General features: G+C 67.6%; 42 protein-coding genes (1 of these 42 only partly in view). 17 read left to right on the top strand and 25 right to left on the bottom strand.

Annotated features, from left to right (window positions below):
• Positions 1-1,184, bottom strand: a 1,184-nt coding sequence (locus tag ACFQ4E_RS10385; RefSeq protein WP_386803248.1) for a DEAD/DEAH box helicase, incomplete at its 3' end; no start/stop codon positions are given.
• A gap of 359 nt (positions 1,185-1,543) precedes the next feature.
• On the opposite strand from ACFQ4E_RS10385, the gene murJ reads away from it, so the two are divergent.
• A complete protein-coding gene (gene murJ, locus ACFQ4E_RS10380) occupies positions 1,544-3,091 on the top strand; it encodes a murein biosynthesis integral membrane protein MurJ (RefSeq protein WP_386803246.1) in 1,548 nt (515 codons plus the stop codon).
• Between the two features lie 3 nt (positions 3,092-3,094).
• Positions 3,095-4,582, top strand: a complete 1,488-nt coding sequence (locus ACFQ4E_RS10375; protein ID WP_386803245.1) for a phospholipase D family protein — start codon at positions 3,095-3,097, stop codon at positions 4,580-4,582.
• Between the two features lie 16 nt (positions 4,583-4,598).
• Here ACFQ4E_RS10375 and ACFQ4E_RS10370 read toward each other — a convergent pair whose 3' ends face one another.
• Positions 4,599-5,288 carry a rhomboid family intramembrane serine protease gene (locus ACFQ4E_RS10370; RefSeq protein WP_386803242.1) on the bottom strand — a complete coding sequence of 230 codons (690 nt, stop codon included), beginning with the start codon at positions 5,286-5,288 and terminating at the stop codon, positions 4,599-4,601.
• 72 nt (positions 5,289-5,360) lie between these two features.
• Here ACFQ4E_RS10370 and trpS point away from each other — a divergent pair, with 72 nt between their 5' ends.
• From trpS to ACFQ4E_RS10325, 9 genes are all read left to right on the top strand, one after another.
• Complete coding sequence (gene trpS, locus ACFQ4E_RS10365; protein WP_386803240.1) at positions 5,361-6,392, top strand: tryptophan--tRNA ligase; 1,032 nt, start codon at positions 5,361-5,363, stop codon at positions 6,390-6,392.
• 343 nt (positions 6,393-6,735) lie between these two features.
• Positions 6,736-7,692, top strand: coding sequence for a hypothetical protein (locus ACFQ4E_RS10360; protein WP_386803238.1), 957 nt, complete (start codon positions 6,736-6,738; stop codon positions 7,690-7,692).
• A gap of 147 nt (positions 7,693-7,839) precedes the next feature.
• Complete coding sequence (locus ACFQ4E_RS10355; protein WP_386803236.1) at positions 7,840-8,853, top strand: hypothetical protein; 1,014 nt, start codon at positions 7,840-7,842, stop codon at positions 8,851-8,853.
• Between the two features lie 30 nt (positions 8,854-8,883).
• Positions 8,884-10,080 (top strand): GNAT family N-acetyltransferase, encoded by a 1,197-nt coding sequence (locus ACFQ4E_RS10350; protein WP_386803234.1) that lies wholly within the window; start codon positions 8,884-8,886, stop codon positions 10,078-10,080.
• 98 nt (positions 10,081-10,178) lie between these two features.
• Positions 10,179-10,664 carry a VOC family protein gene (locus tag ACFQ4E_RS10345; RefSeq protein ID WP_386803232.1) on the top strand — a complete coding sequence of 162 codons (486 nt, stop codon included), beginning with the start codon at positions 10,179-10,181 and terminating at the stop codon, positions 10,662-10,664.
• A 58-nt stretch (positions 10,665-10,722) separates the two neighbouring features.
• Entirely contained in the window at positions 10,723-11,583 is an 861-nt protein-coding gene (locus ACFQ4E_RS10340; protein ID WP_386803230.1) for a branched-chain amino acid aminotransferase, read from the top strand.
• The gene (locus tag ACFQ4E_RS10335; protein ID WP_386803228.1) at positions 11,583-12,242 is read left to right on the top strand and encodes a hypothetical protein; all 660 of its coding nucleotides are present in this window, start codon (positions 11,583-11,585) and stop codon (positions 12,240-12,242) included. Before ACFQ4E_RS10340 ends, ACFQ4E_RS10335 begins: the two co-directional genes overlap by 1 nt.
• A gap of 64 nt (positions 12,243-12,306) precedes the next feature.
• Positions 12,307-12,762 (top strand): universal stress protein, encoded by a 456-nt coding sequence (locus ACFQ4E_RS10330; protein ID WP_386803226.1) that lies wholly within the window; start codon positions 12,307-12,309, stop codon positions 12,760-12,762.
• 69 nt (positions 12,763-12,831) lie between these two features.
• Positions 12,832-14,229: a S1C family serine protease gene (locus ACFQ4E_RS10325; RefSeq protein WP_386803224.1), complete on the top strand. Its 1,398-nt coding sequence runs from the start codon at positions 12,832-12,834 to the stop codon at positions 14,227-14,229.
• A 9-nt stretch (positions 14,230-14,238) separates the two neighbouring features.
• Here the strand turns inward: ACFQ4E_RS10325 and ACFQ4E_RS10320 are convergent, their stop codons facing one another.
• The 3 genes from ACFQ4E_RS10320 to sfsA all read right to left on the bottom strand — a co-directional run bounded on the left by ACFQ4E_RS10320 (position 14,239) and on the right by sfsA (position 17,024).
• The gene (locus ACFQ4E_RS10320; protein ID WP_386803223.1) at positions 14,239-15,411 is read right to left on the bottom strand and encodes an MFS transporter; all 1,173 of its coding nucleotides are present in this window, start codon (positions 15,409-15,411) and stop codon (positions 14,239-14,241) included.
• Positions 15,412-15,417: 6 nt separating this feature from the next.
• A complete protein-coding gene (gene map / locus ACFQ4E_RS10315; RefSeq protein WP_386803221.1) occupies positions 15,418-16,230 on the bottom strand; it encodes a type I methionyl aminopeptidase in 813 nt (270 codons plus the stop codon).
• An 86-nt stretch (positions 16,231-16,316) separates the two neighbouring features.
• A complete protein-coding gene (sfsA, locus tag ACFQ4E_RS10310) occupies positions 16,317-17,024 on the bottom strand; it encodes a DNA/RNA nuclease SfsA (protein ID WP_386803220.1) in 708 nt (235 codons plus the stop codon).
• 46 nt (positions 17,025-17,070) lie between these two features.
• On the opposite strand from sfsA, the gene ACFQ4E_RS10305 reads away from it, so the two are divergent.
• The 4 genes from ACFQ4E_RS10305 to ACFQ4E_RS10290 are packed head-to-tail and all read left to right on the top strand — an operon-like array spanning position 17,071 to position 19,988.
• Positions 17,071-17,793 (top strand): competence/damage-inducible protein A, encoded by a 723-nt coding sequence (locus ACFQ4E_RS10305; protein WP_386803218.1) that lies wholly within the window; start codon positions 17,071-17,073, stop codon positions 17,791-17,793.
• The gene (locus tag ACFQ4E_RS10300) at positions 17,790-18,521 is read left to right on the top strand and encodes a GNAT family N-acetyltransferase (RefSeq protein ID WP_386803216.1); all 732 of its coding nucleotides are present in this window, start codon (positions 17,790-17,792) and stop codon (positions 18,519-18,521) included. Before ACFQ4E_RS10305 ends, ACFQ4E_RS10300 begins: the two co-directional genes overlap by 4 nt.
• Complete coding sequence (locus ACFQ4E_RS10295) at positions 18,518-19,084, top strand: peroxidase-related enzyme (RefSeq protein ID WP_386803214.1); 567 nt, start codon at positions 18,518-18,520, stop codon at positions 19,082-19,084. Before ACFQ4E_RS10300 ends, ACFQ4E_RS10295 begins: the two co-directional genes overlap by 4 nt.
• Positions 19,056-19,988: an OmpA family protein gene (locus tag ACFQ4E_RS10290; RefSeq protein WP_386803212.1), complete on the top strand. Its 933-nt coding sequence runs from the start codon at positions 19,056-19,058 to the stop codon at positions 19,986-19,988. The genes ACFQ4E_RS10295 and ACFQ4E_RS10290 overlap by 29 nt, the downstream gene beginning before the upstream one ends.
• A gap of 6 nt (positions 19,989-19,994) precedes the next feature.
• On the opposite strand, the gene ACFQ4E_RS10285 is transcribed toward ACFQ4E_RS10290, so the two are convergent.
• The 6 genes from ACFQ4E_RS10285 to ACFQ4E_RS10260 form a co-directional block, all read right to left on the bottom strand.
• Positions 19,995-21,650 carry a peptidoglycan-binding protein gene (locus tag ACFQ4E_RS10285; protein WP_386803210.1) on the bottom strand — a complete coding sequence of 552 codons (1,656 nt, stop codon included), beginning with the start codon at positions 21,648-21,650 and terminating at the stop codon, positions 19,995-19,997.
• Between the two features lie 100 nt (positions 21,651-21,750).
• Positions 21,751-22,923, bottom strand: a complete 1,173-nt coding sequence (locus ACFQ4E_RS10280) for a phenylacetate--CoA ligase family protein (protein WP_386803209.1) — start codon at positions 22,921-22,923, stop codon at positions 21,751-21,753.
• Between the two features lie 22 nt (positions 22,924-22,945).
• Positions 22,946-23,518: a hypothetical protein gene (locus ACFQ4E_RS10275; RefSeq protein ID WP_386803208.1), complete on the bottom strand. Its 573-nt coding sequence runs from the start codon at positions 23,516-23,518 to the stop codon at positions 22,946-22,948.
• A complete protein-coding gene (locus ACFQ4E_RS10270) occupies positions 23,515-24,339 on the bottom strand; it encodes an ABC transporter ATP-binding protein (RefSeq protein ID WP_386803206.1) in 825 nt (274 codons plus the stop codon). The genes ACFQ4E_RS10275 and ACFQ4E_RS10270 overlap by 4 nt, the downstream gene beginning before the upstream one ends.
• Positions 24,340-24,453: 114 nt before the next feature.
• A complete protein-coding gene (locus tag ACFQ4E_RS10265) occupies positions 24,454-25,743 on the bottom strand; it encodes an ABC transporter substrate-binding protein (RefSeq protein ID WP_386803204.1) in 1,290 nt (429 codons plus the stop codon).
• A 58-nt stretch (positions 25,744-25,801) separates the two neighbouring features.
• Entirely contained in the window at positions 25,802-26,878 is a 1,077-nt protein-coding gene (locus ACFQ4E_RS10260; RefSeq protein ID WP_386803202.1) for a branched-chain amino acid ABC transporter permease, read from the bottom strand.
• A gap of 93 nt (positions 26,879-26,971) precedes the next feature.
• Between ACFQ4E_RS10260 and ACFQ4E_RS10255 the strand changes: the two genes are divergently transcribed.
• Complete coding sequence (locus ACFQ4E_RS10255) at positions 26,972-27,142, top strand: hypothetical protein (RefSeq protein WP_386803200.1); 171 nt, start codon at positions 26,972-26,974, stop codon at positions 27,140-27,142.
• 75 nt (positions 27,143-27,217) lie between these two features.
• Here the strand turns inward: ACFQ4E_RS10255 and ACFQ4E_RS10250 are convergent, their stop codons facing one another.
• From ACFQ4E_RS10250 to ACFQ4E_RS10185, 14 genes are all read right to left on the bottom strand, one after another.
• The gene (locus ACFQ4E_RS10250; protein WP_386803198.1) at positions 27,218-28,168 is read right to left on the bottom strand and encodes a branched-chain amino acid ABC transporter permease; all 951 of its coding nucleotides are present in this window, start codon (positions 28,166-28,168) and stop codon (positions 27,218-27,220) included.
• Between the two features lie 50 nt (positions 28,169-28,218).
• Entirely contained in the window at positions 28,219-28,977 is a 759-nt protein-coding gene (locus ACFQ4E_RS10245) for an ABC transporter ATP-binding protein (protein WP_386803252.1), read from the bottom strand.
• A 184-nt stretch (positions 28,978-29,161) separates the two neighbouring features.
• Positions 29,162-31,144, bottom strand: coding sequence for an AMP-binding protein (locus ACFQ4E_RS10240; protein ID WP_386803195.1), 1,983 nt, complete (start codon positions 31,142-31,144; stop codon positions 29,162-29,164).
• Between the two features lie 261 nt (positions 31,145-31,405).
• Complete coding sequence (locus tag ACFQ4E_RS10235; RefSeq protein ID WP_386803193.1) at positions 31,406-32,233, bottom strand: DUF481 domain-containing protein; 828 nt, start codon at positions 32,231-32,233, stop codon at positions 31,406-31,408.
• Between the two features lie 335 nt (positions 32,234-32,568).
• Positions 32,569-35,355 carry a formate dehydrogenase subunit alpha gene (gene fdhF, locus ACFQ4E_RS10230; protein WP_386803191.1) on the bottom strand — a complete coding sequence of 929 codons (2,787 nt, stop codon included), beginning with the start codon at positions 35,353-35,355 and terminating at the stop codon, positions 32,569-32,571.
• Positions 35,356-35,542: 187 nt separating this feature from the next.
• A complete protein-coding gene (locus ACFQ4E_RS10225) occupies positions 35,543-36,121 on the bottom strand; it encodes a c-type cytochrome (RefSeq protein WP_386803189.1) in 579 nt (192 codons plus the stop codon).
• Complete coding sequence (locus ACFQ4E_RS10220) at positions 36,118-37,380, bottom strand: PQQ-dependent sugar dehydrogenase (protein WP_386803187.1); 1,263 nt, start codon at positions 37,378-37,380, stop codon at positions 36,118-36,120. The genes ACFQ4E_RS10225 and ACFQ4E_RS10220 overlap by 4 nt, the downstream gene beginning before the upstream one ends.
• 91 nt (positions 37,381-37,471) lie before the next feature.
• On the bottom strand, positions 37,472-39,040 hold the full coding sequence (locus ACFQ4E_RS10215; protein ID WP_386803185.1) for a GMC family oxidoreductase: 1,569 nt from the start codon (positions 39,038-39,040) through the stop codon (positions 37,472-37,474).
• Between the two features lie 14 nt (positions 39,041-39,054).
• Complete coding sequence (locus tag ACFQ4E_RS10210; protein ID WP_386803184.1) at positions 39,055-39,582, bottom strand: Twin-arginine translocation pathway signal; 528 nt, start codon at positions 39,580-39,582, stop codon at positions 39,055-39,057.
• A gap of 63 nt (positions 39,583-39,645) precedes the next feature.
• Entirely contained in the window at positions 39,646-40,041 is a 396-nt protein-coding gene (locus ACFQ4E_RS10205; protein WP_386803183.1) for a VOC family protein, read from the bottom strand.
• 173 nt (positions 40,042-40,214) lie between these two features.
• Positions 40,215-40,508: a ribbon-helix-helix domain-containing protein gene (locus ACFQ4E_RS10200; RefSeq protein ID WP_386803181.1), complete on the bottom strand. Its 294-nt coding sequence runs from the start codon at positions 40,506-40,508 to the stop codon at positions 40,215-40,217.
• A 118-nt stretch (positions 40,509-40,626) separates the two neighbouring features.
• The gene (locus ACFQ4E_RS10195; RefSeq protein ID WP_386803179.1) at positions 40,627-41,742 is read right to left on the bottom strand and encodes a CaiB/BaiF CoA transferase family protein; all 1,116 of its coding nucleotides are present in this window, start codon (positions 41,740-41,742) and stop codon (positions 40,627-40,629) included.
• Positions 41,739-42,413: a DsbA family protein gene (locus ACFQ4E_RS10190; protein ID WP_386803178.1), complete on the bottom strand. Its 675-nt coding sequence runs from the start codon at positions 42,411-42,413 to the stop codon at positions 41,739-41,741. The genes ACFQ4E_RS10195 and ACFQ4E_RS10190 overlap by 4 nt, the downstream gene beginning before the upstream one ends.
• A 33-nt stretch (positions 42,414-42,446) precedes the next feature.
• Positions 42,447-42,959 carry a DUF721 domain-containing protein gene (locus tag ACFQ4E_RS10185; protein ID WP_386803177.1) on the bottom strand — a complete coding sequence of 171 codons (513 nt, stop codon included), beginning with the start codon at positions 42,957-42,959 and terminating at the stop codon, positions 42,447-42,449.
• 220 nt (positions 42,960-43,179) lie between these two features.
• Between ACFQ4E_RS10185 and mutY the strand changes: the two genes are divergently transcribed.
• On the top strand, positions 43,180-43,642 hold the beginning of the coding sequence (mutY, locus tag ACFQ4E_RS10180) for an A/G-specific adenine glycosylase (protein WP_386803176.1). 575 nt of this gene lie beyond the right edge of the window; only the first 463 of its 1,038 coding nucleotides appear in the window; the start codon lies at positions 43,180-43,182; the stop codon falls past the right edge of the window.

Raw genomic sequence — 43,642 nt, 5'->3', positions numbered from 1 at the left:
CGACGCGGGCCGCCGCGGCGCTTGCCGCGCTTGGGCTCCGCCGCGCTCGCGCCTGTGGGCGGCGTGCCGGAGGCGACCGGGATCTCGGCCTTCATGACCTTCTGCACCTGTCGCAGGAGATCGGCCTCGTCGGGCGCGCAGAACGCGATCGCTTCGCCCGAGCGTCCGGCCCGCGCGGTGCGGCCGATCCGGTGGACATAGTTGTCCGGCGTATCGGGCAGATCGAAGTTGATCACATAAGCCACGCCCGGAATGTCGATGCCGCGGGCGGCCACGTCGGTCGCGACAAGCACGCTCAGCTCACCCTCGCGGAAGGCGCGGATGGCACGGTCGCGCTGGCCCTGGCTCTTGTTGCCGTGGATCGAGGCGGCGGCGAAGCCGTCGGCCACGAGGCCCTTCATCAGCCGTTCCGCGCCATGCTTGGTGCGGGCGAAGACCAGCGTGGAGGCGCCGGGATCGGCTTCGAGGATCTCGCGCAGCTTGGCGGGTTTCGCGGCCTTGTCGAGGAAGTGGATCGACTGGGTGATGTTGTCGGCCGCCTTGCCGGGCGCCGAGACCTGCACCTTCGCGGGATTGTCGAGATAGGCGCGCGACAGCTCTTCCATCTGCTTGGGCATCGTGGCCGAGAAGAGCATGGTCTGGCGCGGCGTGCCGAGCGCGGGCGCGATGCGGCGCAGCGCATGGATGAAACCCATGTCGAGCATCTGGTCCGCCTCATCGAGCACCAGCCGCTTCACGGTCGAAAGGTCAACGGCGCGGCGCTCCATCAGGTCGATCAGCCGTCCCGGCGTCGCGACGAGGATGTCGGTCCCGCGCGACAGCGCATGGGTCTGGCGGTTGATCGACTGGCCGCCAACCACCACCATCACCCGCACGCGCCGCTCGCCCGAGAGCGCGCGGAGGTTCTCGGCGATCTGCTGCGCCAGCTCCCGGGTGGGTGCCAGCACCAGCGCACGCGCCGCTTTCGGCTGCGCCTTCACCGGGTTCTGGGTCAGGTGGTCGATGAGCGGCAGGCCGAAGGCCAGCGTCTTTCCGGTGCCCGTCTGCGCGAGGCCAAGGACGTCACGGCCCTCGAGCGCGAGCGGGATCGCTCCGGCCTGGATCGGGGTCGGGGTGTCGAGACCGGCATCGGACAGCGAGGTGAGGACGGTCTGCGAAAGACCGAGATCGGAGAAGGTCGTCAAGAAAGAGTCCTTTCGAGCCGCGCCGACACGAACGCCCGGGCGCGACGGAGATAGAGCCAACACCGCGGCCGGGCCGCGATGCGTCAGGGTGGATCGCAGGACGTCGGTCGAACGGGCCTGGCCCGGTCCGAACGCCTGCGATGTCAGAACCCTGCGTGAATGGGAACCGGAGGAAGGTTTGCGCTGGAGCGCCCCGTCTGTGGTCAAGGGGCGCGGCCTGCTCACGCGGCAGCGCAGCGACTGAGGGGGACATGCGCTCGCACGGCCTTCGAGTCAAGGGGCTGGGCCCTGATACCCTCTTTTGCAGCATTCGCGCATCGGATACCTCTGCGCTCGACGCAGTGCAAAGGCAGGCCCTCATGAAACCCATCCGGCTCCTCGCGGGCGTCCTGACCGTCGGCTTCTGGACGCTGGCCAGCCGCGTCCTTGGTCTCGTCCGCGAAATCGCGCTTCTGGGCCTGATCGGTCCGGGTCCGGTGCTCGACGCCTTCGTCGCCGCCTTCCGCCTGCCGAACCTCTTCCGCCGGTTCTTCGCCGAGGGCGCGTTCAACGCCGCCTTCGTGCCGATGTTCTCGAAGCGGCTCGAGGCCGAGGACGACCCGCTGGGCTTCGCCCGCGACGCGCTCTCGGGGCTTGGCTTCGTGCTTCTGATCCTGACCGCGGTTGCGCTGATCTTCATGCCGGCGCTGGTCTATGCCACGGCGGGCGGGTTCGCGGGCGACGAACGCTTCGACCTGACCGTCGGATACGGGCGGATCGTCTTTCCCTACATCCTCTTTATCTCGCTGGCCGCGCTCCTATCGGGCGCGCTGAACGCCGCCGGGCATTTCGCCGCCGCCGCCGCCGCGCCGGTCTTCCTGAACGTTTTCGTGATCACCGCCATGCTCGCCGCGGACGCGATGGGCGGCGCGGCCATCACCGCGCTCGTCTGGGCGATCCCCGTGGCCGGGATCGCGCAGCTTGCGCTGGTCTGGATCGCCGCGGACCGCGCCGGGATCCGCATCCGGCCCAAGCGCCCGGTCTGGAGCCCCGAGATGAAGCATCTCGTCGCCGTGGCCGTGCCCGCCGCGCTTGCCGGCGGGGTCATGCAGATCAACCTCCTGGTCGGCCAGCAGGTCGCGTCGAACTTCGAAAAGGCCGTGAGCTGGCTCTATGCCGCCGACCGTCTCTACCAGCTGCCGCTCGGCGTGGTGGGGATCGCGGTCGGCATCGTCCTCCTGCCCGACCTGTCGCGACGGCTGAAGGCCGGGGACGACGCGGGCGGGCAGCACGCGCTCAGCCGCGCGGGCGAGGTGTCGCTGACACTGACGCTTCCGGCGGCGGTGGCGCTGATCGTGATCCCGATGCCGGTCGTCTCGGTGCTCTTCCAGCGTGGCGCGACGGGCCCCGATGACGTGGCCGCCATCGCCACGGCCACGGCGATCTACGGGCTCGGGCTTCCGGCCTTCGTCCTTCAGAAGGTCTACCAGCCGCTCTTCTTCGCGCGCGAGGACACGCGCACGCCGTTCCGCTACGCCGCCGTGTCGATGGTGATCAACGCCGCGCTGGCGATCGGGCTCGCGCCGGTCCTGGGATGGGTGGCGCCGGCCATCGCCACGACCGCCGCCGCCTGGGCGATGGTCTGGCTCCTGTCGCGGGGCAGCCGCGGCATGGGCGAGGTCGCGCGCTTCGACGACCGCTTCCGGTCCCGCGCCTGGCGGATCGTGCTGGCCTCGCTCGCGATGGGGGTGGTGCTCTGGGTCACCACCATCGTCATCGGAGGCGCGCTGGCCGCCCCCGGATGGCGCTATCTGGCGCTCCTGGCGCTCGTCACCATCGGTATCGTGTCCTTTGCATGGATCGGACAGGCGCTTGGTGCGTTCCGTCTTGCGGAGTTCCGCGCGGCCTTCAGACGGAAACGGACCTGAGACATGACCCTGACGCCCCTCATCACCGCCGCGGAGGTCTTCCCCGAGCTTGAGCGGCTGGTGGCCAGCGCCGAGAAGGAAGTGTTTCTGAGCTTCCGGATCTTCGACCCCGAGACCAAGCTGCGCGATCCCGAACTGCGCGAGCGCGGGCTCGATACCTGGCTGGACCTCCTGTCCTGGGTCGCGCGCCGCGGCGTCACGATCCGACTGCTGATCACCGATTTCGACCCGCTCTTCGCCTCGTCCCTGCACCGCCTGTCCTGGCGGAGCGCGTCGCAGGTGGCCGACCGGGTCGAAGGCGATGTCCACGTGATCTGCGCGCCGCACGGGCAGCGGCTCGGCTGGCTCTGGATGGTGCCGCTCTGGATGAAGGTGCGCGAGAAGCTCAACAAGCTCCGCTCGGACGATCCGCAGCGCCTGACACCGCCGCAGCGCCGCACGCTCGAGACGCGCCCCGTTCTGAGGCCGGTCTCGATCCACCAGAAATGCGCGGTGATCGACAATGCCCGCTGCCTCATAGGCGGGCTGGACCTGAACGAGCGGCGCTGGGACGACCCCGATCACACCGGCGACGCCGAGGAGACCTGGCACGATGTCAGCGCCCGCGTCGACGGCCCGTTCGCCGAGACGCTCCGGCCGCATCTGGTCGATACCTGGAACGCCGCCGTCGAAAGTGGCGCGAGCGCGCTGGCCGGTCAGGCGCAGAAGCTCGATGCCGGACCGCGAAGCCAGGGCACCTCGGACCTGCGGCTTCTCCGCACCATGTCCGCCCCCTCGACTGGTCCGGCGGCCTTTGGACCGAAGCCGCGCTACACCGAGAACGAAGACGTCATGATCCGCCTGATCGGCGAGGCCGAGGATCACATCTATATCGAGAGCCAGTTCCTCCGGCACCGCCCCATCGTGACTGCCCTGACCGAGGCGGCGGAGCGCGCGGAGGACCTCCAGCTCATCCTGATCCTGCCGCCCGAGCCCGAGCGCATCCTCTTCGGCAAGGACGACGGCTGGGACGCCAGGCATGCCCATGCGCTGCAGGTCCAGGCCATCGACGCGTTGCAGGACGCCTACGGCTCACGGGTCGCGGTGATCTCGCCCGGCCAGAAAGAGCGGGCCGACCCCGATTTCGACGGCGATCTCCACGGCGCGGGGCCGATCTACGTCCATGCCAAGGTGATGCTGATCGACGACCGCGTGGGCGTGATCGGGTCGGCCAATCTCAACGGTCGCTCGCTGCGCTGGGACACCGAGGCCTCGGTCCTGTTCCGCGACGCCGACACCGTGCGGGCGCTCCGCGAGCGGCTGGCGACGACCTGGCTCGGCCCGTTCGGCGCGGATCGCGACGTGACCCGGGCCGAGACCTGGCGCGATGCGGCGGCGGCCAATAAGGATGCCCCGCCCGAGGAGCGCGAGAGCTTCGTGATCGCCTATCCGCTCGAGCGCGCCCGCGCATTTTCGCGCTACCTGCCGATCCTGCCCGCCAACATGTTCTGAGACGCGCGCGCCCTGCTCAGCGCCGCAGCCGCTGGCGCAGCCGCGCCCAGCCGCCGGGCACGAGCACCGTGGTGAGCGCGAAGCCCGCGACGAACCCGCCGATCTCGGCCACCCAGTAGAGCCCGCCCCCGAACAAGAGCCCGAAGATGAGCTGCAGGCCCAGGAGCACGCCGATCAGCGAAAACGCCCGGATCTGCGCCTCGCCCATCTGCCCGAGCTTCAGCCAGAGCAGGTAGGTGAATGCCCCGATCAGCCCGTAGATCGCCGGGAAGGCACCGAAAAGCGGGCGTCCGTCATCGAGCAGGAGCCCGTAGGCCAGCGCGCCTACGAACGCCGAGACGAAGAAGATCGCCAGCATCCGCCCCTGACCCAGGGTCTCGGCCACCATTTTGCCGATCGCCAGAAGCATCACGCAGGCGAAGAGCGTCGAGGTGAAGGCGCCGTGAACGAAGGAATAGGTCACGAAACGCAGAAGATGCTCGGGCGGCGCCTGCCGCGTCTGGATCATCCAGTCGAGCACCGGGCCGGAAAAAGCGAAGCGCTCCAGCGCCATCAGCCGCCAACCCACCGCCCCCGGCCCGCCGATCAGGCCGCGCGCCCCGAGCGAGAACGCCGCCTCGACAAGCACGATGGCGAGAAACAGCGCCACCACCACCGACGGCAACGGGTTCACGGGGCTGGCATTGTGATCGGGATCGAAGGCCATGGCCCCTCGCTTGACGCTGTCCGGGGCCATGGGTAAGCCAGCCCGAGCCCATTTGCCAGACGGAGAACAGCCATGTCCGAGGGGGTCCAAACCTCTCCCGCCTTCGCGCCCCGCGTCTTTTCCGGGATTCAACCCTCGGGCGGGCTGACGCTCGGCAATTACCTCGGCGCGCTGAAGCGCTTCGTCGAGACCCAGGAAAACGGCGTCGAGACGATCTACTGCATGGTCGATCTGCACGCGATCACGGTCTGGCAGGACCCCGAGAGGCTGCGTCACGCGACGCGCGAGCTCTGCGCCGGGTTCATCGCCTCCGGTATCGACCCCGAGCGCTCGGTCCTCTTCAACCAGAGCCAAGTCGCCGAGCACGCGCAACTCGCGTGGATCTTCAACTGCGTGGCCCGGATGGGCTGGATGAAGCGGATGACGCAGTTCAAGGACAAGGCCGGGAAGAACGCCGAGAACGCCTCGCTCGGGCTCTTCGGATACCCCGCGCTGATGGCCGCCGACATCCTCGTCTACCACGCGACCCATGTGCCGGTCGGCGAGGACCAGAAGCAGCATATCGAGCTGACGCGCGACATCGCGACGAAGTTCAACCACGATTACGGCGTCGATTTCTTCCCGATCACCGAGCCGGTGATCGAAGGGGCGGCGACGCGCGTCATGTCGCTCCGGGACGGCTCGAAGAAGATGTCGAAGAGCGACCCTTCCGATGCGAGCCGGATCAACATGACCGACGACGCCGACGCCATCGCGCAGAAATTCCGCAAGGCCAAGACCGACCCCGAGCCCCTGCCTTCCGAGGCCGCCGGTCTTGCCGAGCGGCCCGAGGCGCGCAACCTCGTCAACATCTACGCCGCGCTCTCCGATCAGAGCGTCGACGCGGTGCTCGCCGAAATGGGCGGCAAGCAGTTCTCCGAGTTCAAGCCGATCCTGACCGAGATGGCGGTCGAGAAGCTGACCCCGATCTCTACCGAGATGGCGCGGCTGATGCAGGAGCCGGACGAGATAGACGCGATCCTGCGCCGCGGCGCCGAACGCGCCCGCGCCATCGCCAGTCCGATTCTGGAGCGCACCTACGAAATCGTCGGCATGGTGCGCTGAGCCGCGCCACATCCCCGGTTCCCTGAGAGCCCCGCCGGTCTCGGCGGGGCTTTTTCACCTCGTGGCGAATCGCATCGAAGGCCGGTGATTCGGCAGGAATGTGGCAGAGCCCTGCGCGGACCTCGGCGCCGGACCAGCGACAATCTTTTCGGAGACGCCCCACTCGCCAGACCGCGGCGACAATCGCCGGTCAATTCGGGCGCAAATGCCGAATTCAGGCGGAAACATGGCGAATTGAGGTAGGGAAGTGGCGGGGGCACCGTCGCGGCCCGGAGATGCATCCGAGCATCCTCCGGGCCGACAAGAACGTCGCAGGTGGCGTTTCGTTTTGAGGGATAGTGCCATGGGATTTCATTGGTTCAGAGGTTTTGGAAAGCATCGCGGCAAGGACTCCCGCGGGACCCGCGGCCACGGCTCCGGTGGCACGGGCGGCAGCGATCACAGCTCGGCAAGCAGCACCAAGTCCTATCACAATGGCGGCGTCGAAGGCCGCTCGTTCGAAAACTGGTATGCCAAGTTTCTTGCGCCCAAGATGGCCGAGATCTCGCAGGACACCGCCTGCCACGGCGATACGTCCGGCGGTAACGCATCCGCCTCGAGCGAAACCGTGCTCGACCTCAGTAATGCCGGTGCGGTCAAGGTCCTGAACGTCACCACGGCAGCAGACGGCACCTTCTCCGGCAGCGTCGAGTTCTGGTCAGCGGACATGAAACCGGTGGGCGTCGGGCATTTCAACGGCGTCGACCGGATCATCGAACCCGAGGATACCGGCAGCCGGTTCTACACCGTCGACGATCTCCAGGTGATCGGCTCGAACGGCGCCGGCCAGCCGCCGAAGGTCGCGCTGGACCAGTTCATCGAGGATGGCGACGACTGCGTGCCCGGCACCGGCGGCACCAAGGGGTCCGGCACCGGCGGCACCAGGGGCTCCGGCACCGGCGGCACCAGGGGCTCTGGCTCCGGCGGCACCAAGGGCTCCGGCTCGGGTGGCACCAAGGGCTCCGGCTCCGGCGGCACCAAGGGTTCCGGCAGCGGCGGCACCAAGGGCTCCGGCTCCTGCGGCACCAAGGGGTCCGCTTCTGGTGGCACCAAGGGCTCCGGCGCGACGACCGGGTCGGGCTGCAGCTGGTCGGCGAAGTTCGACTTCGGCACCTCCTGCCTGCCGGACTATGTCCCGCATCTCGACGACGAGGCCGAGGACGATCCGTTCTGCGATCTCTTCACCAAGGACGCCTCCGAAGAGCTCGACCCCGAGGAACTGGACGAGATCGAGATCGACCCCGACCTCAACATCCTCTGATCTCTGCCCGTAACGATTGCACACAGGCCCGGCCTCCAGCCGGGCCTTTTTTCGCATGAAGGGCAGCTTCGCACCGAAGAAATGCCCGATTTCCCTGCGAGCATCGCCCGAGCCCCGGTTGCGGGCACGCGAAAGGGAACCTGCGCCATGTCCAAACGCTCCGACCGCCTTGCCGCCATCACCGCCACGGCCGAGGCCCATTTCGGCGCACCGGTGATCCGCGTCGACACGCCGGGCGGCGAGGGCCGGTCGAGCTGCCGGCTGCATTTCCCGGATCGCTCCGTCATCGCCACCCATCGTCCGAACTTCCGGCGCGCCCATCTCGAAGCCTATGTGCTGCACCGGCTGGCGCCGATCTGCGACGTGGTGCCGGAGTGCCTCGGCATCGTGGGCGAGACCATCTTCCAGTCCGATCTCGGCGACCGCCGCCTCAACCAGGAAATCGCCCGCGTCTCGCGCACCCGCCGCCGGGCATTGGCCGAAGAGGCGGTGATCGGCATCCATCGCATTCATGCCGCCGCCCGCCAGATCGGGCTCGAGACCGAGATGCCGCATCTGGGCGTCACCGCCGAATGGATCGACAATCTCGGCACCGCCTGCGCCGCGCTCGCGCCCTATTCTGAAGCCCGCCACCAGGGCGTCGATCTTGCCGCGCTGACCGAGGCGCTTGCGGTCGCGCCGCGCCAGTTCGTCAAATGGGATTGCCGCTCGGGCAATGCCGCGCTCGGCCCCGACGACCGGCTGCGCTGGTTCGATTTCGAATATGCCGGGGTGCGCCACGGCGCCGAGGATTTCGCCTGGCTCCTGGGCGACGAGGCCTGGCCGCTGTCGCCCGCGGACATGGACGAGATCCTGCAGGACAGTTTCGATCCGACCTGCGGGCACGACCGCGACGACTGGTTCGACTATCTCGCGATCTACACCACGCTGCACTGCGTCCAGCGCTTCAAGCTGATCGTGAAGGAAGCCGCCGCGCGCGGGTGGCTCTCGAAGTCGCGGGTGCGGAAATACGACGACGCGGGCGTGCATCCCGAGTTCGCCGCCCATCTCTGCCGCGCCGGGGCCCATTTCGCCGCGCGCCATCCCCTCACCCAGGCGATCGGGCGCGATTTCGAGGATGCCGAGCGCGTCTTCAACCGCATCATCGCCGACGCCGCCTGATCCCCCGTTGCCCCCAAGGACGCCCCTTCCGTGACCAAGCACGACCTGCCGCCCCTTCCCACCGACACCGCGCTCGAGGTCCAGAGCGTCAAGAGCCTCGCCGCCCTCGATGCGCTGGAGACTGACTGGGACCGGCTCTTCCGCCGCGATCCCGATGCCAATGCCTGCCTGTCGCATGCCTGGATCCGGGCGAGCTTCGCCGCCCGACCCGAGCGCGGTTTCGTGCTTGCGGTGCGCGACGCCCAAGGAACGCTGATCGGTCTTCTGCCCCTGAAGCAGCGCCTACACTGGAGCCGCAGCCGTCGCCGCTTCGAGACCCAGTTCGAGGCGGGCGGTCGGCTGTCGATGAGCCCCTATAGCGGGCTTCTTTGCGATCCGACGCGCGAAGACGACGTGCTCGACGCCCTCGCCTCCGCGCTTGCGGCGCGCCCCTGGGCACGGCTTTCGCTTCTCTATTTCGGCCCGGAGCCGCGCGCGCGATCCTTTGGAGCCGCGCTCGAGGGCGAAGGGATCGAGGTCGCCTGGCGCGGCTACCGCGATCCCGGGGACCAGAGCGACAAGCTTGCCGCGGCCCTGATCCCCCTGCCCGAGCGGCTCGAGACCTTTCTCGGCGCGCTTCCGGACCGGGGTCTCGCGCGGCAATACGCGGCGTGGCGGCGCTCCAACGGCCGGGTGTTCTCGGCCCACGCGGAACGCGGCGATGCGCTCGACACGATCGAGCCAGACTTCCTCGAGTTCTTCGATGCGGCCTGCCCGCCCGGCACGCGCGAGCGCTGGACGCGCTATCGCCCCTCGCTTGAGACCGCCGCCGCGACGGACAGGCTCAGCCTTGCCTGGCTGGAACGCGGCGGACGGATCGCCGCTGTGGCCGCGCATCTCGTCGATCCTGACCTGGGCGACACGCTGCGCCTCTTCTCTGCCGCGCCCGACGGGTCGGACGGCGCCATCGCGGGCTATTTCCTGACACTCAGCGTCATCGACCGGGCGATCTCGGACGGCGGCATGAGCTACGATTTCGGCCGGGACGCGGCGCAGATCGCCCGGCATTTCGCCTGCGAGCACCGGCCCGGAACCTATCTCGTGGCCGAGCGGCCCGAGGGCGGCGCGCCTTGTCTCGATCCGCGCGCAACCGGCGCGGCGCTCGACCGGATCGGCGGGTTTCTCGACCGCAACCGGATCAAGGACGCCCGGGCCGCCTGCGCGCAGCTTCGCACCTTGCACCGCTGAGATCGGGCCGTCCGCGCACAGGCCCTCTGCACTCCTGTCTGTTTCCGCACAAAGAAATCGGGCCTATTTCGGAGAGTGGATTTACCGGAGTAAGGACCATGTCCCAGCACGCACCCGCCGAGATGACGATCGGCCATGTCCACCTCAAGGTCTCGGACCTCGAACGCTCCATCGCGTTCTATCGCGACGTGATCGGGCTGTCGCTGACGCAGCGCTACGGCGCGCAGGCGGCGTTTCTCTCGGCCGGCGGCTATCACCACCATATCGGCCTCAACACCTGGGAGAGCCGCGGGCGCCCGCCCGCCGACCGGCGCCATCCCGGGCTCTTCCACACGGCCTTCCTCTTTCCCGACCGCGCGAGCCTCGGGGCGGCGTTGCAGCGCGCCATCGACCATGGCGTCGAGATCGAGGGCGCGGCGGATCACGGGGTCTCGGAGGCGGTGTATTTCTCCGATCCCGACGGCAACGGGATCGAGCTTTACCGCGACCGGCCGCAGGACGACTGGCCGCGCGATGCGGACGGCACGCTGTCGATGACCAACGGCCCTCTTGATCTTGCCAGGCTCCTCAGCGAAGCCGCCTGAACGGCTGGACCTCCCCGCGCTCGGAGCCTAGCGTCGCGGCGGCAGAAGGAGACAGGCGATGGCGACCGGCAGCAATATCCGCACCTATTTCGAGGGCCGCTGGCATGACGGCGACGCGCCGATCATGAACGCCGCCGATCACGGTGCCTGGCTCGGCAGCACCGTCTTCGACGGCGCGCGCTTCGTGAAGGGCAAGTCGCCCGATCTCGACCGTCACTGCGCGCGGGTCAACGCCTCGGCGGAGGCGCTGATGATCACGCCCACGCGGACGGTCGACGAGATGCTCGAGATCATCGAAGAAGGCCTCACGGCCTACGGCCCCGATGCGGCGGTCTATATCCGCCCGATGTATTGGGGTCTCGACGGCGACGCGACCGCCATCGTGCCCGAGCCCGGCCGCACCGGCTTCGCGATCTGCCTCGAGGAAATCCCGATGGCCCCCGAGGGCGCGTCGGTCACGCTCGGCCGCACGCGCTTTCGCCGTCCGGTCATGGAGGACGCCGTCGTCAATGCGAAGGCGGGCTGCCTCTATCCCAACAACGCGCGGATGCTCCGCGAGGTGCGCGCGCGCGGCTTCGGCAATGCGCTCGTCGCCGACGCGATGGGCAATGTCGCCGAAAGCGCGACCGCCAATGTCTTCATCGCCAAGGACGGCGCGGTCCTGACCCCGGTGGCGAACGGCACCTTCCTCGCCGGGATCACCCGCGCGCGGCATATCGCCAACCTCCGCGCGGATGGCGTCGAGGTGATCGAGACCGTCCTGACCTTCGACGATGTCGCGGCGGCGGACGAGGTCTTCCTCTCCGGCAACATGAACAAGGTGACGCCGGTGACCGGGTTCGAAGACATCTCCTACCAGGTCGGCCCCCTGACCAAGCGCGCGCGGTCGCTCTACTGGGACTGGGCCGCGAGCCTCTGATGGGCATTCCCGGCCTTCTGGCCATTCTGGCCGGACTTCTGGGCGCGGTGTTTCTCTACGAGCGGCACCTGTCCCGGACGCGGGACAGGTGGCAAAGGAGCGTCCCCCTCGACACCCAGATCGCGCTTCTGAAGACAGCCGGTCTGGAGCTGTCTCCCGGCATCGCGCCCGACGCTCTGCCGCTCGGGACCGATGCCTACGAGCGCGATCCCCTGAGGTTGCTGCTTCTGAGCTATGCAGGCTCGATCCCCGACGCGGCGCAGGAGCGGCCGATCTGCGACCGCGCGGCCATGATCGATATGGAGTGCATCGACGGGGCCGGAAGCTATGCACGGCTGCTCGCGGACATCGCGCGCGCCGGCGGCGTCGAGGCGACTATCGGCCACGTTGCCGACGAGGTCGACCCGGTCGCCGGCACATCGCGATTGCACTACGAGATCGGCGGGACCAGCCGCAGGCTCGCCCCCGCTCTCGAGGAGGACTGGGCCGATCCGGACACCGTCTCGGCCATTCTGAAGGATGTCGAGGCGCAGATGTCCGGAAGGTTGCTCTGGCTTCTGGAAAACGGCCAGGCGCTGGGTGTCTTCGCGATCAGCCGTGCCGGAGCCACCCGGATTTCCAGACTGCGCCCCGGTCTCCTGATCCCTGCCACCGGCTGATCGCCCTTCCCCTTGCCCGTCCTCCGGGGCGCTGCCATGATCGCCCCGACCGGAGGCTCCGAGAATGCGCAAGTTCCTCGTCGTGTTGGACGACAGTCGAGAATGCCTGAACGCGATGCGCTTCGCCGCCATGCGCGCAGCGAAGACCGGCGGTGGCGTGGCGATCCTGTCGGTCATTCCGCCGGACGAGTTCACCCACTGGATCGGCGTCGGCGACGTGATGCGCGAAGAGGCCCGCGAGCGGATCGAGGCGCATTTCGAGGTCTTCGCCAAGTGGATGCGGGACCGGCAGAATGTCGATCCCGAACTGGTGATCCGCGAGGGCGAGCCGGTCCCCGAGATCATCGCGCAGGTGCGCGACGACGAGGAGATCGGCGTTCTCGTCCTTGGCGCCGGCACCGGCAAGGGCGGCCCGGGGCCTTTGGTGACGCAGCTGACCAAGAACTCCGGCTCGCTCCCGATCCCGATCACCATCGTGCCGGGCGATCTGTCGAAAGAACGGCTCGAAGCGATCACCTGACGCGCGAACCCCCGCCGCTATCCTGACGCGCATGTTGCCGGACGTGGTCTCTCGGGCTACCCTTGATCCATGTGGGGGAAGGTTATCGCCTGGCTGGCGGTTGCGCTGGCATTGGTTCCGCGTCTTGCGAGCGCTCAGAGCGATCTCGCCCCGTTCGAGCCGCGCTTTCTCGGGTATGAGGACATCCGCTTCCTGCAGGCCGCGCTGATCGTGGACGGCAGCTATCGCGGCCCTCTCGACGGGGAGTGGGGTCTCGAGGAACAGGCCGCGCTCGCGGCGGCGCTCCCGGGTCTCGACGGTCGCGCCATCACCTTCGGCGATCTGCGCCCGCTCCTGACCGAGTTCGAGAAGGAGCGCGAGGTTTCGCAGTGGCGGGTCTACTATTTCCCGTCCAACAACTCCTCCCAGCTTCTGCCCGACGCGCTCCTGGCCTCGACCGGGGCCGAGACCGACCCGCATGTGACGCTGGAGAACCGCGACGGCAGCCTTCTGGTCCGGACGCTCTTCGCCAACACCGCGCGCACGCTCGAGCTTCACAACTGGCTCGCCGAGCATCACCGCGCGCCCGCGCCCTATTCCCGCGCCTATACCGAGCAGTCGCTCGTCACCCGCGCCACCTTTGAATCGGGCCGCGTCGCGCATCTCTGGTCCTTGCCGGATGCGGGCTATTACGTCTCGACGCTGGTGCAATACGACACCTGGCAGGCCGGACGGGGCGAGCTGATCGTGGCGAGCCTTCAGGACGGCAACCAGCCCGAGCTGGAGCTGCCCGAGACCAGCCTCCTGCGCGTCTATCTCGACGCCGCCCCCGAGGTCGGGGCCGCGCTGCCGGGTCTGGGGAGCCCGCGCGCCGCCGAGGCGCGGCTCGGTTCGGGCTTCTTCGTCAACACCACCGATATCGTCACCGCCGCGCATGTGGTGGATGGCTGCGAGCGGCTGGAGCTCGACAACGGCACGCACCTTCAGCTCATCGCCCGCGATCCCGAGCGCGATCTCGCTGTCCTCAGCGCCCCCGGGCGGGCCGGACGGTTCCTGCCCCTCAGCCGCGCCGCGACGCCGCTTCTGGGCGAGACGATCTATGCGCTGGGCTTCCCCTATCGCGCGCTCCTCGAACAGGGCCTGACGGTGACCAGCGGCAATGTCAGCGCCATGCCGGGTCCGCGCGACCCGGCGCGCAAGATCATGCTGAGCGCGCCGATCCAGCCCGGCAATTCGGGCGGCCCGGTCCTCAATCGCGCCGGAGAGGTGATCGGCATGGTCGTCTCGCGCGCCGACGAGCTGGCCTATCTGGAGAAGACAGGAACCCTGCCGCAGAACCTCAATTTCGCGGTGTCGGTCCGGCCGATCCTCGAATTCCTGGGCAAGGCGGATGTGCGGTTTCCGCTCGGGACCGAACGGGCGCGACCGATCCTGAACGGCATCCCCGTCGAGACCCAGACCGCAGTCGCCGCCATCCTCTGCTTCTGACGCCCAGGCCTATTCGCGCCCGCGCAGCCGAGCGGCGCGGTGCGACCAGAGAAGATGCACAAGCGCACCGAGCGCCGCGACACCCGCCGCGGGCCCGAGCCAGACGAGCCCCGCGCGCTCCAGCACCAGACCTCCGAACGCCGCGCCGAGCGCGTTGCCGACATAGATCGCCGCGGCATTGATCGCGAGCGCGACGCTCGCCTTCTCGCCCGTCAGGCCCAAAAGCCGGATCTGCTGGGCCGCCATGAAGGACCAGCCGAAGGCCGACCAGACGAAGACCAGCGCCAGGACCACCGCATCGGCCAGCGGGAAGGCCGCGAAGAGCGGCATCAGGACGATCTGCCCGATGCAGAGGATCGCCAGTGTCGACATGAAGCCCAGCCGGTCGGCCATCCAGCCGCCCGCGACATTGCCGATCACCGCGCCGAGGCCGTAGATGACCAGCGTCAGCGTGATCGCGTCCCGCCCATAGCCCATCTGGTCCGAGAGCACCGGCCCGAGATAGGTGTAGAGAATGAAGATCGCCGCCAGGAAACTGGCCGTGAAGAGCGTCGCCGCCATGGCGATCCCGTCGCTCAGGACCTCGCGCAGCTGCGACAGCCCCACGACCGCGAAGCTCAGCCCCTTGGGCACCCGGGTCCAGGTGAGCACGATCGCCACCAGCGCCAGCGCGGTCACCAGCCAGAACGCGACGCGCCAGCCGAAGGTGAAGGCGATCCAGCTGCCCGCGGGCACGCCGAAGACCTGTGCGAGGCTCAACCCGAAGATCACGCTGGCCAGCACCTTGCCGCGCGCCTCGGGCGGCGCGAGCCCTGCCGCCACGGCGGCCGAGACCGGTGTGAAAAGCCCCGCGCCCGCTGCCGCAACGGCGCGCCCCGCAAGGAGTGTCGTGGTATCCGGCGCCAGCGCGCAGAGCGTGTTTCCCACCGCGAAAAGCGCCATCGCCGCCGCGAGGACCCGGCGTCGACCGAAGCCGCCGGTGAGCGAGACCAGCATCGGCGAGAGGATCGCGTAGGACAGCGCGTAGATCGTCATCGCCCAGCCCGCGGCGCTCCGCGAGATACCGAGCGACGCGGCCATCGGATCGAGAAGGCCGATGACCACGAAGGCGCCCATGCCGATCGCGAAGTTCGACGCCGACAGGGTGACGATGACCCCGCCCTGCGGCATCGCCGCGCTCACCGTGCGTCAGCCATATGTGGGGTGAAACCGCCCCGCGGGTGATAGCGTGAAGATGTCCGCACCATCCGAGGTCACGCCGACCGAATGCTCGAACTGCGCCGAGAGCGACTTGTCGCGGGTCACGGCGGTCCAGTCATCGGCCAGAACCTTGGTCTCGGGGCGGCCGAGATTCACCATCGGCTCGATGGTGAAGAACATGCCCTCTTCGAGAACCGCGCCGGTCCCGGCGCGTCCATAATGCAGCACGTTGGGCGGCGCGTGGAACACGCGGCCCAGCCCGTGACCGCAGAAATCGCGCACCACCGACATGCGCTGCGCCTCGACATAGTTCTGGATCGCGTTGCCGATATCGCCGAAGGTCGCGCCGGGCTTGACCGCCTCGATCCCGACCATGAGCGCGTCATGGGTCACCTGGATCAGCCGCTCGGATTTGCGGCTGAGCTTGCCCGCGACATACATCCGGCTCGTGTCGCCATACCATCCATCGACGATCACCGTGACATCGATGTTGAGGATATCGCCGTCCTTCAGCACCTTCGGCCCCGGGATCCCGTGGCAGACGACATGGTTCACGCTGATGCAGGTGGCGTGCTGGTAGCCCTTGTAGCCGATCGTCGCCGAGGTCGCGCCCTCCTCCTCGATCCTCCCCCGGATGAAATCGTCGAGCGCCTCGGTGCTCTGGCCCGGGAACACATGCTCGGCGACCTCGTCCAAGAGCTGCGCCGCGAGATGCCCGGCCTTGCGCATGCCGTCGAAATCGCTCGCATCGTAGATGCGAATTCCGTCTTTGGTCAGCCGACCTCTGCTTTCTTCGTTCACCGCGGGCGCTCCGTCTTTCGACTTCTTAAGCGTTATCTAGTCGCAACTCCTTCGGGACGCCACCCTCCCGCGCCGCAAGGGCGCGATCAGAGACCGAGGACCGGCAGCGGACCCGCGACCGTCACCCCCTCGCGGTCGGCCGCGCAGCCCAGCGCCAATGTCTCGACGCCTGCGTCGCGCGCCGCCGAGAAAGCCTCCGCATAGGCCGGGTCGATATCCGCCGCGACCGCGACCGAGCACGCATCGGTGCGCGCCACGAGATAGAGAAGCACCGCCCGCGCGCCGCCCCGCGCGACCTCGGCCAGCTCGGCCAGATGCCGGGCACCGCGGGCGGTCACCGTGTCGGGAAACTCCGCCGCGCCGGTCTGGCGCGCCAGCGTCGCGGATTTGACCTCGACATAGCAGTCGGGCCGATCGGGACCGCGCAGCAGGAAATCCACGCGGCTGCCCGCGCCGTATCTTTGCTCGGGCCGGATCTCGACATAGCCGCCCATCCCCGGCACCCGCCCCGCCTCGAGCGCCTCGCGCACCACGCGGTTGGCGATGGCGGTGTCCACGAGGACCCGCGCGCCGGTCTCGATCTCGCTCAGCTTCCACGCCCATTTGAGCTTGCGCTTCGGGTCGTCATTGGGCTCGATCCAGACCCGCATTCCCGGCTCCGCGAGCCCCGTCATCGCGCCGGGATTGGCGACATGCGCGGTGACCTCGCGCCCGTCCTCGAGCCGGATATCCGAGAGGAACCGTTTGTAGCGGCGCAGAAGCGTGGCGGGCTGCAATGGGGTTTGAAAGCGCATGGGCCGGGCCTATACCTCCAGCGGAGCCTGCCGCCAAGGAGTGCCCATGCCCAACCCCACCGCAGCCATGCTGGTCATCGGCGACGAGATCCTCTCGGGCCGGACCCGCGACGCCAACATGCACCACCTCGCAGGCGAGCTGACCCTGCGCGGCATTGATCTGCGCGAGGTCCGCGTGATCTCGGACGACCGCGACGCGATCATCGAGGCGGTGCGCGCCCTGTCCGAGCGCTACGATCACGTCGTGACCTCGGGCGGGATCGGCCCGACCCATGACGACATCACCGCCGAATGCGTCGCCGCCGCCTTCGACCGACCCATCGGCATCCGCGACGACGCCCGCGCGATCCTCGCCGCCCATTACGCCGAGACCGGCAAGGAACTGAACGCCGCGCGGCTCCGGATGGCGCGCATCCCCGACGGCGCCTGCCTGATCGAGAACCCGGTCTCGGCGGCACCGGGATTTTCGCTGGGCAATGTGCATGTGATGGCGGGCGTCCCCTCGATCTTCCAGGCCATGGTCGCCTCGCTCCTGCCGAGCCTGACCGGCGGCGCGCCGCTCCTGTCCGAAACGGTGCGCGTCGAGCGCGGCGAGGGCGATATCGCCGAGGCCCTGAGCGAGTTGGCCGAGGCCTTCCCGGATCTCGCCATCGGCTCCTACCCGTTCCAGGAGAAGGGCCTCCACGGCTCGAACGTGGTCCTGCGCGGCACCGATCCTGCGCGGCTCTCCGATGCCTGCGCGCGGCTGCGCTCCGATCTGGCCGCATGATACCTGACACCGCCCGCCTGATCGCCGCCGTCGAGGCCACCTGGCCTCCGGCTGAGACGCACACGCTCGGCCCGGTCACGATCCGGGCGGGAGAGGGCGGCGGGCAGCGCGTGTCGGCCTCGACGGTCGACGGGACCGCCGACGAAGCGGAGCTACAGAAGGCGGAAGCGGCGATGCGCGCCCTCGGGCAGACGCCGCTCTTCATGATCCGTCCGGGCGACGAGGCGCTCGATACGGCGCTCGCGGACCGGGGCTACAGGATCAAGGACCCGGTCTCGATCCGGCTCTGCCCGATCGAGACGCTCACCGACCGCGCCCTGCCCCGCGTCACCGCCTTCGCGATCTGGGAGCCCCTGGCGATCATGCGCGAAATATGGGCCGCGGGCGGCATCGGGCCCGAGCGCGTCGCGGTGATGGAGCGCGTGACCGGCCCCAAGACCGGGCTTCTGGGACGGATCAAGGATCGGCCCGGGGGCGCGGGCTTCGCCGCGATCGACGGCGAGATCGCCTTTGTCCATGCGCTCGAGATCGCGGCCGCCGCGCGCCGCCACGGGCTGGGCGGCTGGATGATGCGCTGCGCCGCGCTCTGGGCCGCGCCGCTCGGCGCGCGCCGGATCGCGGCACTCGTCACCGAGGCCAATGCCCCCGCCAATGCGCTTTACGATACGCTCGGGATGGAGATCGCCGGACGCTACCACTACCGTGTCAAACCGGAGGACCAGACATGACCGACAGCCCCACAGCCCTCGACCTGCCGCCGGTGGACCCGCTGCCCGAGGCCACGCAGCGCTATTTCGACATCTGCCAAGAGAAGCTCGGCATGGTGCCGAACGTTCTGCGCGCCCATGCCTTCGACATCGCCAAGCTCGACAGCTTCACCGCGCTCTACAACGAGCTGATGCTGGCCGAGTCCGGTCTCAGCAAGCTCGAGCGCGAGATGATCGCCGTCGTGGTCTCGGCCACCAACCGGTGCTTCTACTGCCTGACCGCGCATGGCGCCGCCGTGCGCCAGCTCTCGGGCGATCCGAAGCTCGGCGAGATGCTGGTGATGAACTGGCGGGTCGCCGATCTGCCCGCGCGTCAGGTCGCGATGCTGGCCCTGGCCGAGAAAATCACCAAATCCTCCGCCGAGGTCTCCGAGGCCGACCGGCAGGGGCTCCGCGACGAGGGTCTCACCGACCGCGACATCTGGGACGTGATCAACGTCGCCGCTTTCTTCAACATGACGAACCGCGTGGCCTCGGCCACCGACATGCGCCCGAATGACGCCTATCACGCCCAGGCTCGCTAGCCTCGCGGCGCTGCTCTTCGTCGCCTCGCCGGGGCAAGCGCTGGAGCTTGCGCTGCCGCGCGGCGCCACGCTGACCGCCGAGGAGACGAGCGCGGGCGGGCGCTACGCACTGCCCACGGGCCCGTGGACGGCGGAGACCGGCCTGCCGGTCCGTCCGGTCGAGGGCCCGATGACCCGGCGCGCCTGGCGGCTGCCCGCGACGGGCGCGACGGTCCAGCAGCTTTTCGCACCCCTCCGCGACGCCATCCTCGAGGCCGGATTCGAGCCGCTCCTCGATTGTACCGCGCGGCAATGCGGCGGCTTCGACTTTCGCTTCGCGACCGAGGTGCTGCCCGCGCCCGAGATGTATGTCGACCTGACCGATTACCGTTTTCTCTCGGCCACCGGACCGGACGGCGCGGCGCTGTCGCTCCTTGTCTCGCGCTCGGCCACCGCCGGGCATGTGCAGGTGATCGAGGTCGGAGAGGCCATCGCCGAGACGACCCAGACGACGGCACCCGACATCCCGCTCCCCGCGGTGATCCCGAACGACATAGGTGCTGCGCTCGAACGCGACGGGCATGTGGTGCTGACGGACATGCGATTCGAAAGCGGCGACGCGACGCTCGGCGACGCGCCCGTCGCGTCGCTCGATGCCTTGGCCGAGTATCTGGCCGCCAACCCCTCGCGGGTCGTGCTGTTTGTCGGTCACACCGACGCCGTGGGTTCGCTCGACGCCAACCAGGCGCTGTCGCGTCGGCGCGCCACGGCCGCGATCGACTACCTGCGCGCGCGGCACGCGACCGATCCGGGCCAGATCTCGGCGGCTGGCGCAGGCTACCTGTCGCCTGTCGCCAGCAATCTCACCCCCGAGGGCCGCGTCGCCAATCGCCGGGTCGAGGCTGTGCTTCTGTCGACCGAGTGAGCCGCCTCAGCGGATCAGCGACTCGGCCAGAAGCCGGACCACCGTCTGCTGATCGAGATACCCCGTCACCCTGAGCTGCCGGGTCTCCTGGTAGCGGCGGATGGCGCTCCGCGTGCGCTTGTCGAACTTGCCGTCGACCTTGCCGGGATTGAACTGGAGAACCCGCAGCCGGTCTTCCGCGATCCGGCGCGCGCCCCGATTGAGACCCAGCCGCGCCTCTTCCGCCTCGACCTGCGCCCGGGCCTGCCGGTCTTCGGTCGAGCGTCCAAGCTCGGCGATCCGGGCCTGCGCCTGTCCAGCGAAGGCACCCTGCGGGAAGGTCGCGAGATAATCGCGATAGGAGGCGACGGTATTGCCATTCTGCGCCGCCTGCCACGCCTCGCGGTCGCGGCTCTCGGCGCGCTCGCGGGCCTCGGCCTCGAACCGGTCGAGCCGGTCGCGCGCGATATCGGCATAAAGCCCGTCCGGATAGCGCTCGAGATAGGCGCGCAGCTCGCCCGGACCGCCGCCCTCGCCGGTCCGCTGCCAATAGGCGCGATCTTCGCGCTCGAGCTCGGCCTGACGCCGCTGCGCCTCTTCCTGCAGCTCGGCGGCGCGGCGGCTCGCCTCGGCCCCCAAGCGCGCCACCTGCGGGCCGTCGAGATACGAGGTCACGTCCTGCCCGCTGGCCTCTTGCCAGCGCCGGATCGCCGCGCGCGTGCCCTGCCCGAAAATCCCGTCGATGCCGCGCGGATCGAAGCCCAGGAGTTCCAGGTCCCGCTGCACCTCGCGCCGCGCCTCGCGGCTGAGACCGAGGCTTTCCTCGGCCCGGCGGGCATCGCGGAACGGATCGGCCTCAATCGCCGCGATCCGGCTCCGCGCCTCGGAGGCATGCCGCCCCTGCGGGAACGCCGCGAGGTAGTCGCGATAGGCCGTGATCTCGTCCCGGTCCGAGACGGACTGCCACAGACGGTCATCGGCCGAGGGCTGGGTGTCCTGCGGCTCCCGCGACGGTGCCGGTGCCTGCGCGCCGCGCTCGGGCAGGAACACGAAGCCCTCGGGCGCATATCCTGCGACGCTCAACCCCGCCCGACGCGCCTCGGGCAGCAGCGCACGTCCCGGCCGCGGGAGATGGTCCGAGGCCAGCTCCGCCACGTCCTGCGCCCGCCCACTGATCACGGTGACGCCCTGCGGCCAATCGGTCTCGCCGATCCCGGAACGCATGCCCTCCACCTGAGCCCCGTCGAGCGTGCCCAGCATCAGGACGGCGCGCCCGGGATACTCGGCCAGCAGACCAGTCACCGCCGAAAGCGCGAGCCCCTCGGTCACCGCCCCGGCAAAGTCGGAAATGTCGCTCTCCGGCGCCAGGAGATAGGTCTCGGTCGCGCTGTGCACGAAGCGCCCGCTCAGCACCACGGCCACCCGGTCGGTCGCCTCGTCGATATCCGACATGAACCCGGCCAGTGCCGCGCGCAGCTCGTCCTGGCTGGCGCGCGTGACCAGCGCCACCTCGGCGCCCTGCGCAAGCAGCGGGTCTTCCGCCGCGCGGAGCCCCGAGCCGGCGCCGAACCGCTCGATGAAGGAGACGGGCCGCCCCTCGACCATGAAGACATCGGTCTCCGCAAGGGCGAGCCCCGGAACGGTTGCGAGCACCAGGGCGATGGTTCGGGCAAGAGCTGTCATGTCGGATCTTTCCTTGTCGCTTTTCCGGATAGCTGGAGCGCGCCCCGTGGCTAGGCAATAACAACCGACCGTTATCGGGGTTTTTTCGGTCCGCTCGCCGTCAGTCGTAGCTGCGCGTATCCTCGATCACCACGCCGTCCCGCGGCAGCTCTCCGGGCGCGACGATCTCGACCGTGCCACGCAGCTTCAGGACCTCCGCGACACTCGCCTCATAGGCGCTCGCGTCCTGCGCCTCGGTCTCGATCCGCACCGTCATGGTGTCCGCCTCGCCCGCGCGGCCCGCGATCACCCGCGCCCGCGCGATCTCGGGATGGCGCGCGACAAGCTGGGCGACCTGCTCGGGCCGCACGAACATGCCCTTGATCTTGGTGGTCTGGTCGGCCCGTCCCATCCACCCCTTGATCCGCATGTTGCTGCGCCCGCAGGGGCTGACCCCGGGCAGAACGGCCGACAGATCGCCGGTCGCGAAGCGGATCAGCGGGTAATCGGGATTGAGCGCGGTCACCACGACCTCGCCGACCTCGCCCTCGGGCACCGGATCGCCGGTCCCGGGCGTGACGATCTCGACGATCACGCCCTCGTCGACGATCATCCCCTCCATCGCCGGGCTCTCATAGGCGATATTGCCGAGATCGGCGGTCGCGTAGCATTGCAGGCAAGAGATCCCCCGGTCGGCATACCAGCTACGAAGCGTCGGAAAGAGCGCGCCGCCCGACACCGCCGCGCGGGCGATCCCGAGGGACAGTCCCATCTCGTCCGCCTTCTCGAGGATGATCTTCAGGTAATCCGGCGTCCCGGCATAGGCGGTGACCCCCACATCGCTGGCCGCGCGCGCCTGCAACTCGGTCTGCCCGGTGCCCGCGGGCAGCACCTTGGCCCCAACCGCCCGCGCACCGTTCTCGAAAATCATGCCCGCGGGCGTCAGGTGATAGCCGAAGCAGTTCTGCACGATGTCGCCCGGCCCGATCCCGCAGGCATTGAGAAAGCGCCCGAGCCGCCACCAGTCATGCGAGATGCCGCCCGGCTCGTAGATCGGCCCGGGCGACTGGAAGACATGCGCGACGTTCTGGACCGGAAGCCCGCCGAAGGGCGGCGTCTCGGCCTGCCGCGCCGAGAGCTCGGACTTGCGCAGGACCGGCAGGTCCGCGAGCGCGGCCAGATCATCGAGCGCGCCCAACCCGTGCTGGGCCAGCCGCGCGTTCAGCGCCTCGAGCTGCGCAGCGGCGCGGGCGTCGGCGCTGCGGGTTTCCAGGTCGTCGTAATAGGTCGTCATCGCGCCCTCCTTCACTCTCCGCTCAAATCCGCCACGCGCCCCACCGGAGCGGGCGGCCCGGGATGGCATCGGCCAGCGCCGCGCACAGCGCCGCGTCGATCTGGGGCAGACGCGGCCAGTTCCAAAGCGCCAGCCCGCACGAGGCCAGGATGAAGGCCTCCCCGCGCACCCAGTCATTGACACCGCTCGCGCCCTCGCAGGCCGGGCAGAGCGCGGCCCCATCGTCGAACCGCTCCGCATCGGCGGCGCTGCCGAGCAGGTCGACGATCTCGCCGCGCCGATCGTGATCCGGACCGACCGCGAGCCCGCAGCGCGGGCAGGTCAGACCCTCGCTCATCAAGGCGCCGACATTCATGAAGGGCGACGGGTAGAGCTCCACCCCGTTTCTCGTCAGGCCAGACAGCTCGGGCGCGGCCTGCAGCACGCGCGGCCCCGGCGCAATGGCCGCGGCCCGCCCGTGCCCAGGCGCCGCACCGGGCGATACCTCCCCCAGGAGCCCCTCGTCCTGCAGCCTCTCGCAGGCCGCCTGCACCCCGTCCGCCGCGTCCGCGGAGGGCGGTCCCAGAACCCCCAGATATCGAACGTGATCGCTCACGCCAGCCAGCGCTTCCGGCGGCGATAGGAGCGCACGTCGCGGAAGCTCTTGCGCCCCTCCTCGGACATGCCGAGGTAGAATTCCTTCACGTCTGGGTTCTCGCGCAGGCTCTCGGCGCTGCCTTCCATCACCACCCGCCCGGATTCGAGGATGTAGCCGGTATGGGCGTAGCGCAGCGCCACGTTGGTGTTCTGCTCGGCCAGAAGGAAGGACACGCCCTCGCCCTCGTTCACCGCGCGCACGATCTCGAAGATCTGCTCCACGAGCTGCGGCGCAAGGCCCATGGACGGCTCGTCGAGAAGGATGGTCTCGGGGCGCGACATCAGCGCCCGCCCGATCGCGCACATCTGCTGCTCGCCGCCCGAGGTATAGCCCGCCTGGCTCTTCCGCCGCTCCTTGAGCCGCGGGAAATAGGTGTAGACCATCTCGAGATCGGCCTCGATCGCCGCCTTGCCGTCGCCGCGGGTATAGGCCCCGGTCAAGAGGTTCTCCTCGACGGTCAGGTGCTCGAAACAGTGCCGGCCCTCCATCACCTGGATGACGCCCTTCTTCACCAGCGCCGCCGGATCGAGATGCGCGACCCGCTCGCCGCGATAGAGGATCGTGCCCTTGGTCACCTCGCCGCGCTCCGAATGCAGGAGGTTCGAGATCGCCTTCAGGGTCGTGGTCTTGCCCGCGCCGTTGCCGCCCAGAAGCGCGGTAATCCCGCCCTCGCGCACGGTGAGCGAGACGCCCTTCAACACGAGGATCACGTGGTTGTAGATCACCTCGATATTGTTGACTTCCAACAGGGGGGCCTTGCCCGCCGCCGCATCCGCCATGCCTCTCCTCCCGCGTGTCCCACGTGGCCCGGCCGGGCGGACCCCATGGCTTCTTCTTTTTGAAAATACGCAACCCGGCGGCGACGCCCGCGCCGCCGCCGGAGATGAGGCGCGTCAGCCCTCGCAGCCCTCGTTCACCGGCCAGGGCGCGTTGGCGTCGGCATATTCCTGCGCCTTCTCGCCGATCAGGCCCTGGTAGTCCTCGAGATCCGCGCTCAGGAGGTCGGAGACCTTGACGAATTTCTCGCCATCCCATTCCAGCATCCAGCCGCCGGAATGACCGGTGTGGTTCGCGCAGGAGGTCGAGAAGGGCGGCACCATGCCGGTCAGGCCCAGCTCCTCGATCCGCGCCTCGGACATGTCGATGTTCTCGAGACCCCAGCGCAGCTGGCTCGCGTCGATCTCGGCGGTGCCGTATTCCTCCTGCGCGACGCGGATCGCCTCGGCGAGGATCGCCGAGATCACGATGCCGCGCGAATAGAAGACGCCCGCCATCTCTTCCTCGTTCGACTGCGAGTTGCCCGCATCGACCACATGGGTCTTGATGTCGGCCATCACCGGCGCGTCGGCATTCGGGAAGGACCAGGAGATCGACTTGTAGCCCGCGCCATCGGCGCCGACGATCTTGAGATCCGCGTCATGGCCGGACCACCAGACGCCGACCATGTTCTCCATCGGGAACTTGGTCTTCACGGCCTCGGTGATCGCGCCGGCGTTCATCGCGCCCCAGCCCCACATCACGACGTAGTCGGGACGCTCGCGGCGGATCTGCAGCCATTGCGCCGACTGGTTCTGCATCTCCTTCAGGCCGACCGGGATCGGCACAAGCTCGAAGCCCATCTCGCCCGCCTTCTTCTCGAGAAGCGGCAGCGGCTCCTTGCCATAGGGGTGATCGAGATGCAGGAAGGCGATCTTCTTGCCGTCGAGACCGCCCTGCCCGTCGAGATATTGCAGGATCATCGAGGCCGCGTCCCAATAGCCCGCGGGCGTGTTATAGGCCCACTGGAAGACCTTGCCGTCGGCCATCGGCGAGAAGCCGTAGCCCGGCGCGAGGATCGGGATCTCGTCGACATTGGTCTTGGGCAGGACCTGCAGGGTGATGCCGGTGGACCAGGGCTGGGTTACGATCGCGCGGCCCTTGGTCTTCTCGTAGCACTCGACGCCCTTCTCGGTCGAATAGCCGGTCTCGCATTCCTCGAAATTCAGCTTGGCCCCGCCGATGCCGCCGTCGCGGGCGTTCAGCATCGCCATGTAATCGGCCTGGCCGTTCATCAGCGGGATGCCGGTCGCCGCGAAGGGTCCGGTGCGGTAGGCGAGGTTCGGAACGTAGAGTTCCTGCGCCAGGACCGGGCCCGCGGCCAGCCCGAGCGCGGCCGCGACCGCCAGTGTCTTCAAGGTCTTCATGATGATGTCCTCCCAAATGGAACTGGTCCCGGTTGTCCGGGGTCTGTTGGGCCGCCCGTCAATGCGGGAACGGCCAGATGATCAGCTTCTCCCGGATCAGCCGCCACAGCTGGTTCAGCCCGTGCGGCTCGATGATCAGGAAGAAAATGATGAGCGCGCCGACGATCATGATGTTCAGATGCTCGACCGTCGCCGACGAGATCGGCAACCCGAAGGTCGCGGGCAAGGTGTTCAGCACCACCGGCAGCCCGACGATCAGGATGGCGCCGAGGTAATTGCCCATGATCGACCCGAGCCCGCCGATGATGGCGATGAAGAGCACCCGGAACGACAGCTGGATGTCGAAGAGGTTCGGCTCGGCCGCGCCGCGCCACATGAAGACGAAGAGCGCGCCCGACACGCCGACGACGTAGGACGAGATCGCGAAGGCCGTCAGCTTCGAGCGCATCAGGTTGATGCCGATAAGCTCCGCCGCGATGTCCATGTCGCGTGTGGCCTTCCAGGTGCGCCCCAGCGTGCCGCGGGTGAGATTGATGCAGAGCACCGTCATCAGCGTGACCACGATCAGCACGACGTAATACTGGGTGATCGAGGCGGCCTGCGGCCCCGCGACCCAGACGCCCAGTGTCTCGATATTCGGGACCTGGATCGCGCCGCTGGCATTGTCGTTGTAGAGCCAGGACCATTTCTCGAAGAGCCAGACCAGGAAGAACTGCGCCGCGAGCGTCGCGATGGCGAGGTAGAAGCCCTTGATCCTGAGCGACGGGATGCCGAACGCCACCCCGATCCCGGCGCTGAACACGCCCGACAGAAGGATCGCGACCACCGGGTTCATCCACGGAAAGATCGTGATCAGCTTGTAGCAGGCATAGGCCCCCACCCCCATGAACGCGCCGGTCCCGAGCGACAGCTGCCCGGCGAAGCCCGTCAGGATGTTCAGCCCCATTGCCGCCAGCGCGTAGATCAGGATCGGGATCAACAGCGTCTGGAACGCGAACTCGCTCGCGGTGAGCGGAAAGATCACCCAGGTCAGGATCAGCACGAGCCCGAGAAGGATCGCATCCTGGCGCACCGGAAACAGCGCCTGGTCGGCCCTGTAACTCGTTTTGAACTGCCCCGCGGTGCGATAAAGCATCAAACATCCTCCGAAAGGATTAATGAAATATTGTTTCTTCTTTGGCGTCTTCTATGTAACTTTGCCACAGCTCCGTAGAGACAGGAGGGCGCGATGAAAGACGAGCTCGAAGAGAACCTCCGCCGCATGATCGCGGAGTCCGAAGCCGATATCGGGTTCGACCGCGACGCGGTCTTCTCGGGGCGTCCCGCGGACATGATGGACACCTGGATGCGGATGTGGTGGCGCATGGTGCGCGGCTCGCTCCCCGGCCCCCGGGGCTGAGGCGCGCGACGCACCTCTCCGACATTTGTCAGCACGTGACCGGCGCGCGCCGTCTGGGAACAGGCTGCGCGCATCTCAGACCCTCTCGATGATGCGCTCGCCGAACAGCCCCTGCGGGCGGAACAGCAGCACGATCAGCGCCAGCACGAAGGCGAACCAGGTCTCGGTATTGCCGCCAAGGAACGGCTGGCCCCAGTAGATCTCGAAGAGCTTCTCGAGGATGCCGATCATCAACCCGCCGATGATTGCGCCGGTGATGCTCTCGAGCCCGCCCAGCATCAGCACCGGCAGCGCCTTGTAGGCGATGACCTCGAGCGCGAAGGAGACACCCGCCCGCGCGCCCCAGGCGATGCCGGTCACGAGTGCGATGATCCCGGCGATGAACCACACCAGCACCCAGATGGTCTGCAGCGAAATCCCGACCGAGAGCGCCGCCTGGTGATCGTCGCCGAGCGCCCGGATCGCCCGGCCCATCCGGGTGTAGTTGAGAAAGGCCAGGAGCGCGCCCACGAGAAGCGTCGCCACCACCACGACGGTGATGTCGAGATGCTGCAGGATCAGAAGTCCGCCCCAGGGCTCGAGCACGAAGTCGCCCGTGGGAATCCCCAGCTCCTCGGTGATCATCACCTTGTTCTCGCCGCCGAAGATGATCTCGCCGAGCCCGATGAGGAACAGCGTGATCCCGATCGTCGCCATGAAAAGGATGATATCGGGCTGGCCCACCAGCGGCCTCAGCACCACGCGCTCGATCGCCACCGCGAGAAGGAACATCACGAAGAGCGTCGCCGCGACCGCGATCCAGGCCGGCACGCCCATCGCGTGCAGCCCCACCAGCGTCAGCGCCGCGAAGACCACCATGATGCCCTGGGCGAAGTTGAAGATCCGCGAGGAGCGGAAGATCAGCACGAAGCCCAGCGCAATGAGCGCGTAGAGGATGCCCGAGACGAGCCCCTCCCAGAGCACCTGCAACAGGAAGTCCGGCGCCTCGACCATCTCGACGAAGGGTTGGATCACGTAGTCATACATCGCGCGCACCTTCTTTTCGGTCTGTCATCCTGCCTCGTCCAGTATCCAGATCACTCATGCGGCACCCCCAGATAGGCGTCGATCACGTCCTGGTTCGCCCGCACCTCGTCGGGCGGGCCGTCGCCGATCTTCTTGCCGTAATCCATCACCACGACGCGGTCGGAGAGATCCATGACCACCCCCATGTCGTGCTCGATCAGCACGATGGTGGTGCCGAACTCGTCGTTCACATCGAGGATGAAGCGGCTCATGTCCTCCTTCTCCTCGACATTCATGCCCGCCATCGGCTCGTCGAGCAGCAGGAGCGTCGGCTCCGCCGCCAGCGCCCGGGCCAGCTCCACCCGCTTCTTGAGACCATAGGGCAGCCGCCCGACCGGCGTCTTGCGGATCGCCTGGATCTCGAGAAAGTCGATCACCTTCTCGACGATCTCGCGATTGGCGACCTCCTCGCGCTGCGCGCCCCCCCACCAGAGCGCCTGGCTCAGGATGCCCGAATGCATATGCGTGAGCCGCCCGGTCATGACGTTGTCGAGGACCGTCATGCCCTCGAAAAGCGCGATGTTCTGGAAGGTCCGCGCGACGCCCGTGCGCGCGACCTCGTAGGGTTTCATCGCCGGGCGCGGCGCGCCGCGGAACAGGATCTCCCCCTCGGACGCGGTATAGAAGCCCGAGATGATGTTCAGCATCGAGGATTTCCCGGCCCCGTTCGGCCCGATGATGGCGCGGATCTCGCCTTCGCGGATGTCGAAGGAGATGTCCTGAATCGCCACCACCCCGCCGAAACGCAGGGTGATGTTGCGCATCTCCATCAACACGCCGCCGATCTGTCGACCATCGGCCGTGGTGTAGCCCTCGGTATCCTTCACGCCCGACCCCGCCGCTTCTTCTTTTCGCAAATACGCGAGGCCCCGCCCGACGCCCATGCCACGGCCCCGGAGCGAAGCGCCCCTGCGGGATGGCGGGCGGGGTGTCGCCGCAGGCGCACGTCGCCCGTCATTCCGCCGCCTCCAGCGTCGGCGTCCGGACCGGCCACACCCGGGCGTCGCGGATCTCGAGCGTGGCGCGGATCTTGCCCTTGCGTCCGTCCTCGTAGGTCACCTCGGTCTCGGTATAGATGCTGTCCGACCCGTCATAGAGCGCGCCCACCAGGTCGTCGAACTTCTCGCCGATGATCTTGCGCCGCACTTTGCGCGTGCGGGTCAGCTCGCCGTCATCGGCATCGAGCTCCTTGTGCAGCACGAGGAACCGATGCACCTGGCAGGCCGAGAGCATCTCGTCCTCGGCGATGCTCGCGTTCACCTCCTCGACATGCGACTGGATCATGTCGAGCACCCGCGCATGCCCGGCCAGCTCCTGGTAGGAGGCATAGGCGATATTGTTGCGCTCGGCCCAGTTCCCGACGGCGGCGAGGTCGATATTGATGAAGGCGCAGCAGGTCTCGCGCCCGGCGCCGAAGACCACCGCCTCGAGGATGTTCGGATAGAACTTGAGCTTGTTCTCCACGTATTTCGGCGCAAAAAGCGCCCCCGAGGCCATCTTGCCCACGTCCTTGGCGCGATCGATGATCCGAAGATGCCCGGTCTCCTCCTCGATAAACCCGGCATCGCCCGTCGCCACCCAGCCCTCGGCGTCCTTGGTGTCCGCGGTCGACTCGGCGTTCTTGTAATACTCCACGAAGGTGCCCGGGCTTCGGTAATAGACCTCGCCGCTCTCGCCGATGCGCAGCTCGACCCCCGGGGACGGCACGCCCACAGTGTCCGAGCGCACCTCGCCATCGGGCTGCTGGGTGATGAAGACCGAGGCCTCGGTCTGCCCGTAGAGCTGCTTGAGGTTGATGCCGAGCGCCCGGTAGAAATCGAAGATCTCCGGCCCGATCGCCTCGCCCGCGGTGTAGCCCACCCGCACATTGGAAAATCCCAGCGCGTTTCTGAGCGGGCCGTAGACCAGCACCTCGCCCAGCCGGTAGCGCACCCGGTCCAGCGCCGAGACCGGCTCGCCGTCAAGGATGCGTGGACCGACGCGACGGGCGATCTCCATGTAGTGATGGAACAGCCGCCGCTTCAGCGGGCTCGCATCCTCCATCCGGATCATGATCTGGGTCAGCTGCGTCTCGAAGACCCGCGGCGGGGCGAAATAATAGGACGGAGCGATCTCGCGCAGATCGGTCATCATCGTGTCCGGGCTTTCGGGGCAGTTCGTGCAGAACCCCGCCCAACAGGCCTGGCCGATGGAGAAGATGAAATCGCCGACCCAGGCCATCGGAAGGTAGGCGAGGATCTCCTCCTTCTCGGTCAGGTGATCGAAGGCGCAGGAGGCCTTGGAGGTCTCGATGATATTGCGGTTCGACAGCACCACGCCCTTGGGCTTGCCGGTGGTGCCCGAGGTGTACAGCATCACGCAGGTGTCGTCGTAGCCCAGCGCGTCCCGGCGCGCGTCGAGCTCGGGCATCAGCCGGTCGCGCGCCGCGCGGCCCGCCTCCTGCAGCGCGTCATAGGCGTGCAGCGTGGAATGGTCGTATTTCCGCAGGCCCTTCGGGTCGAGATAGACCATCTGCTCGAACTCGGGCAGCCGGTCGCGGATCTCGATGACCTTGTCGACCTGCTCCTGGTCGCCCGCGATCACCAGCTTGGCGCCGCAATGATCGAGCACATAGGCCATCTCTTCGGCGACCGCGTCCTGGTAGAGCGGCACCGGTACGCCGCCCGCGCTCTGCACCGCCAGCATCGACCAGTAGAGCGCCGGACGGTTGCGCCCGATCACCGCGACGAAATCGCCGCGCTCGACGCCCAGCGTCATGAGCCCGAGCGCCAGCGCCTCGATCTCCTCGGCGGCCTCGGCCCAGGTCCAGCTTTGCCAGATGCCATATTCCTTTTCGCGGTATGCCGGACGAGAGCCGAACCGCGAGACATTGCGCTTCAGAAGCGCAGGAAACGACCGCAGCTCCCCCGCTGCGTCGGTCGACTGAGCCAATGGCATCCTCCCTGACGGCAGTTTCCCTGCCTGTCATTCTTGCGCGCCGGATCTTTGTCCAAGCGTCGTTGGCCCAATACGGGCACAAGCCAGAGGTCAGGTCAAGCGCGCGCCCGCAGCATTTCCGCCAGGTCAGAGAGCCACGCCGGAGATTGGCGGAAGGGACCGCCCTGGGCCCGCGCATCGACGCCGCATGAGCGGGGCCCGACGCAAGAAAGGGGCGACGGTCGCCCGTCGCCCCTTCTGTCTCGAAACCGATCCGATGGATCAGTTGAAGCTGTAGACCACCGAGACGCCCAGCTTGTTGTCGGTCTTCTCAAAGCCCGGAAGCGGGTCGGTGTTGTGCTCGGTCAGGAGCGAGGTCCGCAGCGCCAGAGCGTCGGTCATCGATACGTTCACCGCCAGATCGTTGGTGATGTACTCGGACTGCTCCGAGCCGATGAAGTTGGTGTCGTTGGTCACCCAGACGGTGTCGCTCAGCTTGTGCGCGTAGTTGGACGAAATGGTGTAGGCCGCCTCGTCGTTCCACTCGCCGTTGGTGTCGACGGTGCCGCGGTAGCCCGGACCGGCCTGGACCGACCACTGGATGTCCGCGGTGTTGTAGAAGCGGTAGCCGAGGCCGACGCCGACGAAGTAATCCTCTTCGTAGCTGTCGAACTCGTCATAGACGGCGACGCCCTTGCCGAAGACGAAGGTGTTGCGGCCAAGCTCGCGGGTGTAGTCGTAGCCGGCAAGCAGGCTGTTCGACGTCTCGGTGTCGTTCTCTTCGCTGTAGTCATAGGACAGCGACAGCTTGTGGCCGTTGACGCCGTCGAAATAGCCAAGGCGCGAGCCGATGCCGATATCGGCGGTGTCGGTGTTGCCATCGGTTGCGGTGGCGCTCAGCGACACGTTGCCGGTGAAGCCGCGGGCACGGCCTTCGTTGCCAAAGGCGTCGATTTCGCGCTCGGCGGCGTCGGCGATGTCGTCGTTGAGATCGTCGATCCGGTCCTCGACGCGGTCTTCGTTGGTGAAGACGGCGGTCTGTGCGACGGCGGGAACGGCGACGAGCAGTGCGGTGCTGGACACCAGAGCGGTCACAACGTGGTTGCGCATGTCATGTCTCCTTGAGCTAGACTGAGAAGCTCACGGGTGGCCTCTCTTCTGCGATTGGCGCCTATCTATGCGCCCTTTCTGCAGGTGAAAGAGCTTGGGGCCCGGATCGGCTCCGATCCGGTTTCCGCACGGGAAAACCGTCGCTGCGCTGCAACGTGAGAAAAAAATTGCCGATGCAAGTGACTGTTTTCTATCGATTTAGCGCAAACCACTTCACGCGTGAACTTATTTCTTCGCGCAGGCCTTGAATCGTCGCGCCGCTGACGGGATCCTCGAGACGCGAAAAAGGGAGCCCCGAGGCTCCCTTCTTTGGCCCTCAAACGATGGCGCGCGGGTTACTCGGCGGCAATCTTGCCCGAGTCGACCGCTTCCACGCGCACCGCGGAGTACTTGAACTCGGGGATCTTGCCCCAGGGATCGAGCGCGGGGTTGGTCAGCACGTTGGCCGCGGCCTCCACATAGGCGAAGGGCAGGAAGACCATGTCGGGCGCGACCTGGCGGTCGGCACGGGCCATGATCTCGATCTCGCCGCGCCGCGTGACCAGCCGCACCTTGCCACCCGGGGCGACACCAAGCTTGCGAAGGGTCGAGGGGTGGAGCGAGCAGTTGGCCTCGGGCTCGACCGCGTCGAGCACCGTGGCGCGGCGCGTCATCGACCCGGTATGCCAGTGTTCGAGCTGGCGGCCGGTGGTCAGGATCATCGGGAAATCCTTGTCCGGCATCTCGGCGGGCGGCGTCACCCGCGCAGGCGTGAACTTGGCCCGGCCCGCACGGCGCGGGAAGCCGTCGCCGAAGACCACCGACTGGCCCGGATCGTCCGGCCCCTTGCAGGGATAGGTGACCGCGCCCTCGGTCTCGAGACGGTTCCAGGTGATGTGATGGAGCGACTTCATCGACATCTTCATCTCGTTGAAGACCTCGTGCGGGTCGTCGTAATCCCAGTCGAGACCCATGCGGTTGGCCAGATCGACGATGATCTTCCAATCCTCGCGCGCCTCGCCCGGGGTCGGGACCGCGCGCCGCACCATCTGCACGGTGCGGTTGGTGTTGGTCACGGTCCCGTGCTTCTCGGGCAGCGCCGAGGCGGGAAGGATCACGTCGGCATACATCGCCGTCTCGGTCAGGAAGATGTCCTGCACCACGAGATGGTCGAGCTTCGCGAGCGCCTTCCTCGCATGATCGACATCGGGGTCAGACATGGCCGGGTTCTCGCCCAGCACGTACATCCCCCGGATCGAGCCACGATAGACGCGGTCCATGATCTCGACCACGGTCAGACCGGCCGAGCCGTCAAGCTCGGTGCCGCGCCAGATATGGCGGAAGAGGTCGCGCACCTCCTTGTCGGTGACGGATTGATAATCGGGCATCACATGCGGGATGAGACCGGCATCCGACGCGCCTTGGACGTTGTTCTGACCGCGGAGCGGATGAAGGCCGGTGCCCGGCCGACCGACATGGCCGCAGAGAAGCGCCAGGCTGATCAGGCAGCGCGAGTTGTCGGTGCCGTGCACGTGCTGGCTGACGCCCATGCCCCAGAAGATCATCCCCGCCCGCGCCCGCGCGAAGCTGCGGGCAACGGCGCGGATCACCTCGGGCGCGATGCCGCAGAGCTCGGACATGCGCTCGGGCGTGAAGGCGCGGATATGCTCGCGGAACTCGAAGAAGCCCTCGGTGAAGCCCTCGATATATTGCCGGTCGTAGAGCTTCTCCTCGACGATCACGTTCATCACCGCGTTCAGAAGCGCGACGTCCGTGCCGGGGCGGAACTGAAGGAGATGCGTGGCGTAGCGCTTCAGACCGGTCTGCGCCCGCGGGTCGATGACGATCAGCTCGCCGCCGCGCTTGGCGAACTGCTTGAAGAAGGTCGCGGCGACGGGGTGGTTCTCGGTCGGGTTGGCACCGATGACGATGGCGACATCGGCGTTCTCGATCTCGTTGAAGCTCGCCGTGACCGCGCCGGAGCCGACATTCTCCTGCAGTGCCGCGACCGAGGAGGCGTGGCAGAGCCGGGTGCAGTGATCGACATTGTTGTGCTTGAAGCCCTGACGGATGAGCTTCTGGAAGAGATAGGCCTCTTCGTTGGTGCATTTGGCCGAGCCGAAGCCCGCGACCGCCTGCCCGCCGTAATAGGAGCGGATGTCCACCAGCCCGTTGGCCGCGAACTCCAGCGCCTCCTCCCAGCTCGCTTCGCGGAAATGGGTGGAGATGTCGTTCAGATCGACGTTCAGCCCCTTGTCCGGCGCATCCTCGCGGCGGATCAGCGGCTTGGTCAGGCGGTGGCCGTGATGGATGTAGTCGAAGCCGAAGCGGCCCTTGACGCAGAGACGGCCTTCGTTCGACGGGCCGTTGATGCCCTCGACATATTTGACCTTGCCGTCCTTGACCTTGATCGAGACCTGGCAGCCGACGCCGCAGAACGGGCAGACGCTCTCGACCTCCTCGTCGAAATCGCGGCTGTCGCCACGCTGCGCCTCGTCAACGACACTCGCGGGCATCAGCGCGCCGGTCGGGCAGGCCTGCACGCATTCGCCGCAGGCCACGCAGGTCGAGGCGCCCATCGGGTCGTCGATATCGAAGACCGGAAACGCGTCATGGCCGCGATCGGCCATGCCGATCACGTCGTTGACCTGGACCTCGCGGCAGGCGCGGACGCAGAGATTGCACTGGATGCAGGCATCGAGATTGACCCGCATCGCGACATGGCTGTCGTCGAGAAGCGGGATGCGCTCGGGCTCGAGCGTCGGAAAGCGGCTTTCGGTGACGCCATTCAGATCGGCCATGTCCCAGAAATGCGACGAGCGGTCATGCGCCTCTTCGCGCTCGGGCTGGTCAGCGACCAGCATCTCCATGACCAGCTTGCGCGCGTGCTTGGCGCGGCCCGAGGCGGTGTTGACCACCATGCCGTCCGAAGGCTCGCGGATGCACGAGGCGACCAGCGTGCGCTCGCCCTCGACCTCGACCATGCAGGCGCGGCAGTTGCCGTCGGGCCGGTAGCCCGGCGCGGGCTTGTGGCAGAGATGCGGGATGGTCAGGCCGCGACCGTGCGCGACCTCCCAGATGGTCATGCCCTTCTCGGCCTCGACCTCTTGGCCGTCGAGCGTGAAGCGGATTTTTTCGGACATGGCTTTGGCTCCCTGGGCTTCGGGCACAGGTCTACACTTGCGCAGGCACGGTCGCAGCGGTCAATTCCGACTCCTGACCTAGTGATTGCGGCGCAGAGGTTTCCGATCCGCGCCGCGACGACCCCTCAGCACGGAAAACAGGGCCGCCGCCGGGTCGCTCACCCTCCGCGAGTCGCCGAGCCCCGGATCAGGAGCCCGGTTCGGTGATCTCGAGCTGCACCTCGGAATACCAATCCGCCGCGGCGCGGATCTCTTCGTCGGTCATGTCGGCGGCGATGGCGGACATGATCTCATGCGTGCGCTTGCCGCGCTTGAAGGCCTTGAGCTGGGTGTCGATGTAGATGTTCGTCTCGCCCGCGAGGTTGGGCGCATTCTCGATCACCGCGATCCCGTCGACACCGTGGCAGGCCACGCATTGCTCGGGCGCGCCCGAGGGATCGGCGGTCAGCGTCGCGGTCGCCGTCTGGCTGGAATACCAGGCCGCGAGATCGGCGATCTGGTCGTCGGTGAGCATCTTGGCGACGACGGTCATCATCTCGTGCTCGCGGGTGCCCTCCCGGAAGGCGGTCAGCTGGGCGGCAAGATAGGACGCCGGCTCGCCCCCGATATGGGGCGCGATCGGCACCTGCGCGTAGCCATTGGCCCCGTGGCAGGTCCGGCACTGGCCCGAGAGCTTGCGGCCGTTCTCGGCATCGCCCGCGACCTCGGCCTGGGCCGTCCCGGCGAGCATGAGCCCGCCGAGAACCGTTGTTGCGAGACGCCTCATTCAGAGGCACCGCCGGGCTTGTAGGCGATCCGCCAGATCGCGCCCGCGAAGTCGTCCGAAACCAGCATCGAGCCATCCGCGAGGAACGCGATGTCCATCGGGCGTCCGCGATACTCGCCGGTCTCCTCGTTCAGCCAGCCGTCCGCGAAGACCTGCGCCTCGGTGGCGTTGCCCTCTTCGTCGAGCTGGGTGAACATCACCCGCGCGCCGACCGGCGTTGTGCGGTTCCACGATCCGTGCTGGGCCCAGAAGATGCCGCCGTGATACTCGTCAGGATAGGACGAGCCGGTGTAGAAGCGCATGCCCAGATCCGCCGCATGCGCGGTCAGCTCGAGCTGCGGCTCGACGAACTCGACCCCTTCGGGACGCGGCACGTTCTTGTAGTCGGGGATCTCGACCCGGCTGTTGGTCCAGGGGAAGCCGAAATGCTGGCCCGCTTCCGTCTGGCGGTTCAGCTCGCCCGGCGGGATGTCGTCGCCCATGCCGTCGACCTGGTTGTCGGTCCACCACAGATCGCCATTGGCCGGGTTGAAATCATGCCCGACCGAGTTGCGGACCCCGCGCGTGTAGACCTCGCGGCCCGTGCCGTCGGTGTTGATCCGGATGATGCCGCCGATGCCGAGCTTGTCGTACATCTCGACCTTCTCCTCGGGCTGCACGTTGTAGGGCTGGCCGAGCGAGATGTAGAGCTTGCCGTCCGGCCCGACGCGGCAGACGCGCGCGGTGTGGTTGAAGCTTTCCTCCTCGGGCGGGATCAGCTCGCCCTGCTCCACGACCACGGCCACCGGCTGGTCCGGCCCTTCGAAGAAGAACTCGGCCGCGGGGAAGTTCAGCACGCGGTTCCGCTCGGCGATGTAGAGAAACCCGTCGGGCGAGAAACAGGGCCCGTTCGGGATGTCGAAGGTGATCGACGGGGCGAAATCCTTGACCTCGTCGGCGATGCGGTTGCGGTCTCGGTCGACGACCGACCAGACCTTGTCCTTGCGGGTACCCACGAAGGTCACCGTGCCCTGAGGCGCGACGGCCATCGACCGGGCATCCGGGACCACGGCATAGAGGCTGACCTCGAACCCGTCGGGCACCGAAATGTACTCGACGATGGAGCGCAGGCTGTCGGCGCGCTCGCCTTCCTGGTCGACGAAGGTGAAGGCCGCGTCGGTCTTCTGCATGTTGGACAGCTTGTTCATGTTGTCGTCCTGCGCGAGCGCAGACGACGCCAGGAGCGCGCCCATGGCGATGGAGCTCGTAAATATCTTCATTTTGTTCCTCCCTGGAATTGAGGACGGGCCGCGTGAGTTCGCGGCCCGCCCAGATCGTTAAACTGGGCCGAAGCGGCCTCGCGTCAAAGCGTCACAGATTTCCTGCGTTCATCTCTGAGGCGATATGGTCGGCCTGCCGGATCGCCAGTGCCACGATGGTCAGCGTCGGGTTCTCCGCCGCGCCGGTGGTGAACTGGGAGCCGTCCGAGACGAAGAGGTTCGCGATGTCGTGGGTTTGGCCCCACTTGTTGACGACCCCGTCCGCCGGGTTCTCGGACATCCGGTTGGTGCCGAGGTTGTGGGTCGAGGGATAGGGCGGCGTCGGCATGGTGCGGGTCGCGCCCACCGCCTCGTAGACCGCCGAGCCCTGCTTGTAGGCATGGTCGCGCATCGACTTGTCGTTCGGGTGGTCGCTGTAGTTCACGTTCGCGACCTTGAGCCCGTAATGGTCCTCGACATCCGAGAGCGTGACCGCGTTGCTTTCCTGCGGCATGTCCTCGCCCACGATCCACATGCCGGCCATGTTCTCGTAGCTGTCGAGCGCGGTGGTGAACTCGCGGCCCCAGGCGCCGGGATTGAGGAAGGCCGCCATGAAGGGCAGGCCCAGCGACAGGGTCTCGAGCTCGTAGCCGCCGACGAAGCCGCGCGACGGGTCGTGCCGCGCCTCGTCCTGGATGATGCCCGCCATCGTGGTGCCGCGCCACATCCGCACCGGCTTGTCGAAGGTCGCATAGACCGAGCCCGTGAGGTGCCGCATGTAGTTGCGGCCGACCTGGCCCGAGCTGTTGGCAAGCCCGTCCGGGAACATCGACGAGGACGAGTTCAGAAGAAGCCGCGGGCTCTCGAAGGAGTTGCCTGCGACCGCGACGATGCGCGCCTTCTGCATCTGCAGGTTGCCGTCCGCGTCGAAATACTCGACGCCCGTCACCTTGCCGGTGTCGTCGTGGAGGATGCGCGCGACATGGGATTTCTCGCGCACCTCGAGATTGCCGGTCGCCTCGCCGCGCGGGATGTCGGTATAGGCCGCGGACCACTTGGCGCCCCATTTGCAGCCTTGGAAGCAGAAGCCGGTCTGCTGGCAGGCCATCCGGTCGTCGTAATCCGACGAGTTGATCGCCATGCGCCCGGTATGGACCTCGCCATAGCCGAGCTTCTTGGCGCCCGCCTCGAAGACCTTGAAGTTGTTGTTACCCGGAAGGCCCGCGCGGTCGCCGGTGCGGGTCACGCCCAGCTTGGTTTCGGCCTTTTCGTACCAGGGTGCCATCTCATCGGCGTCTATCGGCCAGTCGAGAAGGTTCGCGCCCTCGACCGCGCCGTAATTCGTCAGCGCCTTCCACTCATGCGGCTGGAAGCGGATCGAGGCGCCCGCCCAGTGCGTGGTGGTGCCGCCGACGGCCTTCACGATCCAGGCGGGCAGACCGGAGAAGTCCTTGGCCACGCGCCAGTCGCCCGAGGTCGTCCGCGGGTCGAGCCAGGCCAGCTGTCCGAAGCTTTCCCATTCGTCGTTGATGTAATCCTCGGGCAGGTAGCGTCCGCCGGCCTCGAGGGCCACGACGGAGATGCCTTTCTGCGCCAGCTCGTTGGCCAGAACGCCGCCGCCGGCGCCGGTGCCGATCACCACGACGACGCTGTCGTCGTTCATATCAAAAGGTGCAGCCATGTCTCAGTCCTCCCTCAACCGATCCACGAAATGTCGTCGAAACCGCGGTTGATGTAGCCGCCCTGCGAATAGGACTCGCCCTCGTAGCCGAAGATCGGCCAGACCGCTTTCTGGTTGTAGAGGCCGGTGACCAGCCCGCCGCGCACGGTCTGGAAGAACTCGCTGTCCTCGATCGCCTCGAGCACCTTCACCCGGTCCGCTTCCCAGCCGATATCGAGATAGGAGCCGTGGCCCATCTCGGACGCCTTGGCGTTCACCATCTCGATGCCCGCCTCGGTCTTGTCGACCGCGTCGGGCGTGTCGTAGCCCTTGACGGCGGCGACGTAGAACTCGTCCGCCACCTTGTCATGCGGGTAGATGTCGCGCGCCATCTGAACGAGCGTCGCGAAGCTGTCGGGCTTCATCGCGTTCATCTCGGTGGCCCAGGCCGCGCCCTTGCCGGTGACGAAATTGGCGCCGACGACAAAGCTCGCCCCCGCCGCCATACCGCGCGACAGAAGCTCGCGCCGGGTCAGCCCCTTGAGGCTCTTGGTCATGGTCATGTCAGGTCTCCTCCCTCTGACCGGTTGCAATCGGCCCCGCGCCTCCCAGGCGGGGCCTGAAACTCACTTGAAGCGCCCCGAGCGCTCCAGCACTTCGATCTCGTACCCGTCGGGATCGGCCACGAAGAAGAACCGCCCGACGAGCTTTCCGTCGGGCGCGAATTCGACCAGCTTGCGCGGGTTCAGTCCTTCGGCCTCGAAGCGTGCATGTTCAGCGTCCAGATCGTCGACCGAGACCGCGAAATGCCCGTAGCCGTTGCCGAGATCGTAGGCCTCCTCCTGGCCCTTGTTGATCGTCAGCTCGAGCTCGAACTCCGATTCCGGGTTGGACAGATAGACGAGTGTGAACTTCTCGAAATCGAGCCTGTCCGCGATCTTCAGCCCGAAGGCCTTGTCATAGAATTCGACCGACCGCGCCTCGTTGAGAACGCGAATCATGCTGTGGATGGCTTTGGCCATACCGCCTCCCGGTTGGTTCTGTGCTTTGGTGAGACCAAGCATGCAGAGAGTGAGGCGGGAGGGGGTAGTAGGGACGTACTACATCGCGACAGAGTGACGATGCGCGGCCCCGCGGATGAAAAAAGCCCGGCCAGATCAGCCGGGCTTCGGTCCTGCAAAGGGGGCGGCGGGCCTCACTCGGCGGCGAGCACCTCGGGCCTGCGATCCTGGACGCGGTCGAGATAGATCAGGCATGTCGTGCGCAGAAGAGACGTGAAATTCTCCGGTTCGCCGCGCAGTTCGAGAACCTCGGAATGCAGCTTCGACAGGAAGCCCGGGGTCGAGACGCCCTCGCCCTCGGCGATCTCGTCGAGCGTGTTCCAGAACGCGTTTTCCAGCCGGATCGACGTGGATTGCCCGTTCAGGCGCAAGCGCCGCGTCACCGAGCGATACCTGTCGGGATCCTGACCCGCAAAGACCTGACACATCGGTCCTAACCCTCCGATTTTCTCCCTAAGGATGCCGGCGTCTCACGCGCCAGGTCCATCCTGCACTCAGTATGATAGCGGGTCGCCCCGCGTCCTACTAATACTAAAGTGCTGTATGTCAGCCCTTGCCCAGCTTCGGCGCGGCGCGCTCGAAACTCAGCTCGGCATCGGAGAACCGCACCGGCGAGCGCACCCCGGGAACGCCCTCGGGCGAGATCCTGAGGCCCCGCGCGACGACCTGCGGATCCGAGAACACCTCGTCCATGTCGTTGATCGGACCGGCCGGCACGCCCTCGGCCTCGCAGGCGGCCAGAAGTGCCGCCTTGGTCATGGTCCGGGTCGCGGCGCCGAGCGCCTCGGTCAGCGCGGCGCGATGCGCGACGCGGTCGGCATTCTGCGCGTAATCGGGGTCGTCCGCGAGTGCCTGCAAGTCCAGGAGCCCGCAAAGCCTGCGGAACTGCCCGTCATTGCCGACCGCGATGATGATATGGCCGTCCGATGTCTCGAAGACCTGGTAGGGCGCGAGATTGGGATGGGTGTTGCCGATCCGGCCGGGCGCCTCGCCGGTCGCGAGGTAATTGAGCGACTGGTTGGCGGTCGCCGCGACGGCGCAGTCGAGCAGCGCCATGTCGATATGCTGGCCCCGCCCGGTGCGCGCGCGCTGGTGGATCGCGGCAAGGATCGCGTTCGAGGCGTAAAGCCCTGTGAAAAGATCGGTGATCGCGACACCCGCCCGCAGGGGCTCGCCGCCCTCGGGTCCGGTGATCGACATGAAGCCGGACATGCCCTGGATGATGTAGTCGTAGCCCGCGCGGCCCGAATAGGGGCCGTCCTGCCCGAAGCCGGTGATCGAGCAATAGACCAGCCGCGGGTTGATCGCCGCGGCGCTGGCATAGTCGAGCCCGTATTTCACGAGCCCGCCCACCTTGAAATTCTCGATGAGGATATCCGCCTCGGCGATCCGCGCGCGCATCTCCGCCTGACCGGCGTCCGAGGCGAGGTCCACGACCACCGACCGCTTGCCGCGATTGCAGGAATGGAAATAGGCGGCGGAGCGGTCGCCCTCGCGCTCGATGAAGGGCGGACCCCACTGGCGCGTGTCGTCGCCCTGCGGCGCCTCGATCTTGGTGACCTCGGCGCCCATGTCGGCCAGAAGCTGACCGGCCCAGGGGCCGGCCAGGATGCGTGCGAGCTCGATGACCTTGAGGCCGGCGAGCGGTCCCTGACCGCTCATTCCCCGAGCTTGTCGTCGAGCACCTTGCGGAACTCGTCATAGGGCATGTTCGAGTATTTCTCGCCATCGATGATGAAGGTCGGCGTCGAGGAGACGTCATCGGCGGTGGCGTTCTCCTGATACCAGCCGACGAGCGAGCGCAGCTTCTCGCCATCGGTCAGGCAGGCTTCGAGCTGGTCCTTGTCGAGACCGGCCAGAAGCCCGATCTTGCGCAGCCCGTCGGCAATCGCGCCATCGGCGCCCGCACGGGCCCAGGTGTTCTGACCGGCATAGATCATGTCGGTGATGCCGAAGAACTTCTCCTGCCCGCCGCAGCGCGCCACGAGGCTCGCCCACATGCCGTATTTGTCGAAATAGACCTCGCGATAGGTGAAGCGCACCTTGCCGCTGTCGATGTAATCGGCCTTGAGCTGGTCGAAGACCTCCTCGTGGAACCGCGCGCAATGCGGGCAGGTGTAGGAGGCGTATTCGATCACCTCGACCGGCGCGTCCTCGGCGCCCAGGGTCATGTCCGCGATCTCGACCGCCTCGGTCGGCGCGGCGGCCTCCTGCGCCATGGCGGCGCCGGGCAGCGACAGGCCGGTGGGCGTCTGGACGGGCTGGCCGAGGAACCAGCCGCCCCCGGCCACGAGAACGGCGGCAAGAGTGGCGGGCAGCAGGAAACGGGTCATGGGCAGAAACCTCTTTCTGTCAGTCTGGGGCGGTCAGCCCCGGGATTTCGGGTTGGATAGGACGTTCCCGGCCAGACGTTCAAGCGCGGCGCGCAGACCGTCATCGGCGACGCCCTCCGAGACGCCGCGGGCACGGGCCAGGGTTTCGGGATCGGGCGCGGGCGGCTCGGCGGCGGGCGCGGGCGAGAACGCGACCTGCCCCTCGGCAAAGCCGCGCGGCGCGGTCTGGGTGATCCGCACCCGGCGGATGGCGTTGTAGCCGTAGACCGCGTTCACCTTGTCGCGGATGCGGTCCTTTTGCATCTCGAGAACCGGCGCATGGGCGCCCGTGGTCAGAAGCGTCAGCGACGCCCCCATGCCGCCGCGCCCGAAGCTCACCTCGACGGGCCGCGCGATCGAGGCGATCTCGGCGCCGACGATCTCGTCCCAATGGGTCAGCACGCGCGATTGCGCGAAGCCCCGGCTTTCCGAGGCCTTGCGGATCTGCCCCTCGAGGAGCGAGGCGGTGCGGGCGAAACCCCGCGTGGTGGAACGCTGGCGCTGCATGAGGGCGGCCTTTCTGATCGCGCGTCACTCTACCGGGCCGGACGGCGGGTGCCAGAGGCGATTGCGGCCCCGCCCATCAAAGCCGGTTGATCGGGACGTGACAGCGGCAGCGCCGCTAGGCAATAACGTCGGGCCTGTCAGGCCATGACCACCCGCCACCGCGCTTGAAATCCGCGCGCCGCTGCGCCACCTCTGCGCGACCATGAGCCCCGGAGACCCGATGCCCGATCCGAGCGACCTTCTGGAGTGGTACGACCGTCACGCCCGCGACCTGCCCTGGCGCGTGCCTCCGGCGGCGCGCAAGGCGGGCGTCGCGCCCGATCCCTACCGGGTCTGGCTGTCCGAGATCATGCTGCAGCAGACCACCGTCGCCGCGGTCCGCGACTATTTCCTGAAATTCACCGCGCGCTGGCCGACCGTCACCGATCTCGCCCGCGCCGAGGATGCCGATGTCATGGCCGCCTGGGCCGGGCTCGGCTATTACGCGCGGGCACGCAACCTCCTGAAATGTGCGCGGACGGTCGCCAGCGAGCATCAGGGGCGCTTTCCCACCGATCACGCGACGCTCCTGACGCTACCCGGGGTCGGCCCCTACACCGCCGCGGCGATCTCGGCGATTGCCTTCGACCGGCCGGAGACGGTTGTCGATGGCAACGTGGAGCGTGTGATGGCGCGCCTCCATG

Source organism: Litorisediminicola beolgyonensis (genome assembly GCF_042679605.1).
Taxonomy (GTDB): Bacteria; Pseudomonadota; Alphaproteobacteria; order Rhodobacterales; family Rhodobacteraceae; genus Litorisediminicola; species Litorisediminicola beolgyonensis.
Note: the sequence above shows the minus strand (reverse complement) of the source record. Positions and strands in the feature narration are given on the sequence as shown.

Coding starts and splice junctions, on each gene's coding strand:
- murJ (WP_386803246.1), top strand. CDS start 1,544: ATGAAACCCATCCGGCTCCTCGCGGGCGTCCTGACCGTCGGCTTCTGG.
- ACFQ4E_RS10375 (WP_386803245.1), top strand. CDS start 3,095: ATGACCCTGACGCCCCTCATCACCGCCGCGGAGGTCTTCCCCGAGCTT.
- ACFQ4E_RS10370 (WP_386803242.1), bottom strand. CDS start 5,288: ATGGCCTTCGATCCCGATCACAATGCCAGCCCCGTGAACCCGTTGCCG.
- trpS (WP_386803240.1), top strand. CDS start 5,361: ATGTCCGAGGGGGTCCAAACCTCTCCCGCCTTCGCGCCCCGCGTCTTT.
- ACFQ4E_RS10360 (WP_386803238.1), top strand. CDS start 6,736: ATGGGATTTCATTGGTTCAGAGGTTTTGGAAAGCATCGCGGCAAGGAC.
- ACFQ4E_RS10355 (WP_386803236.1), top strand. CDS start 7,840: ATGTCCAAACGCTCCGACCGCCTTGCCGCCATCACCGCCACGGCCGAG.
- ACFQ4E_RS10345 (WP_386803232.1), top strand. CDS start 10,179: ATGTCCCAGCACGCACCCGCCGAGATGACGATCGGCCATGTCCACCTC.
- ACFQ4E_RS10340 (WP_386803230.1), top strand. CDS start 10,723: ATGGCGACCGGCAGCAATATCCGCACCTATTTCGAGGGCCGCTGGCAT.
- ACFQ4E_RS10335 (WP_386803228.1), top strand. CDS start 11,583: ATGGGCATTCCCGGCCTTCTGGCCATTCTGGCCGGACTTCTGGGCGCG.
- ACFQ4E_RS10330 (WP_386803226.1), top strand. CDS start 12,307: ATGCGCAAGTTCCTCGTCGTGTTGGACGACAGTCGAGAATGCCTGAAC.
- ACFQ4E_RS10325 (WP_386803224.1), top strand. CDS start 12,832: ATGTGGGGGAAGGTTATCGCCTGGCTGGCGGTTGCGCTGGCATTGGTT.
- sfsA (WP_386803220.1), bottom strand. CDS start 17,024: ATGCGCTTTCAAACCCCATTGCAGCCCGCCACGCTTCTGCGCCGCTAC.
- ACFQ4E_RS10305 (WP_386803218.1), top strand. CDS start 17,071: ATGCCCAACCCCACCGCAGCCATGCTGGTCATCGGCGACGAGATCCTC.
- ACFQ4E_RS10300 (WP_386803216.1), top strand. CDS start 17,790: ATGATACCTGACACCGCCCGCCTGATCGCCGCCGTCGAGGCCACCTGG.
- ACFQ4E_RS10295 (WP_386803214.1), top strand. CDS start 18,518: ATGACCGACAGCCCCACAGCCCTCGACCTGCCGCCGGTGGACCCGCTG.
- ACFQ4E_RS10290 (WP_386803212.1), top strand. CDS start 19,056: ATGACGCCTATCACGCCCAGGCTCGCTAGCCTCGCGGCGCTGCTCTTC.
- ACFQ4E_RS10285 (WP_386803210.1), bottom strand. CDS start 21,650: ATGACAGCTCTTGCCCGAACCATCGCCCTGGTGCTCGCAACCGTTCCG.
- ACFQ4E_RS10280 (WP_386803209.1), bottom strand. CDS start 22,923: ATGACGACCTATTACGACGACCTGGAAACCCGCAGCGCCGACGCCCGC.
- ACFQ4E_RS10270 (WP_386803206.1), bottom strand. CDS start 24,339: ATGGCGGATGCGGCGGCGGGCAAGGCCCCCCTGTTGGAAGTCAACAAT.
- ACFQ4E_RS10265 (WP_386803204.1), bottom strand. CDS start 25,743: ATGAAGACCTTGAAGACACTGGCGGTCGCGGCCGCGCTCGGGCTGGCC.
- ACFQ4E_RS10260 (WP_386803202.1), bottom strand. CDS start 26,878: ATGCTTTATCGCACCGCGGGGCAGTTCAAAACGAGTTACAGGGCCGAC.
- ACFQ4E_RS10255 (WP_386803200.1), top strand. CDS start 26,972: ATGAAAGACGAGCTCGAAGAGAACCTCCGCCGCATGATCGCGGAGTCC.
- ACFQ4E_RS10250 (WP_386803198.1), bottom strand. CDS start 28,168: ATGTATGACTACGTGATCCAACCCTTCGTCGAGATGGTCGAGGCGCCG.
- ACFQ4E_RS10245 (WP_386803252.1), bottom strand. CDS start 28,977: ATGGAGATGCGCAACATCACCCTGCGTTTCGGCGGGGTGGTGGCGATT.
- ACFQ4E_RS10240 (WP_386803195.1), bottom strand. CDS start 31,144: ATGCCATTGGCTCAGTCGACCGACGCAGCGGGGGAGCTGCGGTCGTTT.
- ACFQ4E_RS10235 (WP_386803193.1), bottom strand. CDS start 32,233: ATGCGCAACCACGTTGTGACCGCTCTGGTGTCCAGCACCGCACTGCTC.
- fdhF (WP_386803191.1), bottom strand. CDS start 35,355: ATGTCCGAAAAAATCCGCTTCACGCTCGACGGCCAAGAGGTCGAGGCC.
- ACFQ4E_RS10225 (WP_386803189.1), bottom strand. CDS start 36,121: ATGAGGCGTCTCGCAACAACGGTTCTCGGCGGGCTCATGCTCGCCGGG.
- ACFQ4E_RS10220 (WP_386803187.1), bottom strand. CDS start 37,380: ATGAAGATATTTACGAGCTCCATCGCCATGGGCGCGCTCCTGGCGTCG.
- ACFQ4E_RS10215 (WP_386803185.1), bottom strand. CDS start 39,040: ATGGCTGCACCTTTTGATATGAACGACGACAGCGTCGTCGTGGTGATC.
- ACFQ4E_RS10210 (WP_386803184.1), bottom strand. CDS start 39,582: ATGACCATGACCAAGAGCCTCAAGGGGCTGACCCGGCGCGAGCTTCTG.
- ACFQ4E_RS10205 (WP_386803183.1), bottom strand. CDS start 40,041: ATGGCCAAAGCCATCCACAGCATGATTCGCGTTCTCAACGAGGCGCGG.
- ACFQ4E_RS10200 (WP_386803181.1), bottom strand. CDS start 40,508: ATGTGTCAGGTCTTTGCGGGTCAGGATCCCGACAGGTATCGCTCGGTG.
- ACFQ4E_RS10195 (WP_386803179.1), bottom strand. CDS start 41,742: ATGAGCGGTCAGGGACCGCTCGCCGGCCTCAAGGTCATCGAGCTCGCA.
- ACFQ4E_RS10190 (WP_386803178.1), bottom strand. CDS start 42,413: ATGACCCGTTTCCTGCTGCCCGCCACTCTTGCCGCCGTTCTCGTGGCC.
- ACFQ4E_RS10185 (WP_386803177.1), bottom strand. CDS start 42,959: ATGCAGCGCCAGCGTTCCACCACGCGGGGTTTCGCCCGCACCGCCTCG.